Origin of the sequence: Ensifer sp. M14 (genome assembly GCF_003355565.1) — a bacterium.
Lineage (GTDB): Bacteria > Pseudomonadota > Alphaproteobacteria > Rhizobiales > Rhizobiaceae > Ensifer.
The window spans coordinates 552,172-609,159 of record NZ_QJNR01000004.1 but is presented as its reverse complement, the minus strand read 5'-3'; the positions used below and the strand labels follow the sequence as shown (position 1 = coordinate 609,159).

51 protein-coding genes (1 of these 51 only partly in view) are annotated in these 56,988 nt (G+C 62.5%); 25 read left to right on the top strand and 26 right to left on the bottom strand.

Annotated elements, in window-relative coordinates:
* Positions 1-61 precede the first annotated feature (61 nt).
* The 7 genes from BLJAPNOD_RS03085 (at position 62) to BLJAPNOD_RS03055 (ending at position 7,992) form a co-directional block, all read left to right on the top strand.
* A complete protein-coding gene (locus BLJAPNOD_RS03085; protein WP_077505379.1) occupies positions 62-1,051 on the top strand; it encodes an ABC transporter substrate-binding protein in 990 nt (329 codons plus the stop codon).
* Positions 1,052-1,165: 114 nt separating this feature from the next.
* Entirely contained in the window at positions 1,166-2,719 is a 1,554-nt protein-coding gene (locus BLJAPNOD_RS03080) for a sugar ABC transporter ATP-binding protein (RefSeq protein WP_115418863.1), read from the top strand.
* A 40-nt stretch (positions 2,720-2,759) separates the two neighbouring features.
* Positions 2,760-3,737, top strand: a complete 978-nt coding sequence (locus BLJAPNOD_RS03075) for an ABC transporter permease (protein ID WP_077505383.1) — start codon at positions 2,760-2,762, stop codon at positions 3,735-3,737.
* Between the two features lie 136 nt (positions 3,738-3,873).
* Positions 3,874-4,896: a zinc-binding alcohol dehydrogenase family protein gene (locus BLJAPNOD_RS03070; protein ID WP_115418862.1), complete on the top strand. Its 1,023-nt coding sequence runs from the start codon at positions 3,874-3,876 to the stop codon at positions 4,894-4,896.
* 323 nt (positions 4,897-5,219) lie between these two features.
* Positions 5,220-6,494 carry a polyhydroxyalkanoate depolymerase gene (gene phaZ, locus BLJAPNOD_RS03065; protein WP_115418861.1) on the top strand — a complete coding sequence of 425 codons (1,275 nt, stop codon included), beginning with the start codon at positions 5,220-5,222 and terminating at the stop codon, positions 6,492-6,494.
* Between the two features lie 148 nt (positions 6,495-6,642).
* Positions 6,643-7,071: a DUF2852 domain-containing protein gene (locus BLJAPNOD_RS03060; RefSeq protein ID WP_077505389.1), complete on the top strand. Its 429-nt coding sequence runs from the start codon at positions 6,643-6,645 to the stop codon at positions 7,069-7,071.
* Between the two features lie 165 nt (positions 7,072-7,236).
* On the top strand, positions 7,237-7,992 hold the full coding sequence (locus tag BLJAPNOD_RS03055; RefSeq protein ID WP_115418860.1) for a M48 family metallopeptidase: 756 nt from the start codon (positions 7,237-7,239) through the stop codon (positions 7,990-7,992).
* Positions 7,993-8,005: 13 nt separating this feature from the next.
* On the opposite strand, the gene BLJAPNOD_RS35550 is transcribed toward BLJAPNOD_RS03055, so the two are convergent.
* Entirely contained in the window at positions 8,006-8,206 is a 201-nt protein-coding gene (locus tag BLJAPNOD_RS35550; protein WP_199565883.1) for a YqaE/Pmp3 family membrane protein, read from the bottom strand.
* A 131-nt stretch (positions 8,207-8,337) separates the two neighbouring features.
* Here BLJAPNOD_RS35550 and BLJAPNOD_RS03045 point away from each other — a divergent pair, with 131 nt between their 5' ends.
* The 5 genes from BLJAPNOD_RS03045 to BLJAPNOD_RS03025 are packed head-to-tail and all read left to right on the top strand — an operon-like array spanning position 8,338 to position 13,413.
* Positions 8,338-9,012 carry a phosphoribosylanthranilate isomerase gene (locus tag BLJAPNOD_RS03045; RefSeq protein ID WP_115418858.1) on the top strand — a complete coding sequence of 225 codons (675 nt, stop codon included), beginning with the start codon at positions 8,338-8,340 and terminating at the stop codon, positions 9,010-9,012.
* Complete coding sequence (gene trpB / locus BLJAPNOD_RS03040) at positions 9,009-10,229, top strand: tryptophan synthase subunit beta (protein WP_077505397.1); 1,221 nt, start codon at positions 9,009-9,011, stop codon at positions 10,227-10,229. Before BLJAPNOD_RS03045 ends, trpB begins: the two co-directional genes overlap by 4 nt.
* A gap of 5 nt (positions 10,230-10,234) precedes the next feature.
* Positions 10,235-11,074: a tryptophan synthase subunit alpha gene (gene trpA / locus BLJAPNOD_RS03035; RefSeq protein WP_115418857.1), complete on the top strand. Its 840-nt coding sequence runs from the start codon at positions 10,235-10,237 to the stop codon at positions 11,072-11,074.
* Positions 11,075-11,124: 50 nt separating this feature from the next.
* The gene (accD, locus tag BLJAPNOD_RS03030; RefSeq protein WP_115418856.1) at positions 11,125-12,042 is read left to right on the top strand and encodes an acetyl-CoA carboxylase, carboxyltransferase subunit beta; all 918 of its coding nucleotides are present in this window, start codon (positions 11,125-11,127) and stop codon (positions 12,040-12,042) included.
* Positions 12,043-12,069: 27 nt separating this feature from the next.
* Positions 12,070-13,413, top strand: a complete 1,344-nt coding sequence (locus BLJAPNOD_RS03025; RefSeq protein ID WP_115418855.1) for a folylpolyglutamate synthase/dihydrofolate synthase family protein — start codon at positions 12,070-12,072, stop codon at positions 13,411-13,413.
* A 124-nt stretch (positions 13,414-13,537) separates the two neighbouring features.
* Here BLJAPNOD_RS03025 and trxA read toward each other — a convergent pair whose 3' ends face one another.
* From trxA to chvI, 12 genes are all read right to left on the bottom strand, one after another.
* Positions 13,538-13,861 (bottom strand): thioredoxin, encoded by a 324-nt coding sequence (trxA, locus tag BLJAPNOD_RS03020; protein ID WP_025425335.1) that lies wholly within the window; start codon positions 13,859-13,861, stop codon positions 13,538-13,540.
* Between the two features lie 86 nt (positions 13,862-13,947).
* A complete protein-coding gene (gene addA, locus BLJAPNOD_RS03015) occupies positions 13,948-17,517 on the bottom strand; it encodes a double-strand break repair helicase AddA (RefSeq protein ID WP_115418854.1) in 3,570 nt (1,189 codons plus the stop codon).
* On the bottom strand, positions 17,507-20,686 hold the full coding sequence (gene addB, locus BLJAPNOD_RS03010; RefSeq protein ID WP_115418853.1) for a double-strand break repair protein AddB: 3,180 nt from the start codon (positions 20,684-20,686) through the stop codon (positions 17,507-17,509). The genes addA and addB overlap by 11 nt, the downstream gene beginning before the upstream one ends.
* Positions 20,687-20,688: 2 nt before the next feature.
* Positions 20,689-21,420 carry a nucleotidyltransferase family protein gene (locus tag BLJAPNOD_RS03005; protein ID WP_115418852.1) on the bottom strand — a complete coding sequence of 244 codons (732 nt, stop codon included), beginning with the start codon at positions 21,418-21,420 and terminating at the stop codon, positions 20,689-20,691.
* 10 nt (positions 21,421-21,430) lie between these two features.
* A complete protein-coding gene (gene tsaE, locus BLJAPNOD_RS03000; protein WP_115418851.1) occupies positions 21,431-22,942 on the bottom strand; it encodes a tRNA (adenosine(37)-N6)-threonylcarbamoyltransferase complex ATPase subunit type 1 TsaE in 1,512 nt (503 codons plus the stop codon).
* A complete protein-coding gene (locus BLJAPNOD_RS02995) occupies positions 22,942-25,422 on the bottom strand; it encodes a PAS domain-containing sensor histidine kinase (protein ID WP_115418850.1) in 2,481 nt (826 codons plus the stop codon). Before BLJAPNOD_RS02995 ends, tsaE begins: the two co-directional genes overlap by 1 nt.
* Before the next feature lie 303 nt (positions 25,423-25,725).
* Positions 25,726-27,126 carry an adenosylhomocysteinase gene (gene ahcY / locus BLJAPNOD_RS02990; protein ID WP_077505414.1) on the bottom strand — a complete coding sequence of 467 codons (1,401 nt, stop codon included), beginning with the start codon at positions 27,124-27,126 and terminating at the stop codon, positions 25,726-25,728.
* A gap of 168 nt (positions 27,127-27,294) precedes the next feature.
* Complete coding sequence (locus BLJAPNOD_RS02985; protein ID WP_077505416.1) at positions 27,295-27,588, bottom strand: HPr family phosphocarrier protein; 294 nt, start codon at positions 27,586-27,588, stop codon at positions 27,295-27,297.
* Positions 27,585-27,986 carry a PTS sugar transporter subunit IIA gene (locus tag BLJAPNOD_RS02980; protein WP_077505418.1) on the bottom strand — a complete coding sequence of 134 codons (402 nt, stop codon included), beginning with the start codon at positions 27,984-27,986 and terminating at the stop codon, positions 27,585-27,587. Before BLJAPNOD_RS02980 ends, BLJAPNOD_RS02985 begins: the two co-directional genes overlap by 4 nt.
* A 156-nt stretch (positions 27,987-28,142) precedes the next feature.
* Positions 28,143-28,601, bottom strand: a complete 459-nt coding sequence (locus BLJAPNOD_RS02975) for an HPr kinase/phosphorylase (RefSeq protein WP_115418849.1) — start codon at positions 28,599-28,601, stop codon at positions 28,143-28,145.
* The gene (locus BLJAPNOD_RS02970) at positions 28,598-30,379 is read right to left on the bottom strand and encodes a sensor histidine kinase (protein ID WP_275540232.1); all 1,782 of its coding nucleotides are present in this window, start codon (positions 30,377-30,379) and stop codon (positions 28,598-28,600) included. The genes BLJAPNOD_RS02975 and BLJAPNOD_RS02970 overlap by 4 nt, the downstream gene beginning before the upstream one ends.
* Before the next feature lie 227 nt (positions 30,380-30,606).
* Positions 30,607-31,335, bottom strand: coding sequence for a two-component system response regulator ChvI (gene chvI / locus BLJAPNOD_RS02965; RefSeq protein WP_115421109.1), 729 nt, complete (start codon positions 31,333-31,335; stop codon positions 30,607-30,609).
* Between the two features lie 329 nt (positions 31,336-31,664).
* Here chvI and BLJAPNOD_RS02960 point away from each other — a divergent pair, with 329 nt between their 5' ends.
* The 5 genes from BLJAPNOD_RS02960 to BLJAPNOD_RS02940 all read left to right on the top strand — a co-directional run bounded on the left by BLJAPNOD_RS02960 (position 31,665) and on the right by BLJAPNOD_RS02940 (position 35,456).
* Positions 31,665-33,275 (top strand): phosphoenolpyruvate carboxykinase, encoded by a 1,611-nt coding sequence (locus BLJAPNOD_RS02960; RefSeq protein ID WP_115418848.1) that lies wholly within the window; start codon positions 31,665-31,667, stop codon positions 33,273-33,275.
* A gap of 114 nt (positions 33,276-33,389) precedes the next feature.
* Positions 33,390-33,824 (top strand): alternative ribosome rescue aminoacyl-tRNA hydrolase ArfB, encoded by a 435-nt coding sequence (arfB, locus tag BLJAPNOD_RS02955; protein ID WP_115418847.1) that lies wholly within the window; start codon positions 33,390-33,392, stop codon positions 33,822-33,824.
* Positions 33,825-33,917: 93 nt separating this feature from the next.
* Positions 33,918-34,391: a peptidoglycan-binding protein LysM gene (gene lysM, locus BLJAPNOD_RS02950; protein ID WP_077505429.1), complete on the top strand. Its 474-nt coding sequence runs from the start codon at positions 33,918-33,920 to the stop codon at positions 34,389-34,391.
* Positions 34,388-34,834, top strand: a complete 447-nt coding sequence (locus BLJAPNOD_RS02945; protein ID WP_244610868.1) for a hypothetical protein — start codon at positions 34,388-34,390, stop codon at positions 34,832-34,834. The genes lysM and BLJAPNOD_RS02945 overlap by 4 nt, the downstream gene beginning before the upstream one ends.
* 10 nt (positions 34,835-34,844) lie before the next feature.
* A complete protein-coding gene (locus BLJAPNOD_RS02940) occupies positions 34,845-35,456 on the top strand; it encodes an alpha-ketoglutarate-dependent dioxygenase AlkB (RefSeq protein ID WP_115418845.1) in 612 nt (203 codons plus the stop codon).
* An 81-nt stretch (positions 35,457-35,537) separates the two neighbouring features.
* Here BLJAPNOD_RS02940 and coaA read toward each other — a convergent pair whose 3' ends face one another.
* The 7 genes from coaA to hisB are packed head-to-tail and all read right to left on the bottom strand — an operon-like array spanning position 35,538 to position 40,169.
* Positions 35,538-36,530 (bottom strand): type I pantothenate kinase, encoded by a 993-nt coding sequence (gene coaA / locus BLJAPNOD_RS02935; protein ID WP_115418844.1) that lies wholly within the window; start codon positions 36,528-36,530, stop codon positions 35,538-35,540.
* Positions 36,527-36,850: a phosphoribosyl-ATP diphosphatase gene (locus BLJAPNOD_RS02930; RefSeq protein WP_115418843.1), complete on the bottom strand. Its 324-nt coding sequence runs from the start codon at positions 36,848-36,850 to the stop codon at positions 36,527-36,529. The genes coaA and BLJAPNOD_RS02930 overlap by 4 nt, the downstream gene beginning before the upstream one ends.
* 17 nt (positions 36,851-36,867) lie before the next feature.
* Complete coding sequence (hisF, locus tag BLJAPNOD_RS02925) at positions 36,868-37,644, bottom strand: imidazole glycerol phosphate synthase subunit HisF (protein WP_077505437.1); 777 nt, start codon at positions 37,642-37,644, stop codon at positions 36,868-36,870.
* Positions 37,645-37,648: 4 nt separating this feature from the next.
* Entirely contained in the window at positions 37,649-38,386 is a 738-nt protein-coding gene (hisA, locus tag BLJAPNOD_RS02920) for a 1-(5-phosphoribosyl)-5-[(5-phosphoribosylamino)methylideneamino]imidazole-4-carboxamide isomerase (protein ID WP_115418842.1), read from the bottom strand.
* Positions 38,387-38,415: 29 nt separating this feature from the next.
* Complete coding sequence (gene hisH / locus BLJAPNOD_RS02915) at positions 38,416-39,066, bottom strand: imidazole glycerol phosphate synthase subunit HisH (protein WP_115418841.1); 651 nt, start codon at positions 39,064-39,066, stop codon at positions 38,416-38,418.
* The gene (locus BLJAPNOD_RS02910) at positions 39,066-39,536 is read right to left on the bottom strand and encodes a DUF2628 domain-containing protein (protein ID WP_115421108.1); all 471 of its coding nucleotides are present in this window, start codon (positions 39,534-39,536) and stop codon (positions 39,066-39,068) included. Before BLJAPNOD_RS02910 ends, hisH begins: the two co-directional genes overlap by 1 nt.
* 24 nt (positions 39,537-39,560) lie before the next feature.
* Positions 39,561-40,169, bottom strand: a complete 609-nt coding sequence (gene hisB / locus BLJAPNOD_RS02905) for an imidazoleglycerol-phosphate dehydratase HisB (protein ID WP_115418840.1) — start codon at positions 40,167-40,169, stop codon at positions 39,561-39,563.
* Positions 40,170-40,392: 223 nt separating this feature from the next.
* Here hisB and hslV point away from each other — a divergent pair, with 223 nt between their 5' ends.
* From hslV to BLJAPNOD_RS02880, 5 genes are all read left to right on the top strand, one after another.
* Positions 40,393-40,950: an ATP-dependent protease subunit HslV gene (gene hslV, locus BLJAPNOD_RS02900; RefSeq protein ID WP_077505445.1), complete on the top strand. Its 558-nt coding sequence runs from the start codon at positions 40,393-40,395 to the stop codon at positions 40,948-40,950.
* Entirely contained in the window at positions 40,940-41,461 is a 522-nt protein-coding gene (locus BLJAPNOD_RS02895) for a GNAT family N-acetyltransferase (protein WP_115418839.1), read from the top strand. The genes hslV and BLJAPNOD_RS02895 overlap by 11 nt, the downstream gene beginning before the upstream one ends.
* Positions 41,458-42,762 carry an ATP-dependent protease ATPase subunit HslU gene (gene hslU / locus BLJAPNOD_RS02890; RefSeq protein WP_077505449.1) on the top strand — a complete coding sequence of 435 codons (1,305 nt, stop codon included), beginning with the start codon at positions 41,458-41,460 and terminating at the stop codon, positions 42,760-42,762. The genes BLJAPNOD_RS02895 and hslU overlap by 4 nt, the downstream gene beginning before the upstream one ends.
* A 195-nt stretch (positions 42,763-42,957) precedes the next feature.
* A complete protein-coding gene (locus BLJAPNOD_RS02885) occupies positions 42,958-43,902 on the top strand; it encodes a DUF1402 family protein (protein WP_115418838.1) in 945 nt (314 codons plus the stop codon).
* 73 nt (positions 43,903-43,975) lie between these two features.
* A complete protein-coding gene (locus BLJAPNOD_RS02880; protein WP_115418837.1) occupies positions 43,976-45,370 on the top strand; it encodes a cytochrome P450 in 1,395 nt (464 codons plus the stop codon).
* On the opposite strand, the gene BLJAPNOD_RS02875 is transcribed toward BLJAPNOD_RS02880, so the two are convergent.
* Positions 45,324-45,944, bottom strand: a complete 621-nt coding sequence (locus BLJAPNOD_RS02875; RefSeq protein ID WP_077505455.1) for a hypothetical protein — start codon at positions 45,942-45,944, stop codon at positions 45,324-45,326. The genes BLJAPNOD_RS02880 and BLJAPNOD_RS02875 overlap by 47 nt on opposite strands.
* A gap of 143 nt (positions 45,945-46,087) precedes the next feature.
* Between BLJAPNOD_RS02875 and BLJAPNOD_RS02870 the strand changes: the two genes are divergently transcribed.
* Together BLJAPNOD_RS02870 and BLJAPNOD_RS02865 are read left to right on the top strand one after the other, a co-directional pair.
* Complete coding sequence (locus BLJAPNOD_RS02870) at positions 46,088-48,091, top strand: hydantoinase/oxoprolinase family protein (protein ID WP_077505457.1); 2,004 nt, start codon at positions 46,088-46,090, stop codon at positions 48,089-48,091.
* Positions 48,092-48,206: 115 nt separating this feature from the next.
* On the top strand, positions 48,207-50,378 hold the full coding sequence (locus BLJAPNOD_RS02865; protein WP_115418836.1) for a malate synthase G: 2,172 nt from the start codon (positions 48,207-48,209) through the stop codon (positions 50,376-50,378).
* A 32-nt stretch (positions 50,379-50,410) separates the two neighbouring features.
* On the opposite strand, the gene BLJAPNOD_RS02860 is transcribed toward BLJAPNOD_RS02865, so the two are convergent.
* Positions 50,411-52,348 (bottom strand): methyl-accepting chemotaxis protein, encoded by a 1,938-nt coding sequence (locus tag BLJAPNOD_RS02860; RefSeq protein WP_115418835.1) that lies wholly within the window; start codon positions 52,346-52,348, stop codon positions 50,411-50,413.
* Between the two features lie 271 nt (positions 52,349-52,619).
* Positions 52,620-53,309 carry a L,D-transpeptidase gene (locus BLJAPNOD_RS02855; protein WP_077505463.1) on the bottom strand — a complete coding sequence of 230 codons (690 nt, stop codon included), beginning with the start codon at positions 53,307-53,309 and terminating at the stop codon, positions 52,620-52,622.
* Positions 53,310-53,491: 182 nt separating this feature from the next.
* Between BLJAPNOD_RS02855 and BLJAPNOD_RS02850 the strand changes: the two genes are divergently transcribed.
* Entirely contained in the window at positions 53,492-54,031 is a 540-nt protein-coding gene (locus BLJAPNOD_RS02850; protein WP_115418834.1) for an MmcB family DNA repair protein, read from the top strand.
* On the opposite strand, the gene BLJAPNOD_RS02845 is transcribed toward BLJAPNOD_RS02850, so the two are convergent.
* The 3 genes from BLJAPNOD_RS02845 to hrpB form a co-directional block, all read right to left on the bottom strand.
* A complete protein-coding gene (locus BLJAPNOD_RS02845; RefSeq protein ID WP_025425369.1) occupies positions 54,032-54,616 on the bottom strand; it encodes an ActR/PrrA/RegA family redox response regulator transcription factor in 585 nt (194 codons plus the stop codon).
* Positions 54,617-54,699: 83 nt separating this feature from the next.
* Positions 54,700-56,004, bottom strand: coding sequence for an ActS/PrrB/RegB family redox-sensitive histidine kinase (locus BLJAPNOD_RS02840; protein ID WP_199565978.1), 1,305 nt, complete (start codon positions 56,002-56,004; stop codon positions 54,700-54,702).
* A gap of 138 nt (positions 56,005-56,142) precedes the next feature.
* Positions 56,143-56,988: the 3' portion of an ATP-dependent helicase HrpB gene (gene hrpB / locus BLJAPNOD_RS02835; RefSeq protein ID WP_115418832.1), read on the bottom strand. The gene runs 1,614 nt beyond the window's last position; 846 of the gene's 2,460 nt are visible here — the last part of the coding sequence; its start codon lies off the right edge, out of view; it ends in the stop codon at positions 56,143-56,145.

The following is a 56,988-nucleotide window of genomic DNA, read 5'->3' as shown; positions in this document are numbered from 1 at the left end:
TAAGCACCTGGCGAATCGATCTCCATAAGATGGAACGAGGTGCACTGAGAGGAGAAACCCAATGAGCATAGCCAAGCACATTCTTTCCCGTCGTGCCTTCACCGCCCTCGCCGGCGCGGCGATGATCGCCACGATGGCGCCAGCCGCATCCTTCGCGCAGGATGTCACCATTCCGATCATCGTCAAGGACACCACATCCTTCTACTGGCAGATCGTGCTGGCCGGCGCACGCGCCGCAGGCAAAGATCTCGGCGTCAACGTTCCCGAGCTCGGGGCTCAGTCCGAATCCGATATCAACGGTCAGATCAGCATTCTCGAAAACGCCGTCGCCGGTTCTCCTGCTGCCGTCGTGATCTCGCCGACCGAGTTCAAGGCACTGGGCAAGCCGATCGATGAAGCCGCCAAGGCGGTTCCGATCATCGGCATCGACTCCGGCGCCGATTCCAAGGCCTTCTCCTCGTTCCTGACGACCGATAACGTCCAGGGTGGCAGGATCGCAGCCGATGGTCTGGCTGCAGCGATCAAGGAAATGTCGGGCAAGGAAGAGGGCGATATCGCCATCATCACCAGCCTGCCGGGCGTCGGTTCGCTTGATCAGCGCCGCGAAGGCTTCCTCGACCAGATCAAGACGAAGTATCCGGGCTTCAAGGTCGTGGCGGACAAATATGCCGACGGCCAGGCAACCACCGGTCTCAACATGATGACCGACCTGATCACCGCCAACCCGAACCTCGTCGGCGTCTTTGCCTCCAACCTGATCATGGCGCAGGGCGTCGGCCAGGCGATTGCCGAAAACAAGCTCGGCGACAAGATCAAGGTGATCGGCTTCGACAGCGACGAGAAGACAGTCGGCTTCCTCAAGGAAGGCGTGCTCGCCGGTCTGGTCGTCCAGGATCCCTACCGCATGGGTTATGATGGGGTGAAAACGGCGCTCGCGGTGTCGAAGAAGGAGAAGGTTGAGGCCAATGTCGACACCGGCGCCAACCTGGTGACCAAGGCCAACATGGCCGAACCGAAGATCGACGCTCTGCTGAACCCGAAGGTCAATTGACGGCAATCGGCGGTAGGTGCGCGCAGGGTTCGCCTGCCGCCGAGAATACGGTTGCCAGCGGCCGGGTACGAGGACCGGCCGCTGGCAGTCCGTGCTATGGGGAGGAGTGCTGAGATGCCAGGTCTCGATGAGGTCAGCGATAGCAAGAGCGACGGTTTGAAGACGGCTTCCCGTCACCCGGTACCAAGGGGCGAACCGATCCTGGAAATGCGCGCGCTGCAGAAGAAATACGGCGCCGTCGAAGCGTTGAAACCCGCCTCCATCACCTTTCTATCCGGTGAAGTCCACGCCATCGTCGGCGAAAACGGCGCCGGCAAGTCGACGCTGATCAAGCTCCTGACCGGCGTCATCCGCCGCACGTCCGGCGAAGTCTTCTGGTGCGGCAAGCCGGTCCAGCTCGACAACCCGCAGGAAGCGATCGCGCGCGGCATCAACGCCGTTCATCAGGAGGTGGTGCTTTGCCCGCATTTGAGCGTCGCCGCCAACATGTTCCTCGGCGATGAGATCAACAATGCCGGCCTGATGCGCAAGCGCGCCATGACCGAAGCGGCCCAGAGTGTGCTTGACGATCTCGGCTTCAACCTGCCGGCTGCCGCAACGCTGGGCAGCCTGACGATCGGCCAGCAGCAGCTGGTCGCGACCGCCCGCGCCGCCATGCGCGGCACTCAGTTTCTGATCTTCGACGAGCCGACCGCCTATCTGACACGTCAGGAATCCGCCCAGTTGTTCCGGCTCATTCGCCGGCTACAGGGTGAGGGGGTGACGATCGTCTATATCAGCCATCGCATGGAAGAAGTCTTCGAACTCGCCGATCGTGTCTCGGTGCTGCGCGACGGCACCCATGTCGGCACGCGAAAGATCGGCGAGACCAACGACGCCGAACTGATCACCCTGATGATCAACCGCACGATCGAACAGATCTATCACAAGGAGCATTTTCCGGTCGGAGACACGATCATTGAAACCCGTGGGCTGAGTGGTCCCGGCTTCGAGGACGTGTCGCTCACTGTACGCGCCGGTGAGATCGTCGGCCTATATGGTCTGATCGGTGCCGGACGGAGCGAGTTTGCCCTCGGCCTTTATGGACGTCATGCCTCGACCGCAGGCGAGGTCTACTGGCAGGGACACAAGGTCAACATCAACAGTGAGCGCAAGGCGATGGATCTCGGCATTGCGCTGGCGCCCGAGAGCCGGCGCGACCAGGGTCTCTGCCTCAACCTGCCGATTGGTCTCAACATCAATCTGCCGATCTTCAGTCGGCTGACGCGCGGGCTGACGATCAACCGGCAGAAGGAAATCGAGAATGCCGACCGGCAGATCCGGGATCTGAAAATCAAGACGCCGTCACGCCGCGTATTGGCGTCGGCGATGTCCGGCGGCAACCAGCAGAAGATCGTCATCGGCAAGTGGCTGAGCCACGGCGCCAAGCTGTTCATCTTCGACGAGCCGACTGTCGGCGTCGATGTCGGCACCAAGGCGGAAATCTACCGGCTGTTCGCCCGGCTTCTGGAAAACGGAGCGGGGATCATCCTGATCTCCTCCTATTTGCCGGAGGTTTACGAGCTGTCCGATCGCCTGCACGTGTTTCGGCGGGGTCGGCTGGTCGCCAGCCACGACTATCGCGCGGCAAGCCACGAGGAAGTGCTGACGCAGGCGATCGGTGTTTGATCGCGACAATGACAATCAAGGGGAAGCAGGGAGAACGACGATGAGTGCTGAAACGGTCGACAGCGGAACGGGCCCGGCGCCGCGGAAAGGCGTGAGCATCCTGTTCGGCCTGACACTTCTCGGGCTCCTGCTTTTCCTCTGGCTGCTCCTGGGGCTTGCCACCAATAGCTTCTGGACGCCCAACAATATCAGCAACCTCTTGCGCCAGGGCGCCATGACGGCGATCCTTGCCGTCGGCCAGACCTTCGTCATCATCACCGCCGGCATCGATCTGTCCGTCGGCGCCGTCGTCGGTTTCACCAGCGTCATCGTTGCCTGGCTGCTTGCCGCCGGCGTGCCGCTGTGGATCGCGATCATTCTGACGCTCGCCTTCGGCGTCCTGATCGGCGCCTTCCACGCCTTCGGCATCGTCCGCATGGGCCTGCCGCCGTTCATCATCACGCTCGCAACGCTGACGTCGCTGCGCGGCATCGGGCTCTTGATCACCAACGGCTCGACGATTTCGATCACCAACGAGGCCTTCACCAATTTCTCCCGCGCCGATTTTCTCGGCGTGCCCAGCCTGTTCTGGATGGTGATCGTGGTGGCGATCCCGGCCTATGTCTTCCTGCATCTGAGCCGCTTCGGCCGCTATCTCTTCGCCGTCGGTTCCAACAGCGAGGCAGCGCGGCTTTCCGGCGTCAACGTCCATCGCACCATCTACCTCGCTTATATCCTGTCTTCGACCTGCGCCGCCTTCGTCGGTCTGCTGCTCGCCTCGCGTATCGGCATCGGTAACGCTACCCAGGCCGAAGGCTGGGAGTTGCAGGCAATCGCCTCGTCGGTCATCGGCGGCACCAGTCTCTTCGGCGCGGTCGGTTCGGTGCATGGCCCGCTGCTCGGCGCCTTCATTCTCGCCACGATCAACAACGGTGCCAACCTGCTCAACGTCAACTCGTTCTGGCAGCGTATCATCACCGGCGTGCTGATCATCGTGATCGTCTATTTTGACCAGCTTCGGCGGCGCGGCGCGCGCTAGGGCACGTCATGTAAAACCGCGCTGTCGCCTTGTGATGGCGGCATGTGCAGAAACAAGAGCCTAAGGCGTGCAATGCGAATCCGAGGGATCGCGACGCGTCTTAGGCGCCCAACCCCGACAACATACGGAAAATGACATGAAAGCCGTCCTCTGCCCGCAACCCGGTCGCCTGGAGATCGTTGAACGCGCGTCGGTGCCGGCCCCGTCGGCGGGCTGGGTGCGCGTCGCCGTCAGCCATGTCGGCATCTGCGGCACCGACTATCACATCTTCGCTGGGAAGCACCCGTTCCTGGAATATCCGAGGGTCATGGGGCACGAGATCTCCGCGACCGTGCTTGCCAATGGACCGGAAACGACGATCGCGCCTGGGACACCCGTCGTCGTCAACCCCTATCTCTCCTGCGGGGCCTGCGTTGCCTGCCGCCGGGGAAAGCCGAACTGCTGCACGGCGATCAAGGTGCTCGGTGTTCACACCGATGGGGCATTCTGCGAGGAAATTCTCATTCCCGAAGGCAATCTTTATCCGGCCATCGACCTCACGCCGGAGGCGGCAGCAACGGTGGAGTTCCTCGCCATCGGTGCCCATGCGGTGCGCAGGGCTGCCGCCCCTTCCGGCAATCGCGCTCTGGTCATCGGCGCCGGGCCGATCGGGTTGGGAACGGCAATCTTTTCGCGCATCGCCGGCCATGCGGTGACGCTGATGGACACCAGCGCCGAAAGGCTGGCGTTCGCGACCGACCGGCTCGGTTTCGGTCCCGGCATCCTTGCCGACGCGAGGTCCGGTGAGCGCGTGGCCGAAGCAACGGATGATGACGGTTTCGATGTCGTCTTCGACGCCACAGGCCATGGCGGCTCGATGGAAGCTGCCTTCGGCCACGTGGCGCATGGGGGAACGCTGGTGTTCGTCAGCGTCGTCAAGGATGACATCCGCTTTTCCGATCCGGAATTTCACAAGCGGGAGATGACGCTGATCGGCAGCCGCAACGCCACGCGCGAAGATTTCGATCATGTGGTCAACGCGATCAGGCAGGGGCTGGTCCCGGTGGAGACGCTGATCACCCATCGAACGACGATGGAGGCGATGGTTGAGGACCTGCCGCGCTGGGCGAACGAGAAATCGGGCCTGGTCAAGGCGATTGTCCGGATCGCGGCGGCGTGACGATCCAAGTCTGTTGCGATGCACGAAATGTGCGCGGATGACTGACACCTTCGGAAAAACGCATGTCGCCACCGAAATCTGTGATTTTGCCGTGAGAACGCGCCTTTTCGGCCAGCTCCGGGCAAGTCCGTTCGTTAAATATCAGCAATCCGGGTGCATTCTCGCAGAAGTCGCTTGTATCGAGGTGAAACGGGTATACTTGTTGCAGTGCACAAGAAACATGGTAGTCTTGCAGCGATTGCGGACACCAAGACAAACAATCGCAAGCTTGCGTCCGACTGGGAGCGGCGTTGTCGTTGATTGAACCAAGGGGTACGCTTCCTATGTTCTACCAGCTCTACGAATTGAACCATGCCATGATGGCGCCGTGGCGGACGGCGGCGGATGCCATGCGGCTTGCTTTCAGCAATCCGATGAACCCGATCTCGCACACCTATTTCGGCCGCGCGACAGCCGCTGGCCTCGAGGTCTTTGAACGAACGACACGCCGTTACGGCAAGCCGGAATTCGGCCTTGCCGAAACGCTGATCGACGGCCAGCCCGTTGGCGTTCACGAGCGCATTGTCTGGCGCGAGCCGTTCTGCAATCTCATTCATTTCGAGCGCGCGCTGCCCAAGGGCAGGGCTGCCGACCCGAAGGTGCTGATCGTCGCACCGATGTCGGGCCACTATGCCACGCTGCTGCGCGGCACCGTGGAGGCCCTGCTGCCGCATTCTGATATCTACATCACCGACTGGATCGACGCGCGCATGGTTCCCTTGAGCGAGGGCACCTTCGATCTCGACGATTACATCGACTACGTCATCCAGATGCTGCACTTCCTCGGACCGGACACCCATGTCATCGGCGTCTGCCAGCCGGCCGTACCTGTGCTTGCCGCAGCCGCAGTGATGGAGGCAGCTGATGACCCGCTGTCACCGGCGTCGATGACGCTGATGGGCGGACCGATCGATACGCGCATCAATCCAACCGCGGTCAACAAGCTGGCCGAAGAGCGGCCGATCGAATGGTTCCGCGACAATGTCGTCATGCCGGTGCCGTGGCCGCAGCCGGGCTTCATGCGCATGGTCTATCCCGGCTTCCTGCAGCTCTCCGGCTTCATGTCGATGAATCTCGACCGCCACCTGATCGCCCACAAGGAGTTCTTCGCCCATCTGGTGAAGAACGATGGCGATGCCGCCGAGAAGCACCGCGATTTCTACGACGAATATCTTGCGGTTATGGATCTGACGGCTGAGTTCTATCTGCAGACCGTTCAGGTCGTTTTCATGCAGCATGCGCTCCCGAAGGGCGAGATGATGCATCGCGGCCGACGCGTCGATACCACGGCGATCAAGAAGGTCGCGCTGCTGACGGTCGAAGGCGAGAACGACGATATTTCGGGTCTCGGCCAGACGAAGGCGGCGCAGACGATCTGCACCAACATCCCCGAGCATATGCGCATGCACTATATGCAGCCGGATGTCGGACACTATGGCGTGTTCAACGGCTCGCGCTTCCGTCGCGAGATCGCACCGCGCATCGTCGCCTTCCAGCGCGAGCATGCCCGCCACGCCAACCCGGTCAAACAGGTGATCAAGGGCGGAAAAACCGCCTGAGACCGCCGAAATGCGGGCTTTTGACCGCGTAGAGTCAAGGGTTTGTCCGATTCCGGGGAAGGGCGTCTTGTAGTCGATAGCGCGCCTTCCCACATCGTTTTCACCGGGCCGCGATGGGTGGCCCGGGTGATTGCGAGGAATCCTGAAGATGAACCAATCTGCATTGATCCGCCCGGATTGGACGCCCGCGACCATTGCATTGATGGTGCTCGGTTTCGTGGTCTTCTGGCCGCTCGGCTTGGCCATGCTCGCCTACATCCTCTTCGGCGAGAAACTGAAAACGTTCAAGAAAGACGCCAACAGCACTGTCGACGGCATGTGCTCCGCCTTCAAGCGCGGCAATCGCGCCCAGTGGTCGCAGTCGCATCGCACCGGCAACGTTGCCTTCGATGATTGGCGCGAAGCCGAACTTTCCCGCCTCGACGAAGAGCGCCGCAAGCTCGATGAAATGCGCGAGGAATTCGATTCCTACGTGCGTGAGCTTCGCCGGGCCAAGGACCAGGACGAGTTCGACCGCTTCATGCGCGACCGCCGCAACGGCGGTTCCGGCCCTGTTGCCCCGTTCGAGGCAAACTGAGTGACGAAAAGGACATCCGGTGTTTCACATGAAACGCCGGATGTCGCGATGGGTTACCGGACCGTGTGTCCCTTCTGAACGTGATAAGGCAATTCCCTGGAGCGCGGCACGTTTTGGGGAATTATGCATTGGCCGACAAGGCCGCGAATCGGATAGAAAGCCGTCATGTTCCCTTCTTTCACGCGGCGGCGCACTCCTCCTGTTCCTGTCGATACGACTCGAGAAATCGAAGTCGCGGGCAAGATGCTTCCGCTGACGATCCGCCAGAATTCGCGCGCCACCCGCATGACGCTGCGGATCGAGCCCGGTGGCCGGGCGCTGAAGCTGACGATCCCGCAGGGGCTCGCCGATCGGGAGGTGAATGCCTTCCTCAGCCGTCATCAGGGCTGGTTGATGACCAAGCTGGCGCGGTTCTCCGGCGAAAGCCAGCTGGAGGAGGGCGGCACGATCCTCATTCGCGGCATCGCCCATCGGATTGAAAGATCAGGAAAAATAAGAGGTTTGACCGAGACCGTGATTGTCGGCGACGACGCGATATTGCGTGTCAGCGGCGGCGAGGAACATCTGCGCCGCCGTATCGTCGATTTCTTGAAGAAGGAAGCACGGCATGATCTCGACCGTCTCGTTGCGGTCTATGCAGGCCGGATCGGCCGACGACCCAAATCGCTGAGCCTGAAGGACACGCGCAGCCGTTGGGGCTCCTGTTCGGCCGATGGCGCGCTGAGTTTCTCATGGCGGATCGTCATGGCGCCGCCGAAGGTCATCGCCTATCTCGCCGCGCACGAAGTGGCGCATCTCAAGGAGATGAACCACGGGCCGGATTTCTGGGCGCTGTGCGAGAAGCTTTGCCCCGACACAAACGATGCCAAGCGCTGGCTGAGGCGCAACGGCACGATGCTGCACGCCATCGATTTCAACTAGGCAGTTGTCGGGCTTAGCCGCGGCTGCGGCCGGAAAGCGCCGCCTGGATTTTTTCGTCCGTTTTGTATTGGCTGAGCGCATAGACGGACCAGATCGCCGCCGGTACCCAGCCGATCAAGGTCAACTGCAGGATAAGGCAGATGATGCCGGCGAAGGGACGGCCGATGGTGAAGAACTGAAGCCAGGGCAGAAGAAGGGCAAGCAGCAGGCGCATTCGTCTCTCCGTTGTGATAGAATGCATATGGTGAGCGCAGGCCGAGACCGCAATGCCGCACCCTCTGGACGACGGTGCGAAGGGTGGTTTTTGGCTCGACTCCAGCGACATTTCATGCAAGGTCGCTTCTCATGAAAACCGAAGTGAAGATATGCGGTCTGAAGACCGCGGAAGCGGTGGATCGCGCGGTTGCGCTCGGCGCATCGCACACGGGCTTCATCTTTTTTGCAAAGAGCCCGCGCAACATCGAACCCGATGACGCCGGCCGCCTGGCGGACAGGATCCGCGGCAAGGCCAAGGTTGTCGCCGTCACCGTCGATGCCGATAATGACGATCTCGACGAGATCGTCGCTGCGCTCAAGCCCGACATTCTGCAGCTGCACGGCGGCGAGACGCCGGACAGAGTGCTGACCGTCAAGGCGGTCTATGGCCTCCCCGTGATCAAGGCGCTGTCGATCCGCGACGCCGACGATCTGAAAAAGGTCGAGCCCTTTATTGGCATCGCTGACCGCTTTCTCTTCGACGCCAAGCCCCCGGCAGGATCGGAATTGCCCGGCGGCAACGGTGTTTCCTTCGACTGGACGCTGCTCGATGCGCTTGACGGCAGCGTCGATTACATGCTTTCCGGTGGTTTGAACGTGAACAACATCGGTGAAGCCCTGGCGCAGACGCGCACCCGTGCCATCGATACATCCTCCGGCGTCGAGAGCGCGCCGGGCGTCAAGGATCTGCAGCTCATGGAATCGTTTTTCGATGCCGTTCGCCACGCGGAGGCGGTTACGGCACGGTCAGGGAGCAAGACGTGAACGAGGCGCCAAAACTGAATTCCTTCCGGGCGGGACCTGACGAAGACGGCCGTTTCGGCATTTTCGGTGGCCGCTTCGTTGCCGAAACCCTGATGCCGCTGATCCTCGACCTGCAGGCCGAGTGGGACAAGGCCAAGACCGATCCGGCCTTCAAGGCCGAGCTGGACAATCTCGGCGCCCATTACATCGGCCGGCCGAGCCCGCTCTACTTCGCCGAGCGGTTGACGGAAGAACTTGGCGGCGCCAAGATCTACTTCAAGCGCGAAGAGCTGAACCACACCGGTTCGCACAAGATCAACAATTGCATCGGCCAGATCCTGCTTGCCAAGCGTATGGGCAAGACGCGCATCATCGCCGAAACCGGCGCCGGCCAGCATGGTGTGGCATCTGCCACTGTCGCCGCCCGCTTCGGCCTGCCTTGCGTCGTCTACATGGGCGCGACCGACGTCGAGCGCCAGGCGCCCAACGTCTTCCGCATGAAGCTTCTCGGCGCCGAGGTGAAGCCGGTGACCGCCGGCAACGGCACGCTCAAGGACGCGATGAACGAGGCGCTGCGCGACTGGGTCACCAATGTCGACAACACCTATTACCTGATCGGCACGGCTGCCGGTCCGCATCCCTATCCGGAAATGGTTCGCGATTTCCAGGCCGTCATCGGCCAGGAGGCGAAGGCGCAGATGCTCGAGGCCGAAGGCCGTCTTCCCGATCTCGTCGTTGCTGCCGTCGGCGGCGGTTCCAATGCGATCGGCATCTTCCATTCGTTCCTTGACGACGAAGGCGTGAAGATCGTCGGCGTCGAGGCTGGCGGCAAGGGGCTCGATGGCGACGAACATTGCGCGTCGATCACCGCCGGCTCGCCGGGCGTGCTGCATGGCAACCGTACCTACCTGCTGCAGGACGGCGACGGCCAGATCAAGGAAGGCCACTCGATTTCGGCCGGCCTCGATTATCCCGGCATCGGCCCGGAACATTCCTGGCTCAACGATGTCGGCCGCGTCGAATATGTGCCGATCATGGACCACGAGGCGCTGGAAGCCTTCCAGATGCTGACCCGTCTCGAAGGCATCATCCCGGCACTGGAACCCTCGCACGCGTTGGCTGAGGTCATCAAGCGCGCGCCGAACATGGGCAAGGACGAGATCATCCTGATGAATCTCTCCGGTCGCGGCGACAAGGACATTTTCACCGTCGGCAAGATTCTGGGTATGGGGCTGTAACGATCATGACCGCACGCATGGACAGAAAGTTTGCCGATGTGGCGTCGGAAGGACGCCCGGTCCTCGTCACCTATTTCATGGGCGGCGATCCTGATTTCGAAACCTCCGTTTCGATCATGAAGGCGCTGCCGAAGGCCGGTGCTGACGTCATCGAACTCGGCATGCCGTTTTCCGACCCGATGGCCGATGGACCGGCGATCCAGCTTGCCGGCCAGCGTTCGCTGAAGGCCGGCCAGACGCTGGCAAAGACGATCGAGATCGCCCGCCGTTTCCGCGAGGAAGACCAGCGCACGCCGATCGTGCTGATGGGCTACTACAATCCGATCTACATCTACGGCGTAGATCGCTTCCTGACGGATGCTGTGGACGCAGGCATCGACGGGCTGATCGTTGTCGATCTGCCGCCGGAGATGGACGATGAGCTCTGCATCCCCGCATTGCAAAAGGGCATCAGCTTCATTCGCCTGGCGACGCCGACGACGGATGACCGTCGTCTGCCGAAGGTTCTCGAAAATACCTCGGGCTTCGTGTACTACGTCTCGATGAACGGCATCACCGGTTCGGCGCTGCCGGATCCGTCGTTGATTGCCGGCGCCGTCGAGCGTATCAAGACCCATACGAAACTGCCTGTTTGCGTCGGTTTCGGCGTCAAGACGGCAGAACATGCAAGAGCCATCGGTGCATCTGCCGATGGCGTCGTCGTCGGTACGGCGATCGTCAATCAGATCGCGTCGAGCCTGACCGAAGAAGGCAGGGCAACGGACGCGACAGTACCGGGTGTCGAAGCGTTGGTAAGGGGCCTTTCGGCTGGCGTGCGATCCGCACGGCTCGCAGCAGCCGAATAATTGCCTATATTAGCGCGCACAACCCGAAGAAAATCTTCAGGAGTCTATAAGTGAACTGGATCACAAACTACGTTCGGCCGAAAATCAATTCGATGCTGGGCCGCAGGGAAGTGGCGGAGAATCTCTGGATCAAGTGCCCGGAAACCGGCGAGATGGTGTATCACCGCGATCTCGAGGAAAACAAATGGGTCATCCCGCAATCCGGCTTCCACATGAAGATGCCGGCGAAAGCTCGGTTGAAGGATCTGTTCGACGGTGGCATCTACGAGGCCCTGCCGCAGCCCAAGGTGGCGCAGGATCCGCTGAAGTTCCGCGATTCCAAGAAATACGCCGACCGCCTTCGCGACAGCCGCGCCAAGACTGAGCTTGAAGACACGATCGTTGCCGGTGTCGGCCGCGTCCAGGGCGTCAAGCTTGTCGGCGTGGTACATGAGTTCAATTTCATCGGCGGTTCGCTCGGCATGGCCGCAGGTGAAGCGATCGTGAAGGCCTTCGAAAAGGCGATCGCGGAGAAGTGCCCGCTGGTCATCTTCCCGGCCTCCGGTGGCGCCCGCATGCAAGAAGGCATCCTGTCGCTGATGCAGCTGCCGCGCACGATCGTCGCCGTCAACATGCTTAAGGAAGCCGGTCTTCCCTATATCGTCGTGTTGACCAACCCGACCACCGGCGGTGTTACTGCCTCCTACGCCATGCTCGGGGATATTCAAATCGCCGAACCCGGCGCCGAAATCGGCTTTGCCGGCAAGCGCGTGATCGAGCAGACGCTGCGCGAGAAGCTGCCCGAAGGCTTCCAGACAGCCGAATACCTGCTGGAACACGGCATGATCGACATGGTCGTCAAGCGCCACGACATCCCGTCGACGCTGGCACGCGTGCTGAAGATCCTGATGAAGAAGCCGGCGGACGCCGTGAAGCTCAACGGCGGCGGCGCAGACCCAGTGGCCTTGCCCGTAGCGGCAAGCGCATAGCATGCGATCCTATCGGGGCAGGGCGAGATGACAGCGGTGGAAGCCAGCGAAGCAGGCTACGAGATCGAAAAACTCCTTGCCTTGCATCCGAAAGGCTTCGACCTGTCGTTGGACAGGATAACAAGGCTCCTGGCCGCGCTCGGCAATCCGCAGGACCGCCTGCCGCCGATCATTCACGTGGCCGGGACCAACGGCAAGGGCTCCGTCACCGCCTTTTCGCGGGCGCTGCTTGAGGCCGCGGGCTTGAGCGTCCACGTCCACACCTCGCCGCATCTGGTCAACTGGCACGAGCGCTACCGGCTCGGCGTCAAGGGCGGCAAGGGCAAGCTCGTCAGCGATCCGGTGCTTGCCGATGCGGTTCGTCGCGTGGCGGAGGCCAATGGCGGCGAGAAGATCACCGTATTTGAAATCCTGACCGCCGTCACCTTCGTGCTTTTTGCCGAACATCCGGCCGATGTCGCGATCATCGAGGTCGGTCTCGGAGGCCGTTTCGACGCGACCAATGTCATAACCAAGCCGGCCGTCTCGGTGATCATGCCGATCTCGCTCGATCACCAGGCCTATCTCGGCGACCGGGTCGAACTGATCGCGGCGGAAAAAGCCGGCATCATGAAGCGTGGCTGCCCCGTCGTCATCGGCCAGCAGGAAGAGGAGGGCGTTCGTGACGTCCTGACCTCGACCGCCGAGCGTCTCGGCTGCCCGATGTCCGTCTACGGCCAGGACTTCATGGCGCATGAGGAATTCGGCCGACTCGTCTATCAGGACGAGCGAGGCCTGTCCGATCTGCCGTTGCCGAAGTTGCCGGGTCGCCACCAGTACGCCAACGCGGCCGCCGCCATTCGCGCCGTCAGGGCGGCCGGCTTCGACGTTCCGGATGCGGCCATCGAACGTGGCGTCGCCGGGGTCGAGTGGCCCGGGCGCCTGCAGCGTCTGGGCGGCGGCAAGCTTGGCCATTACGGCCCGCAGGATGCGGAGATATGGGTGGATGGCGGGCACAATCCCGGTGCCGGCCAGGTGATCGCCGAAGCGATGGCCAATTTCGAAGAGCGCGAATCCCGTCCGCTGTTCCTGATCATCGGCATGATCAACACCAAGGACCCGCTCGGATATTTCCGCGCCTTCCTCGATCTGGCCGAACAGGTCTTCACCGTTCCGATCCGTGGCTCCGATGCGGGGCTCGATCCCGTCGCCCTGGCGCAGGACGCGGCCTCGGTCGGCTTCGAGGCATCCGCCGTGTCATCGGTGGCCGAGGCGCTGACCATCATCGCCAATCTTGTCGATGAAGACCCCATGCCTCCACGTATTCTGATCGGCGGTTCGCTCTATCTCGTCGGCGATGTGCTTGCCGACAACGGAACGCCACCAAAGTGATCGGGGACCTGCGACAACAATCGCATTGATCTCTGCACGACCTTCGCGCTCAGCCCGCCTTGGAATTCCAGGCAAGAAAAAAGCCCGGCAAGCCGGGCTTTGAAGTCACTTCGCTGTGGTGGCCTTAAGCGGCCGCAGTCGAAATCCAGGACGTCAGGGCCGTCTTCGGAGCAGCGCCAACCTTGATGTCGGCAACTTCACCGGCCTTGAACATCGCAAGCGTCGGGATCGAGCGCACGCCGTATTGCGCGGCCAGTTCCGGGTTCTCGTCGATGTTCAGCTTCACGACCTTGACCTTGCCGGCGAGCTCGTTGGAGATTTCCTCGAGGCTCGGCGCGATCATCTTGCATGGGCCGCACCATTCAGCCCAGAAATCGACAACCACCGGCTCGGCGGCGTTCAGCACTTCCTGCTGAAAATTGGATGTATCGACTTTTACAGTAGCCATCGGCTGCTCCTTGCGTTCGAAATGTCGGTGTCCAGATGTTGTGTCTCATGTGAGACTGTCCGGCTGGATTTTCAATATCGGGTATCTCACTTTGTCGCGAGGTCTTCAAGGCTCCTGTCCAGTAGCGCATCCTCAAGCACGTGGATGATCGGCCCCTCGGTGAAAATCAGCGCACATTGGAAGCGGTGCTCCGGATAGAGGGGGCGCAGAAGCTCGCGATAGATAGCGAGCTGGGTCCTGTAGGCGATGGGGACGTCTTCGGGCGTAGCCGGCACACTGCGATTGGTCTTGAAGTCCGCGATGGTAACGACGCCATCCGTCACCGAAAGCCGGTCGATCCGGCCGGAAACGGCAAATTCCCGGTTGCCGAGCTTCAATGTTCCCATGACCGAGACTTCCGCACGGCTGGCGTCGGAAAAGAGCGATTGCAGATCGCCATGCTCGAGCACCTGCAGCACGGCATCGCGCAGGCGCGCGCGCTGCGTTTCGGGCCAGCGCGGCACCGAGCGGGCGAGATAACGGTCTGCCGCCGCGAGGCGGTCGGAAGCGGCGATCGACGGCAGAACCTGCAGCAACCGGTGCAGGATGGCGCCGCGCAGCATCGAGACATTCGCTGATGTCTTCTCCGAAAACAGCGCCGATCCAACGATCGGATCGCCATCATCTTCATCGACCGCAATGCCGACGCCCGATGGGCTGAGCGGCCGCGGCAACCGTCGCGGCGGCGGCAATGGCGTGGAAAGAGCGATCGGCGGGCCGGTCTTCGGGGTAGCGGTGAGGTCGGAGGTTTCATCGCCCGACGGCACATCGCGTGGCACATGTGTTTCCCGCCAGGAGTGGCCCGCCCATTCCTCATCACCCGCCTTGAAGATGACGGGCGCGCTGCGACCATTGTCGTCCTGCGACAAGCTCGCCTGCACCATGGCATGCCAGGTGTCGGCGCTTGCCCGTTGCCCACGATAGCCACAGACCACCAGCCGGTCGGCAGCCCGGGTCATGCCCACATAAAGCAGGCGACGATATTCTTCCTCGGCCAGTGTCTTCAGTCGTTCGCTGTCGGCGGCGACCAAAGAATTCGATGCCGAGCCGGGCGCCCGCCAGACGGGCAGGGGATAGCTCGAGCCATCCGAAAGCGGCATTTCCAGGAAGCGCAGATCGGGCACATGCTGGGAGTTGAACGGTTTGCCGCCGCCATCGACCAGAAACACCACCGGCGCTTCCAACCCCTTGGCGGCGTGCACCGTCATGATCCGGACTTCGTCGCGCTCCTTGTCCTGTTCGCGCTTGACGGTCGGCGCCTCGATTTCGAGCGTCGAGATGAAGGCCTGCAAGCCGGGCAGGCCACTTCTTTCGTGTTCGAGCGCAAAGGTCAGGAACTCGTCGAGAATGTCGCTTACTTCGCTGCCGAGCCGGGCGAGAAACGCCGCGCGCCCACCATGAACGCCAAGCACGCGCGCATAAAAGTCATGCGGAGCGAGCTGCTGGGAGAGGGCGGCATAACGAAGAAGTGCCTTGACGGTTGCCTCGTACGGGGAGCCTTCTTCGGCACCGAATTCCTGCAATCTCTGCCAGAGGCTCACGCCCTCGTCCCGTCGGGCAGCGAGTTCGAACAGCGTGTCTTCGTCGAGGTTGAACAGGGGGCTCTTCAACAGCGCCGCCAGCGACAGGTCATCCTCCGGCAGCAGCATGAAGCGTCCGAGCGCCAGCAGGTCCTGGATGGCGATATGGCTGGTCAGAACCAGGCGGTCGGCACCGGCGACGGGAATGTCGCTGCGCCGCTTCAGGGCGCGCGTCAGCGCATTGACGAAGGCATCACGTTTTCTGACAAGCACGATGACGTCGCCCGGGCGCATGGCGCGGCGCACACCCTTCTCGATGATTGTCTCGCGCCCGATCCAGCTGTCGAGGACGGCTGCGATGCGTCGGGCGAGAATGTTGACCGGCGCCGTTTCCGGCGTCGCGTCGAAGGGTGCCGTCCATTCGTCGTCCGTGGCCGTCGGCTCGGCGGCGATCACATCCCAGATGTCGACGGCGCCGGGATGGCCGATGCGGTTGGAGGCATGCACCACCGCTTCGTTCTGGGCGCTGAGCCCGCGCGCATGGACCGGGTTGGCAAAGACGGTATCGACAGCCGACAGCACATCGACGGTGGATCGGAAGGAAAGCTGCAACCGGATCGGGCTGAAGGCCTTGCCGCCATCGCGCACACGCCTCTCGGTCTCGATGCTTTCGCGCGAGAAGCGCTCGGGACGGGCGCCCTGGAAGGAGTAGATCGATTGTTTCTCGTCACCGACGGCAAACATGGTGCGGTCGGTGTCGCGGGCGCTGTCGCCGGAGAAGAAATCCGCCGCCAGCGCCTGGATGATCGTCCATTGCGTCGGGCTGGTATCCTGGGCCTCGTCGACGAGGATGTGATCGATGCCCTGGTCGAGCTTGTAGTGAACCCAGGCGCTGACGTCGCCGCGCGCAAACAGGCTCGCGGTCCGATTGATCAGGTCCTCGAAATCGAGCTGGCTGCGGGTGCGCTTGAGCGCTTCATAATCGCTGCTGAGCCGATCGGCGAGCGTGAGCGCAGACAGCGTTGCCTCGTACATCTGGACGATGCTCAGCCGGTCGGCGCAGGCGACGACGTGGTCGCGAGCGGCTTCGACCAGTTGGAGCAGATCGGGAGCGGCCTGTAGCATCGCCTTGTTGACGAAGGCGGAATCCGCGCGTGGTTTGCCGGTGCCGGTAAAAAACAGCTCCTGCAGCCCTTCGTAGCGGGCCATCGGATCGACAAGTTTCGCCGTCGCGCGCAGTCCCTCGGCGAAATCGAGCACCTTGGCGCCGCCGGCACTGGCGGCAAGCGAAAGGTAGCGTTCGAGGGCCGGACCGTTGAGGCCGGCAAGTGGCCAGACGCTTTGAAGGGTGCGCTCGACGCTATCGTCGGGCTCAAGTTTGAGGGCCGCGCGCAATTGCACGGCGATGCCGCCATGGGCGTCGGTATGGTCGAGGAAAGCCTGGATTGCCGTACGGTTGGAAACGATGGCGGCCAGCAGCTTTTCAAGCCCGGTGTCGTCGGCAAGCTCGAGCACGGTGGCAAAGGCGTCGGCAAGCGCCGCATCGCCGTCGGCAGTTGTCGCCGTCAAGAGGGCGCGGCGCGCGTCCGCCAGCAGCACCGCGGCCGCCCGATCGTCGAGGACCGAGAAGTGGCCGGCAACGTTCGCTTCCAGCGGAAACTGGTGCAGCAGCGCCTCGCAAAAGGCATGGATGGTCTGGATCTTCAGGCCACCAGGGGTTTCGAGCGCGCGCGCAAACAGCCGCCGCGCCTCCTGGAGCTTCAGCCGCGAAGGCAGTTCGCCTTCGATCGCCTCGATCCGCTTTTCCAGCGCTTCGTCGTCGAGCGTCACCCATTCGGCAAGGCGCTCGAACACGCGGTTGGACATTTCCGAAGCTGCCGCCTTGGTATAGGTGAGGCACAGAATGGCCGAAGGCCTGCAGCCCGCAAGCAGCAGGCGGATGACGCGCTGCGTGAGCACATGGGTCTTGCCCGATCCGGCATTGGCCGAAACCCAGGCGGAGCGGGCCGGGTCTGAGGCAAGCGACTGTCGGCGCGATGTCCAGTCGAGCCAGGCTTCGGGCGTCCTCTCGTCCGGTCCGGCGCTGTCATCCCTCATCGCTGTCATCCTCGCTGTCGGCGGTCGACCATTCGGCAACACGGGCCAGATGGTCGTATTCGCCGCCGTAGTCGCGCTCCTTTTGCACAATCAGCCGCGAGGCAAACCCGTGCCTGCCCGACATCAGGGCGGTCAGCAGCTTCCGCAGCTCGATCAGCGCTTCGTCGGCGAGTTGATCGGCCGATTTCGTTTCCTTCGCCCGACTGTTTTCGTTGTTGACCGCTTCCACCTTGAAGCGGGAGCCCGGCTTCAGCCGGACATAGAGCAAGGATTGCGGGTGGCCGGGTCCCATGCCCTTGAATGCACCTGCCTTCAGCGCCGCAGCTTCCAGCGCAAGCTGCGGATCGAGCAGTACACGCGCTTCCTTGATCGAAGGGCTCGAGCCCGTCTTGTAGTCGATGATCTCCACGGTGCCATCGGTGAGCGTGTCCAGCCGGTCGGCGATCCCCGTCAGGCGGATGTCGGCCACGCCGACGTCCATCGATGCGGCGACCTCGGTCAGAGGCTTGCGGATAAAGCGTGCGCGCTCCCGTTCCCAGGCGACGAAGGCCTTGCCGACGGCGGCAAAGCGGGGTCGCCATATTGTGTCGATATGGGCGGGCAGGCGTTCTTCGTCGAAGGCTTCGTTGAGCAGGCGAGACATCGCCTCGTCGGCTGCCGGAGACTGGATGTCGAAGCCGCCGCGCACGAAACGGTCGACGATACGGTGGTAGAGCGTGCCGCGTTCGGAGGCGCCGGAATCTCGGTTGAACGGGTCGAGCGGATGCAGCCGCAGGATCCGGCGCGCATAGATCGAATAGGGGTCGCGACGAAGCCGGGAGACTTCGCTGAACGAGTACTTGCGCGGCTGCAGATCGACCGGCGGCTTGGGTGCCGGGCGTTCGGCCAGTGCCTGGCGTCCGCCCTTGTCGAGCATTCGCGCCCACAGAAGATAGTCGCTGCCGTTGGACCGCAGGTTCTCCGCGAGCCGCTTGCCGCCGAGCGCCAGCAACCGCTGCAGCCATCGCGATGCCACGGTTGGCGCCGATCCCTGCCGCATCGAGCGGGTAAAGATCAGCTTGCGCGTGCCGCAGGCCATCTGAAAGTCGTGGGCAAGCTGCCCGACGCGGCGTTCGGGTGGCTCCAGGCCGATCCCGGTTTTCATCGTGCGGGATAGGAAGGGATCATTGGCGGTCTGCCCCGGCCAGTTGCCTTCGTTCATGCCGCCGAGCACCACCAGATCCATGCTTTGCAGGCGCGATTCCAGCGCGCCGAAGATGAAGACGCGGGGATGGCGCATCGAACGCGGCTTGACCGCCTCGCTGGCGGCAAGCGCCTCCATGATATCGCACCATTGCGGCCCATCGGCATCCATCTGGCCTTCGGTCTCGATGATGCCGCGCAGCAGCGTTGCCAACGCTTCGCCCGCCTCGCCAGACCAGAGGCCGCTCAAGTCGGCGCGTTCGTCTTCGCAGACGGCCTCCAGCGCCTGACCGGTTCGTGCCGCCCATTCGGCAAAGGTAAACGTCTCGGAGAAGGGGCGGCGACCGTCGGTGCGTCGAACCAGCGCTCCGGCAAGCGGCTCCGTTGCCGCTTTTACCCGCACGGCCAGGTCCTTGGCCGCAAGAATGTCGTCCTCGGCGATGCCGATCCGCCATTCCGGTGGATGGCGATCGACGTTGTGATCGGCGACTGCCTGATCGAGCAGCGGCTCCAGCAACGAAATGTCGGCGATATCAGTGCCGCTTCGCAACGCCAGCCGCTCCAGCACATCGGCGCTGCGGCGCATCTCCGCCTTCGCCAGACCGAAGCGGGCGAGGGGATGTTTGAACAGCGCCACCAGCGGCACCGGATCGCCTGGCCTGAGACAGGCCTCGAGCAGAAGCCGCATCAGCGTGCCGGCGGGCGTGGAGGCGAGCGGCGTGCCGGCGGAATCGTCGGCCTCGATATCGAAACGTGCGAGTTCTGCGCCGACGCGCCGCGCGAGATTGCGGTCGGGCGTGATCAGCGCCGCCTGGCCGTCGTCGCTGCCCTCGAGCGCCAGCCGCAGCGCGATGGCAATCGCGGTCGCCTCCTCGCGCTCGTTGGCGGTCTCGATCAGGGCGACATCGCCAAAGGCCCGCTGCAGTGTTTCGGGACTAAGCTCGTTGCGTGTCTCGGTCCAGCCGTTCGTCGCCTTGGCGGGCAAGAGTGCGTGCGACAGGATTTCGCTGCGATCGGTGAGCCCGGCATCGGCCTGATCGAGAGTCGGCACATCGCGGCGCTCGACCTGCATGCGCTGCAGCAGGCGGTGGAAGCCATATTGCGGGTGGCTGCGGCTGGCCGGATCGGGTCTGCCGCCGGTGACCGTCTCTCCGACGATCATGCCCCATTCTGCGTCGGTCATCGTCTGGTCGAGCCCCGGCAGCACGATCGTGCCGTTGGGCAGCTTCTGGACCGCGGCGATCAGCGCGGCCGTCGCCGGGATCGATCCGGTCGAACCGGCAATGATGATCGGCCCCTTCAGGGCGCCTGCGGCGATGCGCTGCGTCTCCGCCTGCAGGATGGCATTGCGATGCCGTGCTGGCGAGGATTGCTTGAGTTCTTCCAGCCGTTCCGGCCAGTAGACCCGGGCGATTTTCAGGAATTCGAGCGTCAGCTGCCACCAGAGCGCATGTTCGCCGGCGTCGAGGCGGTCGAGCTGTTCCCAGTCGAGTTCCTCCGTCTCCATCGCGTCGACGAGCTCGGCCAGATTGCGTGCCAGCCAGATGGCGTCCGCCGGGCTTGCAGGCGCGATCAGCGGGCTTTCCGCATGAATGTCGAGCACCACCTTCGGCAGGCGATTGCGCCACGCGAGGATCAGCCGGCCAAGCTCGATAAGCCGCGCGGTGCCGGGCAGGGGCGGCGCCAGGTCGAGGATTGCCGGAACTTCCGCGTCGAAGAAGCCGCTGTCGTCGTCGGTCTCGCCGAGCGCCCGGATCGTCGGCAGGATCGCCGAGCGGCCGCCGAGCAGGTCGACGAATTCCGAGCGCAGCACGCGCGCCGAGCGGCGGGTCGGGACAAAAATCGTGACCCCGGCCAGCGGCAACGGGTCAGCCGGATCATAGTGAAAATCCGGTGTGAGCGTCCCGTCGCAGAGCTTGCGCGCGAGTGTCTTCAGGAAGGGCAGGCCCGGCGGGATGGTGAAAACGTTTGGCTCGCGAACGGACACGCTTATCCCCCAGGCTGGTAGCGGCGGATCGCGGCTTCTGCGTCTTCGATTGCCTCCGGTGTCCCGACCGTCATCCAGTGGCCGTTCAGCACAATGCCGAACAATCGCCCTGAAGCAATCGCCCGATCGAAATAGATGTTGAGGTTGAACGCATCGACGGGCGCGTCGGCAAACAGTTTAGAATCGAGCGCGATCGCGCCGGCATAAACGACGGGATTGTCCATGCCATCGGCATAGCGCACCAGGCTTCCGTCGGCGCCGAGCGAAAAATCCTTCTTGCCGTTGTGGCCGGTCGTATCTTCGTCGCGCACGCAAAGCAGTGCCATATCCATGCGCTCGGGCTCGAAAAAGTCGGCGAGCCGCTCGAGATTGCTGGGTTCGCTCGCATTCTCGCCGATCCAGAAGAGATCGGCGTTCATCACGAGAACGGGGCCATCGGCCAGCTGCTTCAGACCCTTGACCAGGCCACCACCCGAATTCATCAGTGCGTCGCGTTCGTCGGAAATGACGATTTCTGGCGTCGTGCGCTGCGCCAGATGCGCTTCCATCTGATCGGCGAAGTGGTGCACGTTGACGGCCGCCGTCGTGACACCGGCGTCTGCAAGTAGATCGAGAACGTAATCGATCATCGGCTTGCCGGCGATCTTCACCAGTGGCTTCGGGATGGTATTGGTGATCGGGCGTAGGCGGGTACCGAGGCCCGCCGCGAGCACCATCGCATTGCTGATCGACATTGCTTCTCTGTCAGTTCGCTGATTCGGGACCGATTAATCCCGTCTTCATACACCAGTCGCGCAAGGGTTTCAGCGCTTCGTGTTGGAGGGCGACTTCGAGATAGGCGAAAGTGCGCGGCATGTGCTTCATGTAGCCGGGTTTGCCGTCGCGCTGCATCAGCCGCACCCAGATGCCGACAAGCTTGCAGTTGCGCTGCGCCGACATCAGATGCCAGTCGCGAAGGAACAGGGCCTCGTCGAACGAACTGGTGGAGCGGCGACCCTCGAGATAGGCGTGCATCATCCGGCTTGCCAGCGCCGGCTCTATAGTCACCCGCGCGTCCTGGACCAACGATGCCACGTCATAGGCCGTCGGCCCGATCATCGCATCCTGGAAATCGATCAGGCCGACACGTTGAAATCCTTCGTGATCGGCGCGCCAGATGATGTTCGGCGAATGAAAATCGCGCAGCAGCAGGTTCTTCTCGGAGGTCTTGATGAGGTCGATCAGTTCGTCCCAGATCGAGGCGTATTCCTGCCTCTCCTGTTCCGTTGCGGGTGCACCACGCTTCCACGGCAGGTACCAGTCGATGAGCAGCCGCGTCTCGATCTTCATCGCTGTGCGGTCGAAATCGGGGATATGGTGCTCGACATCGTCAGCGAGCGTAATGTTGCGCTTCGCCGGTGCGGCGTGAAGCCCAGCGAGCAAGCGCGCGCTTTCGACATAACGTGCGTCGATCGGATTGCCGTCGTCGTCGAGCACGCCGTCGGAACCGAGATCCTCGATCAGCAGAATTCCCTGCTCCAGATCGCGCGCGTAGATCGCCGGCGCTGCGAAGCCGCGCTCTCGGAGCAGTTCGTCGATGGCGACGAAGGGGATCACATCCTCGGCGATATGCGCGAGCTGCTGGTAGTACTTGCCGTCCTGCAGGATGGGACCGGGCTTGTGTCGCGCCGCATCCATCAGGATCCTGGCTGGACGTCCGTCTCGGCCGTCGACGCGCTCGTAGGCCCTGACGGAGGCATCGCCGCTCAGGTGACGTCGCCGCGCTTCGGCAATCCCGTTGCCCGCGAGGAAATCGCGGATCACCAAAGAGCGGGCAATGCGCTGTAGCGCATCCTCCGGTCCGGAGATGCTGACGGTTCGCCCGTTCGCCTCATGGGTGATCGACAGCACGATCCTGCCTGCGGGCAGCGCCCCCTCTGCTCTCTCCGGCCATTCGACCAGACAAACTCCGAGAGACAGCGCCTCGTCGAAGCCGAGTTCGTCGAGTTCGCTGGCATCGCCAAGGCGATAGAGATCGAAATGCGCCACGGGAATGCGCAGCTCGTAGCTCTGCACCAGCGTAAAGGTCGGGCTTGGGACTTCGAGGCTGTCGTCGTCGGCAACGGCGCGCAGAAAGGCGCGCGCCAGGGTCGACTTGCCGGCGCCAAGATCGCCGGACAATGCCAGGCAATCGCCCACCTTCAGCGCCAGCGCCAGGTCTTCGCCGAGCGTTATCGTGGCTGCCTCGTCCGCCAGGAAGCGCGTTATCGGCTGCATTATTCCGCCGCGACGATTTTCGGGATCTCTGCCGAAGGAATGCGGCAGCTGACTTCAGTGCCTTCGCCCTCGCGGCTGCGGATCGATACGGTGCCGTGATGAAGGCTGACGAAGCTCTCGACGATCGAAAGCCCCAGTCCGGCGCCGCCGCGCTGGCCATGGCTTTCGAAGCGGTTGAACACGGTATCGAGCACGTCCTGCGGAATGCCAGGGCCAGTGTCCGAAACGGAGAAGACGAAATCTCCACCCTCGCGTCGGCAGGCAAGCTCGATGACGCTGCCATCGGGCGCGAAGTTTGCGGCGTTGGTGAGCAGCTTGATGAAGATCTGCTTCAGCCGCTGCTGGTCGGCGACCATGCGCCCGAGATTGTCGGGTGCAGCAACGCGCAGCGTCACGCCGCCTTCGACCAGCCGGTCGGCCATCTGATGGGCGATGTCGTCGAGGAAATCGGTGAGATTGATCTCCGACATATCCAGTTCGACAATGCCGGCATCGACGGTCGCAAGGTCAAGAATATCGTTGACGATGGTCAGAAGCAGCGATGAGGACGTGGCGATATGGTCGACATACTCCGCCTGGCGGTCGTTGAGGTCGCCAAAGGCGGGTGTCTTCAGGAGATCGGCAAAACCGATGATGTTGGTCAGCGGCGAGCGCAGCTCGTAGGAGACGTGATGAACGAAGTCGTTCTTCAGCGCATCCGCCTTGCGCAGTGCGTCGTTCTTCTCGGTTAGCGCACGCTCGACCCGCACGCTGTCGGTGATGTTGACGAAGGTCAGCATCGTCTGGGCGTTCGGCAGCGGAATGACAGCGAAATCGAGGATCAACCCCGTCCGCAGTTCCAGAATCCCGCGGCTCGACGGCCGCTCGTCGTCGAAGCTGGTGATGATATGGGAGAACCGTTTCCAGCCATCGGGCTGGTCGTAGGACATCAGGCACGCCTGTTCGATCGCGCGGATATGGGTGCCCGGCTTCGCCTCGGTCTCGTTGATGCCCCAGATCGCGCGGAAGGCCGGGTTGGAAAGCCGGATGCGGCCATCGGGACCGAACACGGCTACGCCTTCGGCCAGATGGTCGATGGTTTCGCCCTGGACCTGGACCAGCGTGTTGTAGCGGGTTTCCAGATCGACCTTTTCGGTCAGGTTCTCGAACACCCAGGTCACGCCGCCCTGCGGCCGCGCGGTTGCGAATACCCGCAGGGTCTGGCCGTTCGGCAGGTGCCAGAGGTCGGATTGCGTATCGAGCGCCTGGTAGACGGAGAGCGCGTTCGCCTTCCACTGTTTCCAGTTGAGCTGCTCGGGCAGCTGGCCGCCGGAGCGCAGGCGGTCGAGCACTTCGCCGTTGTCCGGTTTGCGCTCAAGGAAGCCCATGTCCAGGTTCCAGAGGCGCTGGAACGCCTGGTTGTAGAATTGCAGACGCTGATTGCCGTCGAAGATGGCGACTGGCGTCGCGAGATGGTCGAGCGTTTCGGCATGGCTCTTGAGCGTGCGGTCGAGTTCTTCCCGCACCGCCTCGATGCCCGAGACATCGATCGCGATGCCCGTCGTTCCGGCCGGGCTGCGCGCGTCGACGACGTCGAAGAATGTGCGGTTGCCCTTGACGACGGTCGAAAGCTTGTCGCGGAACGGCGTGTCGAAGGTCGAGACGGCGCGGATCTTTTCGCGCGCCACCGTCGCCAGCAGCTCCCGGCCCTCGGCAATGGCCGCGGCGACGTTGGGTGCTTCGACGGCGTCGGAATAGGCCTCGTTGACCCAGCTCAGCGTCCCGTCTGTACCGCGCTGCCAGACCGGCAGGTCGATCGCGTCGAGCAGGGTGCGGAAGGACGTCAGCGAGTTGTTGAGGCGATCACGCTCGAGCTTCAGCTCGGCGAGTTCCGCCCGCATGTTGTTGAGCGCGATGAAACGCACGAAAGCGCGCCCGCCCGAAACGCGGCCCTGCGCCTCCAGCACCTCGTTGCGCTGGGTTTCAAGCACCAGATCGAAGCTGCGTGCCTGCGTGCGCAGGGCGTCGATCGCCTTTTCGAGTTCGCTGGCGGAATTCCCCTTGATCCAGCGACCAAACGCCAGGAATTCGCGATCGTCTGACGGCGCCCCGGTCTCCGCTGGCAGCTGGCCGAGCATTTCCGCCCGCTCCGCAAGCCCGTCCCAGATGACGATGCGCCGGTTCTTGTCGGCAATCAGCGCCTGGAAGCGCGACAGGCGCTGGTTGGCGTCCGAAAGGTCGGACCTGAGCTCGCGGTTCTCGGCCTCGATGTTGCCGCGCTGGCGGATCAGCCAGATCGCCGAGATCATTGCCGCGGAAATGACGCCGATGAGGACGGAAAAGGTGATGACTTCCGAGGAGCCGAAGATATTCGCCTTCTGCGCCGAGACCTGGGCGACCGCATCCGTTGCGGCGAACAGCGCCGTGCAGGCCATCAGGCGGCGAAGGAGCACCGGGCCTTTGCGGCGACCGCCCGATGAGGTTTCGTGTGCTGTTGTCATGGCGCTGCCGTCCCCGTCTGTCCGAAGGGTGCTGCCGGCCCTGTTGTGCCATGCGCAGTTCCGGCGATACCCTGAAGGGTTCGCGTCAGTTCTGATTGCATCCCCGGTCTGTCTCCGTCTGTTTGCCGCTTGCCGACAAGACATCCCACTCGCAATGCCCGAAGGTCCGCACCGGCATCACGAATCAATGGGTTAGAGCATACTTCGTAGTCGAATCGCCGGGAAGGGAGCCGCCCAAAAAAGAGGCCGCGCTCTCTTGTCAAGAACGCGGCCACAACATGTTGTGGATTGCCCGGGTAACGATTAGTACCGGTAGTGTTCGGCCTTGAACGGACCCTGCTGGCCGACGCCGATATAGTCGGCCTGTTCCTTCGACAGCTCGGAGAGCTTGGCGCCGAGCTTGTTCAGGTGCAGGCGGGCGACCTTCTCGTCGAGTGCCTTCGGCAGAACGTAGACTTCGTTCTTGTAGTTCTCGCCCTTGGTGAAGAGCTCGATCTGGGCCAGCGTCTGGTTGGTGAACGAGGCGGACATCACGAAGGACGGGTGGCCGGTGGCGTTGCCGAGGTTGAGCAGGCGGCCTTCCGACAGAAGGATCATGCGGTTGCCCTTCGGGAACTCGATCATGTCGACCTGCGGCTTGATGTTCGTCCACTTCAGGTTCCGCAGCGCGGAGACCTGAATTTCGTTGTCGAAGTGGCCGATGTTGCCGACGATCGCCATGTCCTTCATCTCGCGCATGTGGTCCATGCGGATGACGTCCTTGTTGCCGGTCGTGGTGATGAAGATGTCGGCAGACGAAACAACGTCTTCGAGCTGAACGACTTCGAAACCGTCCATGGCGGCCTGAAGCGCGCAGATCGGGTCGACTTCCGTGACCTTGACGCGGGCGCCAGCGCCCGAGAGCGAGGCTGCCGAGCCCTTGCCAACGTCGCCGTAGCCGCAGACGACGGCAACCTTGCCGGCCATCATCACGTCGGTGCCGCGGCGGATGCCGTCAACCAGCGATTCCTTGCAGCCGTACTTGTTGTCGAACTTCGACTTGGTGACGGAATCGTTGACGTTGATCGCCGGGAACGGCAGCAGGCCCTTGGCCTGGAGCTGGTACAGGCGGTTGACGCCGGTCGTGGTTTCCTCGGTCACGCCCTTGATGGCGTCGCGCTGCTTGGTGAACCAGCCTGGCGAAGCCTGGAGGCGCTTCTTGATCTGTGCGACCAGGATCTCTTCTTCTTCCGAACCCGGATTGGAGAGAACATCTTCGCCGGCTTCCGCGCGGGCGCCGAGCAGGATGTACATGGTGGCGTCGCCGCCATCGTCCAGGATCATGTTGGAGACGCCGCCGTCGGCCCACTGGAAGATCTTGTCGGTGTAGGTCCAGTATTCCTCAAGCGTTTCGCCCTTGACGGCGAACACCGGGATACCGCTGGCAGCGATCGCTGCAGCTGCGTGGTCCTGGGTCGAGAAGATGTTGCACGAGGCCCAACGGATGTCGGCGCCGAGAGCGGCAAGCGTCTCGATCAGCACGGCGGTCTGGATGGTCATGTGCAGCGAACCGGTGATCCGGGCGCCCTTCAGGGGCTTGGATGCGCCAAACTCTTCGCGGCAGGCCATCAGGCCCGGCATTTCGGTTTCGGCGATCGTAATTTCCTTGCGTCCGAAATCGGCAAGACCGATGTCGGCGACGATGTAATCCTGAGTGGTGGTCATGGAATTCTCCAGGCTGATCTCTTCAAGCCGCTCTGACCCTCTGGCCATCCGGCGGCGCGACTATGCCTCCCGCGCATACCATCGCGGTGAGAGTGCGACCGATCTATCAGGAATTCCGGGGCAGGGCAACCTCGATATAAAGAAGTCTTTATATCTTTATATTGTCGGTTACATTTCTTCGCCGAACTTGTCGCGGACCAATGCGTCGAGCGCATTCAGCGCTTCTTCGGCCTGCGCGCCGCTGGCGGTGACGCAGACGCTGGAGCCGGTGCTGGCGGCCAGCATCATCAGGCCCATGATCGAGGTGCCCCCGACCGTGCTTCCGTCCTTCGACACCGTGATTTCGGCATCATAGGCCTCGACCGTTTGCACGAACTTCGCCGAAGCGCGCGCATGCAGTCCGCGCTTGTTGACGATGAGGAGTTCTCGCGTCAGCGACATGTCGGGGCGATGGTCCATCATTTTCCGCTCAAGACACGGCTGGCGACGTTGATGTATTTGCGTCCCGCTTCGGAGGCTTCCGCGAGCGCCTTGTCCATGTCGCTTTCGCCACGCACGCCAGCGAGCTTGATCAGCATCGGCAGGTTGACGCCGGCGATGACTTCGACGGTGCCGCTGCGCATGACCGAGATGGCGAGATTGGACGGCGTGCCACCGAACATGTCGGTGAGAATGATGACGCCGTGGCCCTCGTCGACGTTAGTCACGGCGTCGAGGATATCCTGCCGACGCTGATCCATGTCGTCCTCTGGGCCGATGCAAACGGTCTCGATAGCTTTTTGCGGACCGACAACATGCTCGAGCGCATGTCGGAATTCCTCAGCCAGCTTGCCATGGGTGACAAGCACAAGTCCGATCATGGGTATCTTTTCTCCGACTGCACGCGCAATTCACTGATGGTCAGATATCGCAATGCAGCAATTTCGTCCACCTGTTGGGGCGGCCATCTTGGCAAGGAAAAGGCGAAGTGCAAGCCAAAAATGCCGAAAAACCAGCCCCGTTGCCTGCAACTATAGCTAAAATCCTAATTTTTCGGGTAGCAGCGCACGCAGAGCAGCAAGCACGTGCACGCCATTTTCAATGGGAACGCGAACAATCGGCAGGCTGCGACCGAAGGGTAGGGGAAGTTCCTCGTTTTCGGGCGGCATGCGCGGATCGAATGGCGCGCTCACCGGCAGGATCGCCCAATCCATCACCGCGGCAGGCACCGTTTCGAGCTTGGCGATGCCGGCGCCGCGGATCTCGATCAAACCTTCAATCGATGCCGGGCACCGGGCGATGATCTGGTCCTGTTCCATCGACAGATCGACACGGTCGTCGGCGACCAATGCCGCAAAGTGCCCCATCTGGCGGGCTGCTGAAATGCAGGCGAGCGCCAGTCTCGATTTACCGATGCCGGAAGGCCCGGTTACCAGGAAACCGGCCGTGCCGAGGACGATCGCCGTGCCGTGAACATTGTGCCGCGCCGGCGTCACGCGTGCGGCTCGGCAGGCAGGGATAGCACGAAGCGGGCGCCGACGATCCGCCCATCCGGGCCCATGACGTTCTCGGCCTTCAGTGTGCCGCCATGCGCTTCGGCGATCTGCCGGGAGATCGACAGGCCGAGGCCGGAGTTCTGGCCGAAATCTTCGCCCTCCGGTCTGTCGGTATAGAAGCGCTCGAAGATCCGGTCGATGTCTTCCGCCTGAATGCCGGGACCATTGTCCTCGACATAGACGAGGCAGCGCGACCGGGAACGCGTCAGGCGAACGACGATGCGGCCGCCCTGCTCGGGCACGAAGGAACGGGCGTTTTCGATCAGGTTGGTGATGATCTGGCCGATGCGCAGTTCATAACCATTGATGGCGAAGCGCGTCTTGGGGCTGTCCTTGCGGTCGACGACGAAATCGAGCAGCACCGGCTTCTTCTTGCTGCGGATCTGGCGGGAGATCTCGACGAGGTCGCCGAGCAGCCTTTCGAGGTCGACGACCTTGGCGTCGCTGCGCGCAAGCTCCGCGTCGAGCCGTGAGGCGTCGGAGATATCGCTGATCAGGCGGTCGAGGCGGCGGACGTCGTGCTGGATGACGTCCATCAACCGCTTCTTCGATTCGTCGGTGCGGGCAAGCGGCAGGGTTTCGACTGCGCTGCGCAGCGAAGTCAGCGGGTTCTTCAGTTCATGGCTGACGTCGGCCGCAAAATTCTCGATCGCCGCGATCCGGTCGTAGAGTGCTGTCGTCATCTCGCGCAGCGCCACCGACAGGTTGCCGATTTCGTCCTGGCGGGACGAGAAATCGGGGATTTCTTCCCGTTCCTTGGCGCCGCCGCGGCGGACCCGAATGGCGGCGGCAGAGAGGCGCCGCAGCGGATTGGCGATCGTCGACGACAACAGCAGCGACAGAATGACGTTGACGAGGGCGGCGACCCCGAACACGCGAATGATGGCGAGGCGCTCGGCATGCACGATCTTGTCGATGTCGCCCGCCTGGGTGGACAGCAGCAGCACGCCGAGCACGGCGCGCGACCGCTGCACCGGCACGGCGACCGAGACGATAAGCTCGCCCTTTTCTGTCACGCGGCGCACGGCACCGCGCACGCCGGTCAGCGCGTTCATGACTTCGGGATAGATCGACCCGTTGCCACCAGGTGGCTCCTTGTAGAGCGGCAGGTCGCCCGACTGCAGCAGGCGGTTGATCCAGCTCCCGAACTTTTCCTCGATGCCGGTCGCTTCCGGGTCGACGGGCGGCAGGTCGAAGCGCAGCACCTGGCCGCCGCTATAGAGGTGGCGTGAATCGAGCAGCAGGTCCGCATCGGCGTCGAACAGGCGCGCGCGGGTGCGGGTCGGCGAGATCAAGCGTCTGAGGACGGGAGCAACCCGTTCCTGGATAATGGGAAAATCCAGGTCTTCGTCGCTCGGCAGCGGCGTGATGCTCTGGCCGGCCTGCAGCTCCAGCAGCTTTTCGGGATCGATGGTGATCGAATTTGTGTCGACGGAGGCGGAAGCCGAAATGGCGCCGGCGATGATTTCGCCCTGGGTCAGCAGGCTTTCGACGCGAGCGTCGATCAGGCCTTCTCGGAACTGGTTGAGATACATGATCCCGCCGACCAGAACCACGAGCGCGACGAGGTTGAAGAAGACGATCCGGCGCGTCAGGCTCGAAAAGACCGCATTGCCGAACAGGCGGCGAATCAGCGTGAAGGAATAGGCCCAGCGCCGGCCGTTGTGGGCCGACGCCCGTCCGTCAAGTTCGTCGATATCGCCTTGCAAGACTTCCACCAAGTCTTTCCGCTCCCGCAGCGGATCATCCCCGCCATATCTTCATTGAGTGTGACCAAACGTCACCCGGAGGCCGGGTCTCGCAGGTCCGCCGATGGTCTCTTTTTTGGTCTTCGGTCTCGTGGAGCCGATGCCACCGGCCAAGCCAATAGGCGGGTCGAAGCTTGCCCGCCATCGCGTCGGTTCTGAATGCTCCACAAACGACGCGATGGCAAGGGCTCAGGCCCTCAGGCCATTTCGCGGAAGCGGTAGCCGACGCCATAGAGCGTCTCGATCATGTCGAAGTCGTTGTCGACCATCTTGAACTTTTTGCGCAGTCGCTTGATGTGGCTGTCGATGGTGCGGTCATCGACATAGACCTGCTCGTCATAGGCCGCATCCATCAGTGCATCGCGGCTCTTGACCACGCCCGGACGCTGCGCAAGCGAGTGAAGAATGAGGAACTCGGTGACCGTCAGGGTCACGGGCTCGTTCTTCCAGGTGCAGGTGTGGCGCTCCTGGTCCATGGCCAGTTGCCCGCGCTCCAGCGACCGCGTGGGCGTGTCGGAGGTCTTCGGGGCGCCAGTGGTGCCGCCGGCTGCAGCGGCTTCCCGGTTTGCGGCCCGACGCAGGATCGCCTTGACGCGCTCGACCAGCAGGCGCTGGGAGAACGGCTTGGTGATGAAATCGTCTGCGCCCATCTTCAGGCCGAAGAGCTCGTCGATTTCCTCGTCCTTCGAGGTGAGAAAGATCACCGGCAGGTCGGACTTCTGGCGCAGGCGCCGCAACAGTTCCATGCCGTCCATGCGCGGCATCTTGATGTCGAAGATCGCAAGCTGCGGCGGCCGGGCCAACAGGCCTTCGAGCGCGGAGGCACCGTCGGTATAGGTCTCGACCTTGTAGCCTTCAGCTTCAAGCGCGATGGATACGGACGTCAGGATATTCCGGTCATCATCGACAAGCGCGATGGTCTGCATCGTGTTCAACTCCGTCATTTGAGGCCGATCGCCGGTTTCGTCTTCGAATCCACGGCAACCGCGAGTCACGGGTGCGTTACTTGAGTATAAAGGTGGAACAAATTGTGGCGAAGCCCAAAAAGCGATTGAGCGCACACTCCGTTGCCTGAGGGCAGATATGGCGCAGGGAACTCGGTTTCAACCGATTAAAAAAACGATAATTTTCTTTAAATCGATTAATATACTGAAATCATTATTCTTTTTTTGACTCCGCCTTGTTTTTCAGCGAGCATGCAAGTATGTTCCGGCCAAATTCAACGCCAATGGCCAAACACGAAGGAAGCTTGACCATGGAGCAACTCGGCACTCGCAATGCAGCGAACGGCTTGGAAAAACTCGGCTTTACCGACCTGGAAGTGGTCCGGTTCAACTTTGAAGCCGCAGAGCTTTACGAAGAAGCCATCCGCCGCGGCGAGGCTCAGCTGACGGCGCACGGCGCGATCGTAGCGCGCACCGGCCAGCACACCGGCCGCTCGCCGAAGGACAAGTTCGTCGTTCGCGATGCCGCCACCGACGATCAGATCTGGTGGGACAACAACAAGCCGCTGTCGCCAGAACATTTTGCCGTGCTGCGCCAGGATATGCTTGATCATGCCAAGGGCATGTCGCTCTATGTCCAGGACCTGGTCGGCGGTGCCGACAAGGACAATGCCCTGCCGACCCGTGTCGTCACCGAGTATGCCTGGCATTCGCTGTTCATCCGCAATCTCCTGATCCGCCCGAAGCGGGAGGCGCTGGCCTCCTTCCTGCCGAAGCTGACGATCATCGACCTGCCGAGCTTCAAGGCCGACCCGGAGCGTCACGGCTGCCGTACGGAAACGGTGATTGCCTGCGATCTGACCAACGGCCTCATTCTCATCGGCGGCACGTCCTATGCCGGCGAGATGAAGAAGTCGGTGTTCACCGTCCTCAACTACTTGCTTCCGAAGAAGGGCGTCATGCCGATGCACTGCTCGGCCAATGTCGGTCCTGAAGGCGATACCGCTATCTTCTTCGGCCTGTCGGGCACCGGCAAGACCACGCTCTCGGCCGATCCGACCCGCACGCTGATCGGCGACGACGAGCATGGCTGGGGCGATGAGGGCGTCTTCAACTTCGAAGGCGGTTGCTACGCCAAGGCCATCCGTCTTTCGCAAGCGGCTGAACCGGAAATCTTCGCGACGACACGCCGCTTCGGCACCGTCATGGAGAACGTCGTTCTCGACGAGCACCGTGTTCCCGATTTCGACGATGGCTCGCTGACGGAAAATACCCGCTGCGCCTACCCGCTGGATTTCATCCCGAACGCCAGCGAAACCGGCACTGCGCCGCAGCCGCGCACGATCATCATGCTGACGGCCGATGCCTTCGGCGTGATGCCGCCGATCGCCAAGCTGACGCCGGAACAGGCGATGTACCACTTCCTGTCCGGTTACACCGCCAAGGTTGCCGGCACCGAGAAGGGCGTCACCGAGCCGGAAGCGACGTTCTCGACCTGCTTCGGCGCGCCGTTCATGCCGCGTCACCCGTCGGAATACGGCAACCTCTTGAAGGATCTGATCGCCAAGAACGGCGTCACCTGCTGGCTGGTCAGCACCGGCTGGACCGGTGGTGCCTATGGAACCGGTAGCCGCATGCCGATCAAGGTGACCCGCGCCCTGCTCGCGGCAGCCCTTGACGGTTCGCTGAACGCTGCCGAATTGCGCACCGATGCCAACTTCGGCTTTGCCGTGCCGGTCTCGGTACCGGGCGTCGACGACGGTATTCTCGATCCGCGCTCGACCTGGGCTGATGGCAATGCCTATGACGCGCAGGCTCGCCGCCTCGTCGGCATGTTCATCGCCAACTTCGCCAAGTTCGAAGACCATGTCGATGGCAGCGTTCGCGATGCCGCCCCCGGCACGAAGATCGCCGCCGAGTAAACATTGTCGGCTATGATTCACGTGAAACCCGGTCTTGATGGCCGGGTTTTGCTTTTTGTCGTTGATTGTTTTCAAGCGGTTCGCTCTGTGCGATAGAACGCTCAAGGAGCGATCATGGCCAGCGACCCTTTATACATCAACGAGCAGATCGTTATCGCCGGGTGGGAACTCAGCGAGCAATTCGTGCTGGCCGGCGGCCCCGGCGGGCAGAACGTCAACAAGGTCTCGACGGCCGTTCAGCTGTTCTTCAACGTCCAGGCGTCGCCCGCGCTCACCGATCGTATCAAGGCTAATACCTTGAAGCTCGCCGGTCGTCGCGCCTCGAAGGATGGCGTGCTGATGATCGAGGCCAGTCGTTTTCGCAGCCAGGAGCGCAACCGTGAGGACGCACGCGAAAGGCTGAAGGAGATGATCCTGAAGGCCGCCGAACCGCCGCCGCCGCCGCGCAGGAAGACCAAACCGACCCGCGGTTCGATCGAGCGTCGGCTGAAGGAAAAAACCGGGCGCGGCGAAACCAAGAAGCTGCGTGGACGCCCGACCGGCGACTGACCTGCGGTTGCGAAATCTTTTCAACCGTCTCTTGTCTTTTGCCGCCACGCGCCCTCTCTTATGCCAAAGCGACTTTTGCAGAAGGAGGGATCCATGGGCCTTTTCAGTTTTATCAAGAACGCTGGCAAGAAGTTGGGCATTGGCGGTGACGATGATGCACCGGATACCGAGAGCGTCCAGAAGGAACTGGCCTCGCACGACCTTGGCACCAAGGATGTCCAGGTCGAAGTCGTCAATGACAAGGTGGTGCTGAAGGGTGTCGTCAAGGACCAGACGGCGTTCGAGAAGGCTGTTGTTGCCGTCGGCAACACGCTCGGCGTATCCTCCGTCGAAGCGTCGGAACTGAAGGTCGCCGATGCCGGCGCAGCGCCGGCGCCAGCCAAGGCACCGGTCTTCTACACGGTCAAGAAAGGCGACAACCTCTGGAAGATCGCCGAGGCACAGTACGGCAAGGGCAAGGGCGCCAAGCACACGGTGATCTTCGAGGCCAACAAGCCGATGCTGAGCCACCCCGACAAAATCTATCCCGGCCAGGTTCTGCGTATTCCGGATCTGGATGCCGCGTGACAGCCCTGTCGATGCGTGCATTCTCGGGCGTCGTTCTGGTGGTCGCAAGTCTTGGACTTGCCGGCGCCGGCACCGCGCAAACACTGCGTGAGCCGGCCAAGGGTAGTTCGGAGCGCGCCGCGATCCTTGATGCCTTGCGGCCGGCGGTCGAGGCGGAGATGCGTGGCTCGGTCGAATTCGTCGTCACCACGATGCGGGCGGCACCGAACTGGGCCTTCGTCGTGGTCGAGCCGCAACGCCCGGGTGGCGGCGTTATCGATCTAGCCCAGACCGGCTTTCGCGACGAAGCCGACATGATGGATGGTTTGACGGTGTTTGCGCTCGTCAGCTTCCAGGGTGGCCGGTGGAATCTCGTCGATCACGTCGTCGGCCCGACGGATGTCGCCTATGCCGGGTGGTCCGAACGCTACGGCGTGCCGGCAAAACTGCTTGGGCTTGAGTGAGGGCAGCCTCATGCAGGTTCTCCCCAAGGGCATAAAACACATCCCCGGCTTTCTCGATCGTACCCGCCAGGAGCAAATCGTAGAGGCGATCCGCGGCGTGGTCGCCGAAGCGCCGCTGTTCGTTCCGGAGATGCCGAAGACCGGCAAGCCGATGTCGGTGCGCATGACCAATTGCGGACCGCTCGGCTGGGTGACAGACCGCGAGAAAGGCTATCGCTACCAGCCGCAGCACCCCGGCACCGGTAGGCCGTGGCCGCCGATGCCGGACATCCTCCTTGAAATCTGGAATGCGGTTTCGGCCAGCGACAAGCAGCCGGAAGCCTGCCTGGTGAATTTCTATTCCGAAGAGGCGCGCATGGGCCTGCATCAGGACCGGGACGAGCGCGACCTGGAAACGGCGGTCGTCTCGATTTCCCTCGGCGATAGCTGTCTGTTTCGTGTCGGCGGCAAAGAGCGCGGCGGCCAGACCATGTCCTTCAGGCTCGAAAGCGGCGATATCGTCGTGCTCGGCGGCGAGGGGCGTCTCGCCTTCCACGGCGTCGACCGAATCTATCCTGCTACGTCGACGTTGCTGAAGAATGGCGGCCGGCTCAATCTGACGCTGCGCCGGGTCAACCCCTGAAAGACGGCGGAAAGGCGCCTCCCGGATCGTGCCCGACCTGGCTGCTCCAAACCCGTTGCATGAGCGAACGGCGCAGATCGCTCACAGCTTGCGCAGCGCCACCTTCTCGGTGAGGTGGTTTGGCCCCTTCTGCAGAATGAGGTCGGCGCGCGGCCGCGTCGGCAGAATGTTCTGGTGCAGGTTCTTCAGGTTGATGTTGTGCCAGAGCCCTTCGGCGATCGCGCGCGCTGCATCCTCGCTGATGGTCGCGTAGCGATGGAAGTAGGATTCCGGGTTCTTGAAGGCCGTTTCCCTGAGGCGCATGAAGCGGTTGACGTACCAGCTGTGGATCAGGCTCTCCTCGGCGTCGATATAGATGGAGAAATCGAAGAAGTCCGAGACCATCGGCACGATCTTGCCGTCGGCCGGCAGGTTGCGCGACTGCAGGACGTTGATGCCCTCGAAGATCAGAATATCAGGGCGGTCGATGACCGTGTACTGATCCGGCAGCACGTCATAGGTCATGTGCGAGTAGCTCGGCGCCCTGACGTTCGGCTGGCCGGCCTTGATCGCCGACAGGAACCTCAAGAGCGCGCCGACATCGTAGCTTTCCGGAAAGCCCTTGCGGTCCATCATGTTTTCGCGCTGGAGCACGGCGTTCGGATAAAGGAAGCCGTCGGTCGTGACGAGATCGACCTTCGGGCTTGAAGGCCAGCGCGACAGAAGCTGCGCGAGGATACGCGCTGTCGTCGACTTGCCGACTGCCACCGATCCGGCAATGCCGATGACGAAGGGCGTCTTCGTTTCGGACATGCTGAGGAAGCGCTTGCGCTGTTCGAACAGCATCTGCGACGATTCCACATGGGTCGAAAGCAGCCGCGACAGCGACAGATAGATCTGCCGGACTTCGCCGAGATCGACCGGGTCGTTCAAGGAGCGCAGCCGCTGCACTTCGTCCGCCGTCAGCGTCATCGGCGTGTCGGCACGAAAGCGCGCCCATTCCTCGGCGGAGAAGAAATGATAGGGCGAATAGTCCCGTTTCTGGAGATTGTCCGGGAGATCGGCCACTTCGATGTCTTGCGCAGCTAGGGTCATGAATCCTGCCGATTAGCCTTTTCCTGCAGACCGGATTGGCTTGTCCGCCGTGCAAGTTCGTCAAGCACATCCTGCAACGGAATGTCTGCAATTTTCAATACGACCATCAGATGATAGATGAGATCGGCGCTCTCATCGACGAGATTCTGGCGATCGTTGCGGATCGCTGCGATCACGGTTTCGACCGCTTCCTCGCCCAGTTTCTTGGCCGCCTTCTGCTGGCCGTGTGCGACCAGTTTCGCCGTCCAGGATTCCTCCGGCGACGCCTTGGCGCGTTCGGCGACGATGGTCTCGAGGTCGGAAAGGGAAAAATCACTCATAACGAAGCCCTGAAAACTCAATCGAGACGCATGGCGATGCCATGTTCGGCCATATAGCGCTTGGTTTCGCCAATGCTATAGGTGCCGAAGTGGAAGATCGATGCGGCCAGAACCGCCGTCGCATGGCCGTCGCGGATACCGGCAACCATGTGATCGAGCGTGCCGACGCCGCCAGACGCGATGACGGGCGCCCGCACCGCATCGGCAACCGCCCGGGTCAGCGCGATATCGTAGCCGCTCTTGGTGCCGTCACGATCCATCGACGTCAGCAGGATTTCGCCAGCGCCAAGATCGACGACGCGGCGGGCAAAGTCGACCGCGTCGATACCGGTCGTCTGACGGCCGCCATGGGTGAAGATTTCCCAGCGGTCGTCTTCGCCGTCCTTCGAGACCTTCTTGGCATCGATCGCAACGACGATGCACTGGTTGCCGAACTTGTCGGCGGCTTCGGCGACGAAGTCCGGGTTCTTCACTGCCGCGGTATTGATCGAAACCTTGTCGGCGCCAGCAAGCAGCAGCTTGCGGATATCGGCCACCTGGCGCACCCCGCCACCGACGGTGAGCGGCATGAAGCATTGTTCGGCCGTGCGCGCGATGACGTCGAAGATCGTCTCGCGATTGTCGGACGAGGCGGTGATGTCGAGGAAGCAGAGCTCATCGGCTCCGGCCGCATCATAGGCGCGAGCGGCCTCGACGGGATCGCCGGCGTCGATCAGGTCGACGAAGTTGACCCCTTTGACCACCCGTCCGTCCTTGACGTCGAGGCAGGGGATTACGCGGGCTTTGAGGGTCATCGGCTCATGCCTTTCTCGCGGCGCGGATCAGCGCCAGGGCTTCCTGCGGATCGATGCGGCCGTCATAGAGCGCACGGCCGGAGATGGCGCCCTCGAGTTTTGCCGCATCAGGCGCGATCATTCGCCGGATATCGTCCATCGAGGCAAGGCCGCCCGACGCGATCACCGGGATCGATACGGCATCGGCAAGCTCCAGCGTTGAATCCCAGTTGATCCCCGTGAGAATGCCGTCGCGATCGATGTCGGTGTAGATGATCGCCGAAACGCCGGCGCCCTCGAACTTTTTCGCGAGCTCGATCACGCCGAGCTCCGACGCTTCCGCCCAACCCTCGACTGCGACCTTGCCGCCCTTGGCGTCGATGCCGACGGCGACCTTGCCCGGAAATTTCCGGCAGGCTTCGATGACGAGCGCCGGGTCGCGCACCGCCACGGTGCCGAGGATGACGCGGGCAAGCCCGTGCGACAGCCAGTTCTCGATATGCTCAAGGGTGCGGATACCGCCGCCGAGCTGGACCGGGTTTTTGGTCGACTTGAGGATCGCATCGACGGCGTCCCCGTTGACGGTCTCGCCGGCGAAGGCACCGTTGAGGTCGACCACATGCAGCCACTCGAAACCTTGTTCCTCGAAGGCGCGCGCCTGGGCGCCGGGATTCGGGTTGTAAACGGTCGCCTGCTCCATGTCGCCGAGCTTCAGGCGCACGCATTGCCCGTCTTTCAGGTCGATAGCGGGAAAAAGGATCATGTGTCTATCCGATCAGAGGTCGCTGGTGCTTACGGCTTCCAGCGCAGGAAATTCGAGATGAGGGCGAGGCCAAGCGTCTGGCTCTTTTCCGGATGAAACTGCGAGCCGGCCTTGTTGCCGTTGGCGACGAAGGCGGTGACGGCGCCGCCGTAGTCCGCCTCGGCAACGACATCGTCGGCGTTTTCCGCGGCCAGATGGTACGAGTGCACGAAATAGGCGTGCAGACCGTCGTCGCCGGTGCGAATGCCGTCAAACAGCGGGTGTGCGCGGGCAAGCCGCAGCGTGTTCCAGCCGATTTGCGGGATTTTCAGCGACGTGTCCGCCGGCTTCATTTCGACGACGTCGCCGGGAATCCAGCCGAAGCCATGGGTCGTGGTCTTTTCCAGGCCGCGTGACGACATCAGCTGCATGCCGACGCAGATGCCGAGAAACGGCCGTCCGGCCCCTTCGACAGCTTCTGTCAGGGCCTGCTCCATGCCATCGACGGCCGCAAGGCCACGGCGACAATCGGCATAGGCGCCGACACCCGGCAGCACGATACGGTCGGCGATCGCCACCCGTTCGGGCCGGTCTGTCAGGTCGATCTCTGCGTCGATGCCGGCTTCGCGTGCCGCCCGTTCAAACGCTTTCGTTGCCGAGCGCAGATTGCCCGATCCATAGTCGATAATGGCGACGCGCATCAGCGTTCTCCGTAGGATTCAAAAAGCCCAAGTCCGGGGCCGGAATTTGCCGGCGTCTGCCTCGGCCAGTCGGCAACTGGCCGAGCAACTGCCGTTCGGTCGGTTGAGGGCACATTCGCGAAGTAGATTTCTTCCGCCGTCTCGAGATCGCGCGCCGGCACGATGGAGCGCAGTGTCCAGTCGCGGGCAATCAGCCGGCGGACGATGAGCATGGGGCCTTCCAGCGCGACAAGCAGCGCGAGCGCCAGATGCAGAAGCAGCGCTGCCAGCACGCCACCGGCACTCGCCGAGAGAGAGATTAACAAAATCTGCAGAACAGCAACTGCGATTCCGAACAGCCACATCCGCTTGGCAAAAAGCCAGAGCGCCGGAAACAGAAAGGCGCCCCAGGAGAAGCCGTCTGGCACAAAGCGTGCCCGGTCATCGTCGGCGCGGGCGCCCGGCGGGGTCAGGATCATGTAAGAGGCCATGGTCATCAGCCAGATAATGACCGCTCAGGCAAGCGTACCCTTGGTCGAGGGAACGCGGCCGGCCTGGCGCGGGTCGATTTCGGTTGCCGTGCGAAGCACGCGGGCGACGGACTTGAAGCAGGTCTCGGCGATATGATGGTTGTTGGCGCCGTAGATGTTCTGGATATGCAGCGTGATCCCGGTGTTCTGGGCGAGCGCCTGGAAGAATTCGCGCACCAGTTCGGTATCGAACGTGCCGATCTTCGGCGACGTGAAGGCGACGTTCCAGACGAGGAACGGACGGCCGGAGACATCGACAGCGGCACGTGTCATCGTCTCGTCCATGGCAAGGTCGAGCGAGGCGTAGCGGGTAATGCCGCGCCGGTCGCCCAGCGCCTTGGCTATCGCCTGGCCGATGGCAATGCCGGTGTCTTCGACCGTGTGGTGATCGTCGACGTGCAGGTCGCCGTCGGTCTTGATCTCCATGTCGATCAGCGAATGTCGGGAAAGCTGGTCCAGCATGTGGTCGAAGAAGCCGACACCCGTCGCAATCTTCGAGGTTCCGGTTCCGTCGATGTTGACGGATACGGACACGGCCGTTTCATTCGTCTTTCGCGAAACTTGGCCGGTGCGGCTGGACGTGGCTTCTGCCATCAGGCTCTCCTGTATGCGCTGGAGCCGCTCCTTATCAGGGGAGAGGGAAAATATCCAGAACCGCCGCGGAGAATAGATCGATTCGGCGAGGGCCTCGATTTACGGTCAACTGCATGGCTCACCGGGATTTGCAATCGCGCAAGAGGCACTTACATAGGCTTCAAGCAAACAGGCTCGTTCGAGCCCCCAACGCCCCTGGTTCTGGGGCCGACAGGTATCTTCAATGAGTGAACACAATCCCTACGGAACGATGCATGCGACCACCATCATCACGGTGCGCAAGGACGGCAAGGTGGTGATGGCCGGCGACGGCCAGGTCAGTCTTGGCCAGACGGTAATGAAGAGCAATGCCCGCAAGGTCAGACGGCTGGCCAAGGGCGACGTGATCGCCGGCTTTGCCGGAGCGACGGCCGACGCCTTCACGCTTCTGGAGCGGCTTGAAGCCAAGCTCGAACAATACCCCGACCAGCTCATGCGGGCGGCCGTGGAACTCGCCAAGGACTGGCGCACCAACAAGTATCTGCGCAATCTCGAAGCGATGATGCTGGTCGCCGACAAGTCGATCACGCTGGCGATCACCGGCAACGGCGACGTGCTCGAGCCGGAACATGGAACGATCGCCATCGGTTCGGGGGGCAACTACGCCTTTGCTGCGGCCCGCGCCCTGATGGACAGCGACAAGTCGGCCGAGGAAGTCGCGCGCCGGGCGCTCGAAATCGCAGGCGACATCTGCGTCTATACCAACCACAATATCGTGGTGGAGACGCTGGATGCCCAATGATCAGGCCCATGTCAGCTTCGAACGGGTGGCCGATGACCACCTGCCGATGCTGCATGCCTGGCTGAGCGAGCCGCATGTGCGGCAATGGTGGGGTGATCCGGACAAGGAAGTCGCGTTGATCCGCGACGGCTGTGCGACGGGCGAGGTGGATGGCTTCATCTTCCATGTCGCAGGCGAGCCTGCCGGCTACATCCAGTCCTGGACACCGTCCGAATACGACGAAGAGCCGTGGGCGAAGGATCTGCCCGGCAATGTCCCCGGCGTCGATATCTTCATCGGCCCGCCGGAGATGACCGGCAAGGGCGTCGCGACATTGGCGCTCCGGGCCTTCGCGGAAACGCTTTTTGCCTCCGGCGCGCCGCGGATCGTGATCGATCCCGATGCCGGCAACAGAAGGGCCGTCCGGGCCTATGCGAAAGCGGGCTTCGTGCCCTTTGGCGAATGGATAGATGCATCCGGCCGCACGCTCCTGATGGAGCTGACGCGGACCGAGTTTGAGAGGACTACATGAGTACTTTTTCACCCAGGGAAATCGTGTCGGAACTCGACCGGTTCATCATCGGCCAAAATGACGCCAAGCGCGCGGTGGCGATCGCGCTGCGCAACCGCTGGCGGCGCCAGCAGCTCGGCGACGAACTGCGCGATGAGGTCATGCCGAAGAACATCCTGATGATCGGGCCGACCGGTGTCGGCAAGACGGAGATCTCCCGCCGTCTGGCAAAGCTCGCCGGCGCGCCTTTCGTCAAGGTCGAGGCGACGAAGTTTACCGAAGTCGGTTATGTTGGCCGCGACGTCGAACAGATTATCCGTGACCTCGTCGAGGTCGGCATCGGTCTTGTGCGCGAAAAGCGCCGGGCCGAGGTCAAGGCCAAGGCGCACCAGAATGCCGAGGAGCGCGTTCTCGATGCGCTGGTCGGCGCCACGGCCTCGCCGGCCACGCGTGACAGCTTCCGCAAGAAGCTGCGCGCCAACGAACTGGACGACAAGGAGATCGAGGTCGATGTCGCCGAGACCGGTGCGCCGGGCGGCTTCGAGATTCCGGGCATGCCGGGTGCCAATATCGGCGTGCTCAACCTGTCGGAAATGTTCGGCAAGGCGATGGGCGCCCGCACGAAGAAGGTCAAGACGACCGTCAAGGCTTCCTACGACGTGCTCGTCAACGACGAGTCCGACAAGCTGCTCGACAATGAGCAGATCCAGCGCGAGGCGGTGAGGGCGGTCGAGGACGATGGCATCGTCTTCCTCGACGAGATCGACAAGATCGCGTCGCGTGAAGGCGGCATGGGCGCCGGCGTGTCGCGCGAAGGCGTGCAGCGGGACCTCTTGCCGCTGGTCGAAGGCACGACGGTGGCGACGAAGTATGGACCGGTGAAGACCGATCACATTCTCTTCATCGCCTCGGGTGCGTTCCACGTGTCGAAACCATCAGATCTTCTGCCCGAACTTCAGGGCCGCTTGCCGATCCGCGTCGAGCTGCGGGCTCTGACCAAGGAAGATTTCCGCCGCATCCTGACGGAGACCGAGGCAAGCCTCATCCGCCAGTACAAGGCGCTGCTTGAGACGGAAGAAGTGAAGCTCGACTTCACCGACGATGCCATCGATGCGCTCGCCGGCGTGGCAGTCCAGCTCAACTCGAGCGTCGAGAACATCGGCGCGCGCCGCCTGCAGACGGTGATGGAGCGCGTGCTGGATGAGATCTCGTTCAACGCTCCGGATAGTGCCGGCCAGGCGGTGACGATCGATGCGGAATATGTCCGCAAGCATGTCGGCGATCTCGCTGCCAACACGGATCTGTCGCGCTACATCCTGTAGCTCTAGTCATAGCGGCGAACCTTCGCCGTCAAGCAACTCTGAAGAAGAAAGGCGCCTGTCTCTCGACAGGCGCCTTCATTTTTTCTAACACGGTCGAGCAATCGATTATAGCGGGAGGCATCTTTCCGACATGATCTTGTCGTAGGAGCCGCGCCGCCGGATAGGCGTCTCCACCGTTCACAGGAAGAAGAGATCGTGCGTTTTACCGCCTGCATGCTCGCTATCGCCACGTTTTGCCTGACTGCAGGCCAGACGATGGCGGCCAACGTTGTTCCGCCGGGCAACCGGAATGTCGAACAACCCGGCATCCCGGGCGCATCCGTTCGCCGCACCAAGGCGGGTCGCACCTCGTTCGACGCCAAATTCGACAAAGTGCGGGATCTGCTTGCCAACGACAAGCAGCTGATGGCCAAGATCAAGTCGACATCGCGCGCCTATGGCATCGCCCCGATCCACATGATCGGCGCCATCGTCGGCGAACACACCTACAATGTCGACGCCTACGACCGGCTGCAGTCCTATTACGTCAAGGCCGCCGCCTATGCCGGCAACAGCTTCCAGTTCGGCTATGACGGCGAGACGGTTGCCGAGTTCGTCGCCCGCCCGCAGTTTGCCGACTGCACCGGAAAGAAAAGCTCCTATTCATTGTGGAGCTGCCGCGAGCGGGTCTGGGACAACGAATTCCGCGGCAAGTCCGTCGGCGGCAAGTCTTTCCCGAACAACCGTTTCAGCGCGGCGTTCTTCCAGCCGTTCTTTGCCGGCCAGACCTTCGGTCTCGGCCAGATCAATCCGCTGACGGCCCTGATGCTGACCGATCTCGTCGCCAAGACGTCGGGTTACGAGCGGCTGGACGAGACCAATGCGGCCGGCGTCTATGAAGCGATCATGGATCCGGATGTCTCGCTTGCCTACATGGCCGCCTCGATCCGCCACTCGATCGACGTCTACAAGTCCGTTGCCGGCGTCGATATTTCAGGAAATCCCGGCATCACCGCGACGCTCTACAATATTGGCAATCCCGATAATCGCGCAGCCGCGCTTGCCGCCAGGAACCAGGGCGGGGAGACCCAGTGGCCGGAGGAAAACTATTACGGCTGGCTGGTCAACGACAAGCTTGCGGAGCTCGAACGCCTGCTGTGATTCAACGGAAGCCCTTTCCTTGATTGCGCCGTAAAAACCTGAAATCCTGGCGCAATCGAGAAAGGCAATCACCATGGACATGCGTCCGGAGCCGTTCGAACCACCGGCTCCCACACCCCGGGTCGGCGTGCCGTCCTACCTGAAGATCATCAAGACCGTTCTGCGCAATCCGCTCGAACTCTGGGGCGAGCCGTCCTACACGCTGCCGTGGATCGAGACGAAGTTCATCACCCAGCGCACCCTGATCGTCAACGATCCCGGCCTCATCCGCTACATCCTCGTCGAAAACGTCAGCAATTATGAGATGTCGAAGGTCAGGCGACTGATCCTGCGCCCGATCCTGCGCGACGGTTTGCTGACCGCCGAAGGCGAGATCTGGAAGCGATCGCGGAAAGCCATCGCGCCGGTGTTCACGCCGCGCCACGCCAAGGGATTTGCCGGCCAGATGCTGCGCCGGTCGGAAGAATTCGTCGAGCGCTATGCGCCGGCGAAGCTGAAACCGTTCACCACCAATGTCGCCAGCGATATGACCGAGCTGACCTTCGATATCCTGGCGGAAACGCTGTTTTCCGGCGAGGTCGCCGTCGAAAGGGAGGGCTTCGTCCAGAGTGTCGAAGAACTTCTGCACCGTATGGGCCGCGTCGATCCGATGGACATACTGCTAGCGCCCGAATGGGTGCCGCGATTGACCCGCATCGGCGGCAAGAAGGTGATGAACCGCTTCCGTACCATCGTTTCGGAAACGATGGCATTGAGGCGAAAGCGCATGGCGACGGATCCGGCCGGCACGCCCAATGATTTCCTCACCTTGCTTCTGCAGACTGAGGGCGCAAACGGTCTTTCGACCGCCGAGATCGAGGATAACATTCTCACCTTCATCGGTGCCGGCCATGAGACCACCGCCCGGGCACTCGCCTGGACACTCTATTGCATCGCCAACACGCCAGCTTTCCGCGAGAAGATGGAGGCGGAAATCGACAGCGTGATGAAGAGCGGTGCCGAACCGGTCGAGTGGCTGACCCTGATGCCGCATGTGCTGGCCGCCTTCGAGGAGGCGATGCGGCTCTATCCGCCGGCGCCGTCGATCAATCGCGCTGCCATCGAGGATGACGAGTGGACGTCGCCGACCGGCGAGCGCGTGAAGATACCCAAGGGCATCGCCGTTCTTGTGATGCCGTGGACGCTGCATCGCCACGTTCTCTACTGGGATCGGCCACGCGCTTTCATGCCCGAGCGCTTCCTGCCGGAAAACCGCGAGAAGCTGCACCGCTTCCAGTATCTGCCGTTCGGTGCCGGGCCGCGCATCTGCATCGGCGCGACCTTCGCGCTGCAGGAGGCAGTCATCGCGCTAGCCGTGCTGATGCACAGCTTCCGCTTCGACGTCACCGACGAGACGAAACCCTGGCCGGTGCAGCGGTTGACTACTCAACCGCGGGGCGGCTTGCCGATGCGGGTTTCGGCTCGCTGAAGGTCTTGCCGGGAATGGGCGATTGCACGCCGCGCACCGGTGAATCCGCCGGCATCGGCTGTGGTAACTGCTTCGATGGTTTCTTGATCGTCTTGATCGCCGCGCAGGTCGCGTCCCCGACATTGTCGCAGGGCTTGTAGACGACAATCTCGCTGCCGGCGCCGTCGTCCCACACCGCCTGGATCGTCAGCGTCCTGGCTTCATTGGCGGCAAGCGAGATGTAGACATATTCGGCGGTTTCGTCTGCGGGCAGGTTGAAGGGGATCTGCGGATTGCATTTCGCCAGAGGGAAGCGCCTGTCGAGCGCGTCCGAATTGATCGAGTAGCGGATTTCCGATAGCCGGCAATGCATCGTCTGCAAAGCGGTAAAATAGATCAGCTGTCGGTCGTCGTAATTGCGAAACTGGATCCAGCCGGTCTGCTTGTTGGCGTCGAGCATCGCCTTGTAGATCGAGACATCGGGCAATTGAGGTTTGTATTCCTCTTCCTCGGCGTCCTGCGCACCACCCGGCTGGGCAAACAGCAGCCCGGCGGCAAGAATGCCGGCAATGGCCGAACCCCTGGAAAATCTCATGCCGCTCTCCCGTTCGTGTCGTGTCGCACCGGTGACCGCGAATGTCCTCGACACGATGGCCTTCTCATCCGATATGTCATATCACCGGATCGATCCCCAATGAACCCGGGGCTGCCCCGACCGAAACACTGGACTGGTTCGAAGTGACGTCCCATTTTCTTCTCGGCATCGATACCGGCGGAACCTACACCGACGCGGTCCTCTTCAGCGAAACGGCGGGTGTGGTCGCCAAGGCAAAGGCGCTGACCACGCGCCACGATCTGGCGGTCGGCATTGCCGGCGCGGTCGAGCAGGTGTTGCAGAAGGCGGATGTTCCGGCCTCCGCCATCAGCCTCGTGTCCCTGTCGACCACGCTTGCCACCAACGCGCTGGTCGAGGGCCAGGGCGGCAGGGCCGGCCTGGTCATGATCGGTTTTGGCCCCGAGGATCTGAAGCGCGACGGGCTGCAGGATGCGCTCGGCTCGGATCCAGTGATCTTCCTGCCGGGTGGGCATAATGTTCATGGCGGCGAAACGCCGCTCGACATGACCGCGCTGGACGAAGCCCTGCCTGTCCTGGCCGATCAGGTATCCTCCTTCGCGATCGCCGGCTATTTCGCCGTGCGCAATCCTGCCCACGAGCAGCGCGTGCGCGACCGCATTCGTGAAGTCTCGCATCTGCCCGTCACCTGCAGCCATGAGCTTTCGTCCAAGCTCGGCGGTCCGCGCCGGGCGCTGACGACGCTTTTGAATGCCCGTCTCGTCTCGATGATCGATCGCCTGATCGGTTCCTGCGAGGGGTTTCTGAAATCCCGCGGCATCGACGTGCCCATGATGGTGGTGCGCGGCGACGGCGCCCTGATCTCGGCCGAGGAGGCAAGGCTCCGGCCGATCGAGACGATTCTGTCCGGACCCGCGGCGAGCCTTGTCGGCGCGCGGCACCTGACCGGTCTCGACAATGCCGTCGTCTCGGATATCGGGGGAACGACCACCGATGTCGCGGTGCTCGACCGCGGTCGGCCGCGGCTCGATGCCGAAGGCGCTGTTGTCGGCGGTTTCCGCACCATGGTCGAGGCGGTGGCGATGCGGACCTATGGCCTTGGCGGCGATTCGGAGGTTCGCATCAACGATCGCGGGCTGAAGGCGAAGATCGATCTTGGTCCCAGGCGGCTGATGCCGCTCAGCCTTGCCGCCGCGCTGCATGGCGATGCGGTGCTGTCCGTTCTGGAAAAGCAGCTGCGGGCGCAGCATGCCGGCCGCAACAACGGCCGTCTGGCCGTTCGCACCGGCCTGCCCGATCATCTGGCGAGCGGCCTGCAGCCGCAGGAGCAGGCGCTCTATGAGCGCATCGGCGCCGTGCCGATCTCGCTCGAAAACCTTTTGACCTCCACGCCGCAGCGGGCAACGCTCGATCGGCTGGTGGCGCGTGGCCTGGTGCATATCTGCGGGCTGACGCCTTCCGACGCCATGCATGTGCTCGGCCGGCAATCGCAATGGAGCGCTGACGCTGCCCGTCTCGGCATCGAGCTTGCAGCGCGTACCCGCGATGGCTCCGGCCAGCCGATCGCTGCGTCTGCCGAGGCGATGGCAGAGATGATCGTCGACCGCGTCACGCGCCAATCCTCCGAAGTCATCCTGCAGGCCTGTCTAGGCGAAGACGGCGCGGGCGCCATCGATCCGGCGGTATCGCAGGCGGTCGATCGCGCGCTCAAGCGCGCTCCAGGCATCGTCCGGTTTTCGCTCGGTCTCGATCGCCCGCTCGTCGGCCTGGGCGCTTCTGCGCCGGTCTATTACCCCGCCATTGCCGATATGCTCGGCACCGAGCCGGCAATCCCCAACGAAGCCGATGTCGCCAATGCCGTCGGCGCGGTCGTCGGCCAGGTCAGGGCGTCCGTCACCGTGTTCGTCACCATGCCGGAAGAGGGCATCTTCATCGTCAACGGGGCAGGAGCGAGCGAGCGCTTCCTCGATCAGAACCGGGCCTTTTCAGCGGCGCGCCGTCGTGCCGAGACGATGGCGCTTGAGGCAGCCCGCACCAACGGTGCTGACGAGCCGGTCTCGATGCTGCGCGAAGAAATCGATGCCCCCGAAGTCGAAGGAAGCCGCAAGCTGATCGAGGCCCGCTTCATCGCTCAGGCCAGCGGCAGGCCACGTATCGCCCATGGGTGATCTTTTCCATTTTGGAAACAATTCTTCGCATCCTTGCTGAATTGACAGGGAATGAATTGATGAGAAACTGCCGGCCTTTCACGCGCGCGAGTGGCCTGTTTCAAGGAGTAAGATAATGGACCGCATTGAGAAGTTTGGATTGAAGATCGATGCAGGTCTGCATGGCTTTCTGGTGAACGAGGCGATGCCCGGAACCGGCGTCGATGCCGAGCGGTTCTTTGCCGCCCTGTCGGAGATCGTCCATGATCTCGCGCCGAAGAACCGCGCCTTGCTCGCCAAGCGCGACGACCTGCAGGCGAAGATTGACGCCTGGTATCGCGACAATGGCGCGCCGAACGACCTTGAAGCCTACCAGGGCTTTCTGAAGGAGATCGGCTATCTCTTGGCCGAAGGTCCCGAGTTCTCGGTCTCGACCGGCAATGTCGATCCGGAGATCGCGACCATTGCCGGCCCGCAGCTGGTCGTTCCCGTGATGAATGCCCGCTATGCGCTCAACGCTGCCAATGCGCGCTGGGGCTCGCTCTATGACGCGCTCTACGGCACTGACGCGATTTCCGACGATGGCGGCGCTGAAAAGGGACGCGGCTACAATCCCAAGCGCGGCGCCAAGGTTATCGCCTGGGCACGCGACTTCCTCGACGCCAGCGCGCCGCTCCAAAGCGGCAGCTGGAAGGATGTTTCATCGCTGACAGTCGCTTCCGGAGGCCTCTCGGTCACGCTTGCGGGCGACGCCGAGACCACGCTTCGCAATCCCGCGCAGTTTGCCGGCTATGACGGTTCGGACGACGCGCCGTCGCAGGTTGTTCTCCGGCACAACAATCTGCATGCCGTCGTCGTTCTCGATGCCACGACGCCGATCGGCAAGGATGATCCGGCCCATATTTCCGACGTCATTCTCGAATCGGCGATCACCACCATCATGGACTGCGAAGATTCGGTCGCCGCCGTCGATGCCGAAGATAAGGTGGTCGTCTACCGCAACTGGCTCGGCCTGATGAAGGGCGATCTCGAGGAAGAAGTCGTCAAGGGTGGCCGCAGCTTCACGCGCCGGCTCAATGCCGATCGCACCTACACGGCACCCGGCGGTGGCACGCTGTCGCTTCCGGGCCGCTCGCTGATGTTGGTGCGCAATGTCGGCCACCTCATGACGAATCCGGCTATCCTTGATCGCGACGGCAATGAAGTGCCGGAAGGCATCATGGATGCCATGGCAACCGCGCTGATCGCGCTGCACGATATCGGCGACGGTGGCCGCCGCATGAACTCCCGCGAAGGCTCGATGTATGTCGTCAAGCCGAAGATGCACGGGCCGGAAGAAGTCGCCTTTGCCTGCGAGATTTTTTCGCGCGTCGAGACGGCGCTCGGCATGCCGGCCAATACCATGAAGATGGGCATCATGGACGAGGAGCGCCGCACCACGGTCAACCTCAAGGAATGCATCCGTGCGGCGCGCGAACGCGTCGTCTTCATCAACACCGGCTTCCTCGATCGCACCGGCGACGAGATCCATACCTCGATGGAAGCAGGCCCGATGATCCGCAAGGGCGATATGAAACAGGCGGCATGGATCGCGGCTTACGAAAACTGGAACGTCGACATTGGTCTCGAATGCGGCCTTTCCGGTCACGCGCAGATCGGCAAGGGCATGTGGGCCATGCCCGACCTGATGGCGGCGATGCTGGAGCAGAAGATCGCTCACCCGAAGGCTGGCGCCAACACCGCATGGGTTCCGTCGCCGACGGCTGCCACCCTGCATGCCACCCACTACCACCGGGTCAACGTTGCCGACGTTCAGGCTGGTCTGAAGAGCCGGGCACGGGCCAAGCTCGGCGATATCCTCTCGGTTCCGGTTGCGACGCGTCCAAACTGGACGCCGGAGGAAATCCAGCGCGAGCTCGACAACAATGCGCAGGGCATCCTCGGTTACGTCGTGCGCTGGGTCGACCAGGGCGTCGGTTGCTCCAAGGTGCCCGATATCAACAATGTCGGCCTGATGGAGGATCGTGCCACGCTGCGCATTTCCGCCCAACACATGGCCAACTGGCTGCACCATGGGGTGGTCACCGAAGCACAGGTCGCCGAGACGATGAAGCGCATGGCCGCTGTCGTCGATGGTCAGAACGCCGATGATCCGCAGTATGTCGCGATGGCCGGCAACTTCGATGGCTCGATCGCCTTCCAGGCGGCGCTCGAGCTTGTCCTCGAGGGGCGCCAACAACCGAACGGTTACACCGAACCGGTCCTGCACCGCCGTCGTCGCGAGCTGAAAGCCAAACTGGCGGCCTGATCGGGCCGCCAGCTGAATTCATCGAGGCTGGGTCAGAACTCGGCCCAGCCTTCGGTGGCCAACGCCGTGTTTCCTTGCACCAGTGGCGCAGCAGGTCGTCTTACGGCCGGGCGGGCGTTGCTGCCAGCGTATTGCTGGGCGCTGACGGCGCGCGGCGCGGTTCTGCGCGCTCCCGATTGGGGCGAGGCGCTGGTTTCGCCGGACAGTTGGAACCTGTCGATCAGGGCTCGAAGGTTGCTGCCCTCCTGGGCAAGCGTCGCCGAAGCGGCATTTGCCTCCTCGACCATGGCGGCGTTGCGCTGCGTCACCTGGTCCATCTGGTTGACAGCCGTATTGACCTCGGCCAACCCGACGGATTGCTCCCGTGCCGATGTGGCGATGGCCGCCATATGCTCGTTGATGGTGATGACATGCGCCTCGATGGTCTTCAGGGCCTCGCCGGTATCGCGCACCAGTCGCACGCCGCTTTCGACCTCCGAGCTGGAGCTGCGAATCAGTTCCTTGATTTCCTTGGCGGCTTTTGCCGAGCGCTGTGCCAGCTCGCGCACTTCCTGTGCCACGACCGCAAAGCCCTTGCCGGCTTCACCCGCCCGTGCTGCCTCGACACCGGCATTCAGTGCCAGCAGGTTGGTCTGGAAGGCGATTTCGTCGATCACGCCGATGATGCTGGAAATCTGGCTGGATGATTCTTCGATCCGCCGCATCGCCTCGACGGCATTTGCCACGACGACGGCAGACTGCGTCGCGCTGGTCTTTGCTTCACCTGCCACATCGCGGGCCTCCTCCGTCCGGCGTGAGGAGTTGCTGACATTGGCGGTAATCTGGTCGAGGGCTGCAGCCGTTTCCTCCAGGGATGCCGCCTGCTGCTCCGTGCGTTTTGACAGGTCATCGGCGCTCTGGCTGATTTCACGGGTGCCCAGGCCGATGTTGCCGGCGCTGTCGGCAACTGCAAGCATGGCATCGTTGAGCTGCCCGGCTGCCTTGTTGAGGTCGTGACGCAATTGCTCGAATTCGGCGGAGAACGGCTCGTCCAACCGCACGGCAAGATCGCCGTCGGCCAGCCGCTGCAAGCCTGTCGCAAGACCCGATGTTGCCTGGACCAGCCTCTGCTGCGCGGCCCGCTCGGCCTCCGCCTGCATTCTCGTGCGCTCGGCTTCGCCATTGCGGCGGCTCTCTTCGGCTTCCGCCTGCAGGCGGAGGTTGGACCGGGCGGCTTCCCGGAACGATTGGATGGCGCGGGCCATCTCGGCGATCTCGTCCTTGCCGGTCACCGCGGTGCCGTCATCGTCGAGATGGCCGTCGATGAGTTTGCGCATCGCGCCGATCTGTCGGCCGAGTGGGCCGATCACACCACGTGAAACAACCAGATACGTTCCGGCAGCCAGCACGAGGACGAGCAGGATGATACCGATGCTGAGCACCTGCACCGTCTCGAACTCACGATGCTGTGCCTGAAAGACCTCATCCGACAAGTGAACTTGCAGATCGGAAATCTCCGAAATGGTCTCGGTCAACGGATCGATGGTTTCGTAGAGCGCCGTCCGAACGAAGCTGTCGAGTGCCGCCGAATCACCCTCGGACAGGATCTTGGTCAGCGTCGCGATCGAATCCATCGCGATCACCATCTGCTGCTTGGCGTTCTCGACGAGCTTATGTTCTTCTGGCGTCATCGAGGTCGAGACATAGGCGTCCCAGTTGGCCGTTATCACCTGACGCGCATTGTTGACCGATGCGAGGCCCGTCTCCATCGTCTCGTTTCCATTGCGCACCTTGTGCGCCGCATCTACGATGGAAACGGCAAAAGCGTCCGATGTCGCCTTTAGATTCTTCAGCGGCACGATGCGGTCGGCATAGACCGCATCCATCGTTTCGCTGTTTTCGGCGAGCGCATGCTGGCTGTAGACGGCAATGCCGATCGCGATGAGTGACAACAGTGCGATCGCACTGAGGAGCTTGGTCTTGATCAGCATGTCCGGTCCCTTTGGTTAGGCATCTCTCGGCCACACTTTTTAGTTAATTAGATAATCCTTGCTTAATAACGTGCTGAAATTCCGGCCTTATTGCGCGTTTTTTGAACAAATCGTCGTGCCGGATTCAGATGTCGGCCACCCTGATTTGAAGTGCCTGAAGCAGAGCAACTCTGCGTATCAAGGCCGACGGAATATTGTCGGGGATGTGCGGCCAACAAAAAAGCCGCCGAGGATCCCGGCGGCTCTGATCGCATGATTCAAGTAGTGTTTTTTACTGCTGGACGACCACGCGTGCGTTCTTGCCCGGACGGACCCGCGAATAGAGATCGATGATGTCCTGGTTCATCAGGCGGATGCAGCCGGACGACGCGGCCGTGCCGATCGACGACCATTCCGGCGTGCCGTGCAGACGGAACAGCGTGTCCTTGCCCTGGTCGTTGAAGAGGTAGAGCGCGCGCGCGCCGAGTGGGTTCTTCAGGCCGGGGCCCATGCCTGCCTCGACGTACTTCGCCACTTCCGGCTTGCGCTCCGCCATTTCCTTCGGAGGGTGCCACATCGGCCATTCCTGCTTCCAGGCGATATAGGCTTCGCCTTCCCATGCGAAACCGGCCTTGCCGACGCCGATGCCGTAGCGCACGGCCTTGCCGCCGGGCAGCACGTAGTAGAGGAAACGGTTCGGCGTGTTCACGACGATCGTGCCGGGGCGCTCGCTCGTCGAATAGTCGACGATCTGGCGATGGAAACGATTTTCGACCCTGTTGATCGGAACGGCAGGGAGCGCATAGCCGTGATCCTCAACTGCGCCATAATCACCCGAAAAGATCTGATTCGAAGCGACTTGCACCGCAGCGGGAGCAGGCTCACCGCTAGCCGTCTCGGACTTGGTCGAAGTTGTCGAGCAGCCGGCCATGGCGAGTGTCGCCGCCAGGCTGCACAGGAAGAAGGCATTGCGGAAACGCATAGGAGTCTCTTAAATAAGAAGCGAAGAAAAACTGGGTCGGCCCGACCATCAGTGGCTACGGTTATTTTCGATTAGTTGCTGCTATGCAAGGGATTGCGCGGCAACAAGGCGGCGGGAAAGTGTAAATTCCGTGACGCTGGCTTTTTTGCAACAAAAGCGGTGACGTACGAGAGTCTAGACGAATGACAATTCTCTCTATCCATGGCGACAACCCTCTCGTCGACGGTCGGCAATCGAATCGCGCGCTCCTGGTGCGCCGCGGAGTCCAGCGACTTTTCGCCGAACTTCGGCACTCGGTGCTGCCGGAGCTCACGCTCGCCAGCGGCCGTCGCGCCGATCTCATCTCTTTGTCGGTAAAGGGCGAAATCTGGATCGTCGAGATCAAGACGTCGATCGAGGATTTTCGGGTGGATCGCAAATGGCCGGATTATCGGCAGCACTGCGACCGACTGTTCTTCGCCACCCATGGCGACGTTCCACTCGATATCTTCCCGGAGGATTGCGGCCTGCTGCTTTCGGATGGTTATGATGGGCACATCATCCGTGACGCACCGGAACATCGGCTGGCGCCGGCCACCCGAAAATCGGTGCTGCAGCTCTTTGCCCGCACCGCCGCGCAACGGCTGATGCTGGCGGAGTGGGCCGCCGAGCGCAATGGCGAACTCGGCAACTCCATACGCGATATCGTATCCGGCTCCCGCGACGGGACCGCCGAAGGCTGATTATTTTGGCGCGCGTTTCGCGAGGATACGCTGCAGGGTCCGGCGGTGCATGTTGAGCCGGCGTGCCGTTTCCGACACGTTGCGCTCGCACATCTCGTAGACGCGCTGAATGTGCTCCCACCGCACACGGTCGGCGGACATCGGGTTTTCCGGCGGCTCCACCCGTTCGCCCTGTCGCTGCACCAGTGCAGCGAAGATGTCGTCGGCGTCGGCCGGCTTGGCAAGGTAATCGACCGCCCCGAGCTTCACGGCATTCACGGCCGTTGCGATGTTACCGTAGCCGGTCAGCATGATCATGCGGGTGTCGTCGCGGCGGCTGCGGATCGCCTCGATCACGTCGAGGCCGCTGCCGTCGCCGAGCCTCAGATCGATGACCGCGTATTTCGGCGGGTTGCCCTTTGCCTTGGCAATGCCTTCTGCAACGGACTCGGCGATATCGACGGTGAAGCCGCGCGCTTCCATGGCGCGGGCGAGGCGTCGAAGGAACGGGGCGTCATCGTCGACGAGCAGCAACGTTCTGTCCGGTCCGATCAGTTCGGCGTCCTGGGCATGCGTGCTGGGCGATGCTGTCGATTTTTCGGTCATTCTCGCAATCCTTGGGCGAAAATCGGGAGGTTTTCACCGAGATTATAGGTTTCCTGTCATGCGGTTCAATAAACTGCCAAACGTCATTTCGCCAGTTTCGTATCCATCAGTGCACGCGGCCATTCGACGCTGACCTTGGCGCCGGGTCGATCTGCGCCGCCGTTCTCGAAGCGCAGCCGTGCGCCGGAGCGCTCCAGCAGCGTCTTGGCGATAAACAGGCCAAGCCCGAGGCCACCGGCGCTGTCGTCCTTCTGCCGCCGCGTGACATAGGGTTCGCCGATACGCATCAGGATATCGGGGGCAAAACCGTCGCCATCATCGGCAATCGTGACCTTCACATGCTCGGCCGTGTGCTCGACCGTAACCGTCACCTGCTTCTTGGCGTAGTCGACCGCATTTTCGAGCAGATTGCCGAGCCCGTAGAGAATGCCGGCATTACGGTTGCCGACCGGCTCGGATGCCTTGTCGCCCTTTTCGACCAGATTGATGTGAATGCCGAACTCGCGGTGCGGCGCCATCACTTCTTCCACCAGCGAGGAGAGCGGCAGGAGCCGCATATGCTCTTCGCTCTCGGAGGACAGCGTCGTCAGCCGCTTGAGAATGTCGCGGCATCGCTCGCTCTGGCTGCGCAAGAGGTGCACGTCCTCGCCGAAGCGCGGATCGTCGCCGAGTTCGCGCTCCATTTCCTTGGCGACAACGCTGATCGTGGCAAGCGGAGTGCCGAGTTCATGGGCGGCGGCGGCGGCCAGGCCGTCGAGCTGCGAAAGGTGCTTTTCACGTTGCAGCACCAGTTCGGTCGCCGTCAGCGCCTCCGACAGTTCGCTGGCTTCGAGCGAGACGCGATAGGTGTAGAAGGCGGCAAAGGCCGTCATCGACACGATCGCAAACCAGATGCCGGCCGTCAGCACCCGCGGCATCAACAGGAGCGTGCCGGGATACCAGGGCAACGGGAAGGGGGAGAAGGCGAGGGCCGTGACGCCGATCACCGCAAGCCCGGCAAGAACGATGCTGTGCGGCTTCGGCTGAGAGGCCGAGGAAATGATGACGGGCACGCACAGCAGCGGCGCAAACGGATTGGCAAGTCCGCCGGTGATGAACAGCAGGCCGGTCAACTGCGCCAGGTCGAGCCCGAGGAGCGCGAAGGCGGCCGGCGGCCGCAACCGATGCGTCGGCGGAAAGCGCAGCGTGAGATAGGTATTGACCAGGGCCAGCGTGGCAATCAGCACCAGGCACAAGAGCAAGGGCAGGGGAAACTGCAGCCACAACGCGGTGATGATGACGGCGATCGACTGGCCGCCGACCGCAAGCCAGCGAAGGCGGATGAGCGTCTGCAGCCGCAGGCTTCTGTTGGAGGTCGGATCGTTGTGTTCCATCGCCACTGCCGTCATGCCTGCCCTTGTTCCCATTACAGCGCCGCGCGTCAAATCCGACGCGCAAGGGACGCTGGCTTTAAACCTGCTACAAAGTTTCTTCTCAAATCGATTCCGATTTAAGGAATCATACAGTCGTCCTTCAGAGGCGCTGCCTCATGTACCACGCGGTTTTGCCCGTGTCGTCGGCGCGGCTTCCGCCGGGTTTTCCGGCCATGGGTGCTTGGGATAGCGCCCGCGCATGTCGGCGCGGACATCGCGCCACGACCCCGCCCAGAAACCCGGCAGGTCACGCGTGGTCTGGATCGGCTGCCGGCCGGGCGAGATCAGTTCGAGCAGCAGCGGCAACCGGCCGTCGCCGATGGCAGGATGTTTCTTCAGCCCGAACAGTTCCTGCACCCGGATGGAGAGAAGCGGCTCGTCGCCGTCATAGTGGATCGGATGCCGTTGTCCCGTCGGCGCCTCGAAGTGCGTCGGCGCCAGTTTTGCCAGCTCCCGTTGCCGGTCGTGCGGTATTAGTGACAGCAATCCTTCGGACAGTGCGCCAGACTTGATGTCGGCGATGGCGGTGATGCCATGCTGAAACGGAACGAACCAGTCCTCGAGGCTTAGCAGCAGGGCTTCGTCGGAAACTTCCGGCCACGGTTCGCCGATCGAGCGGTGGAGGAAGCCGATGCGATCGCGCAGCTGCATCGCCTCCTTGGAAAACGGCAGGATCGCCAGCCCGAGCTGGCGCACACCGTCGGCAAGCGCCCGTGCCGCACTTTCGCCGGTCGGCCTTGGCAGCGGCGCCTCCTCGAAGATGATGGCGCCGAGCCGCGTGACGCGCCGCGCTCGCACCTGGCGGCTCGCCCGGTCGAAAACGCTTTGCTCCTCGCGCACGATCGCTTCGGGCATATGCGCCTCGACGTCGGCACGCGAAAGCTCGGCTGCCGCCAGCACGCGCTGGCCGCCGGCACGACCCGTCAAGTCGGCGATCACAAGCATGTTGGCCGCGGCGAG

What these genes read in the sequence shown, in the direction of transcription:
- BLJAPNOD_RS03085 (WP_077505379.1), top strand. Translation starts at nt 62, where the DNA reads ATGAGCATAGCCAAGCACATTCTTTCCCGTCGTGCCTTCACCGCCCTC.
- BLJAPNOD_RS03080 (WP_115418863.1), top strand. Translation starts at nt 1,166, where the DNA reads ATGCCAGGTCTCGATGAGGTCAGCGATAGCAAGAGCGACGGTTTGAAG.
- BLJAPNOD_RS03075 (WP_077505383.1), top strand. Translation starts at nt 2,760, where the DNA reads ATGAGTGCTGAAACGGTCGACAGCGGAACGGGCCCGGCGCCGCGGAAA.
- BLJAPNOD_RS03070 (WP_115418862.1), top strand. Translation starts at nt 3,874, where the DNA reads ATGAAAGCCGTCCTCTGCCCGCAACCCGGTCGCCTGGAGATCGTTGAA.
- phaZ (WP_115418861.1), top strand. Translation starts at nt 5,220, where the DNA reads ATGTTCTACCAGCTCTACGAATTGAACCATGCCATGATGGCGCCGTGG.
- BLJAPNOD_RS03060 (WP_077505389.1), top strand. Translation starts at nt 6,643, where the DNA reads ATGAACCAATCTGCATTGATCCGCCCGGATTGGACGCCCGCGACCATT.
- BLJAPNOD_RS03055 (WP_115418860.1), top strand. Translation starts at nt 7,237, where the DNA reads ATGTTCCCTTCTTTCACGCGGCGGCGCACTCCTCCTGTTCCTGTCGAT.
- BLJAPNOD_RS35550 (WP_199565883.1), bottom strand. Translation starts at nt 8,206, where the DNA reads ATGCGCCTGCTGCTTGCCCTTCTTCTGCCCTGGCTTCAGTTCTTCACC.
- BLJAPNOD_RS03045 (WP_115418858.1), top strand. Translation starts at nt 8,338, where the DNA reads ATGAAAACCGAAGTGAAGATATGCGGTCTGAAGACCGCGGAAGCGGTG.
- trpA (WP_115418857.1), top strand. Translation starts at nt 10,235, where the DNA reads ATGACCGCACGCATGGACAGAAAGTTTGCCGATGTGGCGTCGGAAGGA.
- BLJAPNOD_RS03025 (WP_115418855.1), top strand. Translation starts at nt 12,070, where the DNA reads ATGACAGCGGTGGAAGCCAGCGAAGCAGGCTACGAGATCGAAAAACTC.
- trxA (WP_025425335.1), bottom strand. Translation starts at nt 13,861, where the DNA reads ATGGCTACTGTAAAAGTCGATACATCCAATTTTCAGCAGGAAGTGCTG.
- addA (WP_115418854.1), bottom strand. Translation starts at nt 17,517, where the DNA reads ATGAGGGATGACAGCGCCGGACCGGACGAGAGGACGCCCGAAGCCTGG.
- BLJAPNOD_RS03005 (WP_115418852.1), bottom strand. Translation starts at nt 21,420, where the DNA reads ATGTCGATCAGCAATGCGATGGTGCTCGCGGCGGGCCTCGGTACCCGC.
- tsaE (WP_115418851.1), bottom strand. Translation starts at nt 22,942, where the DNA reads ATGCAGCCGATAACGCGCTTCCTGGCGGACGAGGCAGCCACGATAACG.
- BLJAPNOD_RS02995 (WP_115418850.1), bottom strand. Translation starts at nt 25,422, where the DNA reads ATGACAACAGCACACGAAACCTCATCGGGCGGTCGCCGCAAAGGCCCG.
- ahcY (WP_077505414.1), bottom strand. Translation starts at nt 27,126, where the DNA reads ATGACCACCACTCAGGATTACATCGTCGCCGACATCGGTCTTGCCGAT.
- BLJAPNOD_RS02985 (WP_077505416.1), bottom strand. Translation starts at nt 27,588, where the DNA reads ATGATGGACCATCGCCCCGACATGTCGCTGACGCGAGAACTCCTCATC.
- BLJAPNOD_RS02980 (WP_077505418.1), bottom strand. Translation starts at nt 27,986, where the DNA reads ATGATCGGACTTGTGCTTGTCACCCATGGCAAGCTGGCTGAGGAATTC.
- chvI (WP_115421109.1), bottom strand. Translation starts at nt 31,335, where the DNA reads ATGCAGACCATCGCGCTTGTCGATGATGACCGGAATATCCTGACGTCC.
- BLJAPNOD_RS02960 (WP_115418848.1), top strand. Translation starts at nt 31,665, where the DNA reads ATGGAGCAACTCGGCACTCGCAATGCAGCGAACGGCTTGGAAAAACTC.
- arfB (WP_115418847.1), top strand. Translation starts at nt 33,390, where the DNA reads ATGGCCAGCGACCCTTTATACATCAACGAGCAGATCGTTATCGCCGGG.
- lysM (WP_077505429.1), top strand. Translation starts at nt 33,918, where the DNA reads ATGGGCCTTTTCAGTTTTATCAAGAACGCTGGCAAGAAGTTGGGCATT.
- BLJAPNOD_RS02940 (WP_115418845.1), top strand. Translation starts at nt 34,845, where the DNA reads ATGCAGGTTCTCCCCAAGGGCATAAAACACATCCCCGGCTTTCTCGAT.
- coaA (WP_115418844.1), bottom strand. Translation starts at nt 36,530, where the DNA reads ATGACCCTAGCTGCGCAAGACATCGAAGTGGCCGATCTCCCGGACAAT.
- BLJAPNOD_RS02930 (WP_115418843.1), bottom strand. Translation starts at nt 36,850, where the DNA reads ATGAGTGATTTTTCCCTTTCCGACCTCGAGACCATCGTCGCCGAACGC.
- hisF (WP_077505437.1), bottom strand. Translation starts at nt 37,644, where the DNA reads ATGACCCTCAAAGCCCGCGTAATCCCCTGCCTCGACGTCAAGGACGGA.
- hisA (WP_115418842.1), bottom strand. Translation starts at nt 38,386, where the DNA reads ATGATCCTTTTTCCCGCTATCGACCTGAAAGACGGGCAATGCGTGCGC.
- hisH (WP_115418841.1), bottom strand. Translation starts at nt 39,066, where the DNA reads ATGCGCGTCGCCATTATCGACTATGGATCGGGCAATCTGCGCTCGGCA.
- BLJAPNOD_RS02910 (WP_115421108.1), bottom strand. Translation starts at nt 39,536, where the DNA reads ATGGCCTCTTACATGATCCTGACCCCGCCGGGCGCCCGCGCCGACGAT.
- hisB (WP_115418840.1), bottom strand. Translation starts at nt 40,169, where the DNA reads ATGGCAGAAGCCACGTCCAGCCGCACCGGCCAAGTTTCGCGAAAGACG.
- hslV (WP_077505445.1), top strand. Translation starts at nt 40,393, where the DNA reads ATGAGTGAACACAATCCCTACGGAACGATGCATGCGACCACCATCATC.
- BLJAPNOD_RS02895 (WP_115418839.1), top strand. Translation starts at nt 40,940, where the DNA reads ATGCCCAATGATCAGGCCCATGTCAGCTTCGAACGGGTGGCCGATGAC.
- hslU (WP_077505449.1), top strand. Translation starts at nt 41,458, where the DNA reads ATGAGTACTTTTTCACCCAGGGAAATCGTGTCGGAACTCGACCGGTTC.
- BLJAPNOD_RS02880 (WP_115418837.1), top strand. Translation starts at nt 43,976, where the DNA reads ATGGACATGCGTCCGGAGCCGTTCGAACCACCGGCTCCCACACCCCGG.
- BLJAPNOD_RS02875 (WP_077505455.1), bottom strand. Translation starts at nt 45,944, where the DNA reads ATGAGATTTTCCAGGGGTTCGGCCATTGCCGGCATTCTTGCCGCCGGG.
- BLJAPNOD_RS02865 (WP_115418836.1), top strand. Translation starts at nt 48,207, where the DNA reads ATGGACCGCATTGAGAAGTTTGGATTGAAGATCGATGCAGGTCTGCAT.
- BLJAPNOD_RS02860 (WP_115418835.1), bottom strand. Translation starts at nt 52,348, where the DNA reads ATGCTGATCAAGACCAAGCTCCTCAGTGCGATCGCACTGTTGTCACTC.
- BLJAPNOD_RS02855 (WP_077505463.1), bottom strand. Translation starts at nt 53,309, where the DNA reads ATGCGTTTCCGCAATGCCTTCTTCCTGTGCAGCCTGGCGGCGACACTC.
- BLJAPNOD_RS02850 (WP_115418834.1), top strand. Translation starts at nt 53,492, where the DNA reads ATGACAATTCTCTCTATCCATGGCGACAACCCTCTCGTCGACGGTCGG.
- BLJAPNOD_RS02845 (WP_025425369.1), bottom strand. Translation starts at nt 54,616, where the DNA reads ATGACCGAAAAATCGACAGCATCGCCCAGCACGCATGCCCAGGACGCC.
- BLJAPNOD_RS02840 (WP_199565978.1), bottom strand. Translation starts at nt 56,004, where the DNA reads ATGACGGCAGTGGCGATGGAACACAACGATCCGACCTCCAACAGAAGC.